Consider the following 56,392-nt stretch of genomic DNA (forward strand, 5'->3'; position numbering starts at 1 on the left):
GCAGCTTGGTGTTGTTGATCAGGGTGTTCTGGATCGGGAAGCGGGTGGAGGGGCCGGAGCGGGCCCGGACCGGGCCGTCGGTGCTGCGTACGACGCCGGCGTAGACCCGGATGCTGGCGGCGGGGGCCCTCTTGGCGGCGACAGCGGTGGCCGGGGTGGCGAGGGCGGGAGTGGCCAGGAAGCACACCGAACCGATCGCGGCGGCGAGCGCGGTGAGCGCTGCGGTGGTGTACATGCGGCTGGTCATTTCTTGGCCCTCTCGTCGCCGTTGTTGGCTCTTTCGAGAATGGGGCCGGTATTGAAGCTGCNCCCCCACCCCGGACACCGTCAGCGGCGCCAGGAGTAGGCCGGGGGCGGCGACAGAAAAGGACGTTGAATACGAAAAAGAGAAAGAAGGTCTTCAGGTACCGCGGTGAGCCGCCCCGGTCCTCATCGGCAGGCCGACAGCGGGCCGCGCGACGAAGCCGCTCACCGGCCCGCCATGCCGACGGTGGACCCGGAGCGGGGAAGCCGTGGACCGGACTCTGCCCGGCCCCTGCGGCAGCCGTGCGCACCGTATGGCGCCGGACAGCTCCGCACGGCTCTGCTTGGTAGCGTGAACGCGCCCGGCGCGCATCGGCCGCGCTCCGCTCGCCGGAAGGGTCGCTGTGCAGTCGGTCTCTCTCGTCGCGCTGCTGTCGACGTCCGACCGGTTCGGCGCCTTCGACGCCCTGGCCGACGCCGGGCCGGGCGTGCACCCGCTGACCATGCCCGACGGCGGCCGGGCCTGGCTGGTCACCGGATACGACGAGGTGCGTCGCGGCCTGGCCGATCCGCGGTTCTCCCTGAACCGGGCGAACGCCACGTCGTGGTCGGGCCTCGGCCTTCCGGGCGCCCTCGACGTCCACCTGCTCAACGTGGACCCCCCGCAGCACACCCGGCTGCGCCGTCTGGCGGCCGCCGCGTTCCAGCCGGCGCAGGTGGAACGCCTGCTGCCGGCGATCTCGCGGGCGGCCGGTCACCTGCTGGACGGCTGGACCGACGGCACCACCGTGGACCTCGTCGGCGACTACGCCGCGCCGCTGACGATCGGGGTCCTGGCCGACCTGCTCGGTGTACCCGCGGCCGACCAGCGGCGGTTCCGGGAACTGGTCGCGCACATGCTCGCCTGCGAATCGCGCGGCGATCGGGCCGGCCTGGCGGCGACGGTCCGGGAGGTCGACCTCGCGGTGCGGGCGCTCGTGGCCCACCGACGCGGACACCCCGGCGACGACCTGATCACCTCACTCGTCCACGCGCACGATGCCGACGACCGCCTGAGCGAGGACGAACTGCGCTCGATGGCGTTCCTGATCCTGCTCGCCGGCACCGAGAACACGGTGCACCTGATCGGGAACGCCGCGCTCCTGCTGCTGGAGCGTCCGCAGGTGCGCAGCGCACTCGTCGCCGACCCCGACCGCGCGGCGGCGTGGGTCGAGGAGGTGCTGCGAGTCGCGCCCCCGGCGCCGCTGGCCATCCGCCGCTTCCCGCGCGCCGACGTCACGCTCGCGGGGGTGGTCATCCCGGCGGGGGACGCCGTGCTGTTCGGCATCGCGGCGGCCAACCGCGACGCCGTGCGGTACCCGCGGGCGGCCGAGCCGTGTCCCGGCCGGACCGGTCCCCCTCAGCTCGGGTTCGGCCACGGGCCCCACTACTGCCTCGGGGCCGGCCTCGCGCGGGCCCAGGCGCGGGTGGCGCTCACGGCGCTGCTCTCGCGGTTTCCGACGTTGACCTCGCCGGACGCCGAAGGACCCCGGTGGCTGGCCTCCGTGCGGACCAACGGCCTCGCGCGGTTGCCCGTGACGCTCGGCAGTCCCCCGGCGCCGACCCGGGCCGGAGCGCCCGACTCCTGACCGCCGGCGTCTACCGCCGGTTTGCGCCTCTCCCCCGGCTGGTACGCAGGCCCGGCTGGTACGCGGGCGGGCGTCGGCCTCCAGAGGACCGCGGGTCAGCCGATGGCGAGCGTGCTGTGGCTGCCGGTACCGCCGGCGTAGATGGTGCCGGTGCGGCCGGAGACCAGCTTCGGGGTGGTCTCGTCGGAGGTGTCGCCCTGGCCGAGCTGGCCGTAGGCGTTGTCGCCCCAGCAGTAGATGCTCTTGTCCGTGCGGTTGCCGCAGGTGAACTCGTTGCCGGGATTCACCTTGGCCCAGTCCGTGGCGGTGCCCACCTGTACGGGTGAGGTGCGGTCGCCGGTGCTGCCCAGCCCCAGTTCGTAGGTGTCGTTGAGCCCCCAGCACCACAGGGTGCCGCTCTTGAGGCCGCAGGTGTGGTCCCGGCCGGCGACGATCGAGGTCCAGGTCGTCAGCGCGCCGATCTGGGTCGGGGTCTGCGCGGTGGTGGTGTTGCCGCGGCCGAGTTGCCCGGAGTCGTTGAGTCCCCAGCACCACAGGGTGCCGGCGCTGCGCAGGGCGCAGGCGTGCATCCGGCCCATCGTGATCTGGGTGTGGGTGGTGTTGCTGCTGGTGGTGATGGGAGAGGTCTGCTCGGCGGTGTTGCTGTTGCCCAGCTTGTAGTTCAGGCCCTCGCCCCAGCAGTACACGGCGCCGCCGCGGATGCCGCACGTCTGCACGTTGCCGGCGGCGATCGCCGTCCAGTTGGAGGCGGCGCCGACCTGCCGCGGGTCGTCCCAGGTGGTGTTGCTGCCGACGCCGAGCTGGCCGTAGGAGTTCTGCCCCCAACACCACAGCGTGCCGGTGGTCTTGATGCCGCAGGTGTGCATACCGCCCAGTGCGATCTTGCTCCAGCTACCGCTGATCTGGACCGGGCTGTAGGTGTCGGTGGTGTTCCCCCGGCCGAGCTGGCCGTGGTAGTTGCGGCCCCAGCACCACAGGGTGTCATCTGTCCGCAGGGCGCACGAGTGACCGGTCTCGCCGTCGATGGCCGGCTGGTTCGAGGTGTCGGCGGACGCCCAGGTGGTGACGGCCCCGACCTGCAGCGGACTGGTCCGGGGGCTGGTGTTGTTGCCGAGGCCGAGCTGGCCGGTGGTGTTGTCGCCCCAGCCGTAGAGGGCGCCGGCGTTGAAGTTGGACGACGCGGTCAACGCGCTGCCGGCGTTGCTCGTGGTCCTGGAGAAGGCCCCGGCCACGGGTTGGAGATTGCCCAGTACGAGCAGCAGCGCCCCGCACCACAGGATCAGCAGCCGGGCGCGGCTGAGCGGCGCGCGCGCATCAGCCGCCTCCCGTTCGCTGACGGGTGTCTCCTGACCTGTCGTCACGCCTGTTCCGTCGGCCGGCCCGCCGGCGACATGAGGATCTCCGCCCACCGAGGGGGCGGTGCGGGGACGCGCCTCCACAAGACCGGCCTCCCGTGGCCGCGCCGCACCACCGGCCGACGTCGGCGGCCGCGCACCTCAGGCGAGGTCCACGATCTGGTGGGCCAGGCCGGCCAGCCAGGCGCGGTCGTGGCTGACCACGACGGCCGCGGCGGTGCCGGCGGCGGTCGCCGCCGCGATGAGCTGGCTGGTGGCGGCGGCGGTGATGACGTCCTGCCGGGCGGTGGGTTCGTCGGCGACGATGAGCGCGGGCCGCGCCACGAGCGCCCGGAGGACGGCGACGCGCTGGCACTGGCCGCCGGAGAGTGCGCCGGGCCGGGTGTCGGGGTCGATGTGGTCCAGGTGCGCCCTGGCCAGCCACTCGGCGGCGAGGTGGCGCCGCCGCGCCCGGCCGGGGCGCTCGCGGCCCGGCGCGGTGAGGGGCTCGGTGAGGCTGCGCCAGATCGGCCAGCGGGGGTTGAGGCTGGCGGTGGGGTTCTGGAACACCGGCATCACGTAGCCCGGGCGCGGGTACCGGACGCCGCGCCCGGCCCACGCGGGCTCACCGGCGTACGCGACGTGCCCGGTGTCGGGCCGTTCGAGCCCGGCGAGCAGGCGCAGCAGGGTGGACTTGCCGACGCCGGACGGCCCGGTGACGCCGAGGATCTGGCCGGGCGCGACGGCGAGGCTGAGCTCCGCCAGAGCGGTGACGGGGCCGTACCGGCGGCTGATGCCGACGGCCGCGACGACGGCGGTCACCGGGGGTTCCAGCAGGCGACGCCGTCGGACAGCGTGGGCTCGCGGCTGGCGCAGTCCGCGACGCGCCGGTCGCAGCGCGGCGCGAACGGGCAGCCGGCCGGCAGGTCGCGCAGCGAGGGCGGCGAGCCCGGCAGCCCCCGGACGGGGGTGCCGTCCGGGCGCGGGGTGGCCGCCAGCAGCGCCGCCGTGTACGGGTGCCGGGGGGCGTCGAGCACGTCCCCGCTGCGCCCGGTCTCGATGATCCGGCCGGCGTACATGACGGCCACCCGGTCGCTGTGCGCGGCGGCCAGCCGCAGGTCGTGGGTGACGAGCAGCAGCGCGCTGCTGGCCCCGCGCAGGGTGGCCAGGACCTCCTCGGCGAGGCCGGCGTCCAGTGCGCTGGTGGGCTCGTCCGCGACGGTCACCGCCGGCCGGTGCGCGGTGGCCGCGGCGATGGTCGCGCGCTGCACCATGCCGCCGGACCAGCGGTGCGGCCGGTCGCGCAGGCGGCCGGGGTCGATGCCGAGGCCGGCGATCCGGTCGCGGACGACGCCGGCCGGCGGGCGGCGGCGGTGCACCCGCCAGGGCGCGGCGACGTGGTGGCCGAGGCTGCGCAGCGGGTCGCAGGCGGCGTACGGGTCCTGGGCGACGTAGCCGACGAGGTATCCGCGGCTGCGCCGCAGGGCGCGCCGGTCCAGGTGGAGCAGGTCCCGGCCGGCCACGTGGACCGCGCCGCCGATCGCGGTGCCGGCAGGCAGCAGGCGCAGGACGGTACGGGCCAGGGTGGTCTTGCCGCAGCCGGACTCGCCGACCACCGCCAGGGCGGTCCCGGCGGCCAGGGTCAGGTCGACGCCGCGCAGCGCGTGCGTCCCGTCGGGGTACCGGACGCTGAGCCCGGTGGCGACGAGCGCCCCGTCGCCACCGGTCCGCGCGGCGCGGGCGCGGCGGCCGGCGCGGGCCGGTGCCGGCGCCGGATCGGTGATGTCGGCGAGCGCGTCCGCGGTCAGCATCGCGGCGGCCACCATCGCCGCGATGACCGCCGTGGGGCCGATCAGCAGCCACGGCGAGCTGACCAGCGACGACTGGCTATCGGCCAGTAGTTGGCCGAGTTCGGCGGCGGGCGGCTGCGCGCCGAGGCCGAGGAACGACAGGCCCGCCAGGGTGAGCACGGTCTCGCCGGCCGTCGTGGTCGCGGCGACCAGCACCGTGGTGACCGCGCCGGGCAGCACGTGGCCGGTCAGGATCCGCCAGCGGCCGATGCCGGCCAGCCGGGCGGCGAGCACGTCGAGCCGCCGGTGGCTGCCGAGCACCGCGGCGCGCGCGATCCGGGCCGGGTAGGCCCAGCCCGCCAGCACCAGGGCGACGACGAGATTGCCGGTGCCGACGCCCAGCGCGCCGACGATGGCCAGCGCGGTGATCTGCGGCGGCAGCCCGAGGAGGACGTCGATGGTGCGGCCGACCACGGCGTCGACCGGCCCGCCGAGGAAGCCGGCGACCGCGCCGACGACCAGTCCGATGAGGGCGGTCAGGGCGAACACGGCGGCGACGGCGGTCAGCGACGTGCCGGTACCGGCCAGCACCCGGGCGAGCTGGTCCCGGCCCGCGGCGTCGGTGCCCAGCCAGTGCCGCGCGTCGGGCGGGGTGAGCTGGCGGGCGTAGTCGGGCAGGTCCGGCTGGTACGGCCACGCCAGCGGCCCCAGGAGTGCGAGCAGGACCACGGCGGCGGCCAGGGCGAGGCCGGCGCGTCCGGCGCGGTGGCGCCACAGCCGCCGGATCACCGCCGCCGCTCCGCGACGCGCGGGTCCAGCGCCGCGGCGGCCAGGTCGACCGACAGGCTGACCGCGACGTAGGCGGCGATGGCCAGCAGGGCGTACCCCTGCACCACGGGCAGGTCGCGGGAGGCGATCCCGGCGACCGCGTACGCGCCGATGCCCGGCCAGGTGTAGACGGTCTCGACGACCGGCGCCCCGCCGAGCAGCGCGGCGACGCCGGTCCCGACGACGGTCAGGAACTGCACCAGCGCGTGCGGAAGCTGGTGCCGGGTCAGGGCCCACCAGGTGCTGGCGCCGCGGGCGCGGGCGACGTCGACGTGGCCGGAGCCGGCAGCGCGCAGCAGGTCGGCGCGCAGGACCCGGGACCACGCCGCGGCCGGGGCCAGCGCCAGCGTGGCCGCGGGCAGGAGAACGGTGGCCCACCTGCCGTCGGCGATGACCCGGAGGTCCGCGCCGCGCAGCACGACCACGTGGAGGACGACCAGGCCGACGACGAAGCCCGGTACCACCAGCGCACCGGTCGACAGGACCCGCGCGGCGGTGTCCGGCCAGCGGCCGGGCGCGGCCGCCGCCAGCAGCGCCAGCGCCAGCGCGGCGACCGCCCCGAGGCCGACCGCCGCGGCGGCGAGCCGCAGCGTGGCCGGCAGCCGCCGGCCGAGTTCGTCGCGTACCGGCCGCCCCGTGACCCAGGAGACGCCCAGGTCCCCGCGCGCCGCGCCGGCCAGCCAGCGGCCGTACCGGCGGGCCGGACCGCCGGTCAGCCCCAGCTCGGCGCGCTTGGCCTCGACCTGCGCGGCGGTGGGGTTGGTGACGTTGCCGGCCTCCAGGACCCGCCGGGCGGGGTCGCCCGGGGCGAGCGCGAGCAGCGCCCACACCAGCACGCTGCCCGCGAGCAGGGTGGCGGCGGCCTGTCCCAGCCGCCGCAGCCCCGCCCGCGCCGGGCTCAGAAGGCGTCGACCCACAGCAGCGCCACCGGCGGCACCGTGTAGTCGCGCAGGGACGGCGCGGCGACGGCCGGGACGCGCTTGAGCGCCAGGGACAGGCCGTACACCCGCTCGGTCACCACGATCTCCTGCACCCGGCCCAGGAGCCGGTCGCGGGTCGCCGCGTCGGTCGTGGCGGCGAGCTGCCGCACGAGGCCCGTCAGCTCCGGGTCGCTGACCCCGCCGTAGTTGCTGTCGCCGCCGGGGGTGAAGCTGGCGATGACCGGGGTCACCGGGTCCGTCTGGGTCCAGTCCAGCGTGCCGTTGCCCAGTACCGCCGCGTCCCAGCCCGTCGGCAGCTTCAGCGCGGCGTTGATGTCGTCGACCTGCCGGATCGCGATGTCGAAGCCCACCCGCTTCAACTGCGCCTGTACCGCCACCGCGATCGTCCGGGCGTCGGGCTGCTGCGGGTACGTCAGCAGCGTGACCGCCAGCCGCCTGCCGGCCCTGCTGCGGACCCCGTCGGCACCGGCGCGCCAGCCGGCCGCCTCCAGCGCGGCCTTCGCCGCGTCGGGGTCGTGGTTCTGGTTGCGGCGGGCGTAGGGCAGGAAGGCCGGGTAGAAGCCGACGGCCGTGTCGTACCGGCCGTTCATCACCTGCGTGGCCAACTGCGCATAGTCGATGCCGTCCCGGAGCGCCCGGCGCACCGGCAGCTCGGACAGGGGGCCGGTGCGCGGGTTCAGGGTGAGCTGGAATCCCTCCGCGGCCGTGCCGGCGGGCTGGCTGAGGTACACGGCGTCGGAGCGGCCTTCGAGTTCCCGCGCGGCCGAGGTCGGCGGGTACAGCGCCAGGTCCGCCTCGCCGTGCTGCACCGCGAGGATGCGGGCCTGCGCGTCGGCGACGAACCGCACGGTCAGCTTCTGCAGCTTCGGCGCCGACACCGTGTACCCGGGGGTCGGCGCCAGCGTCATCGCCTCCGGCGTCAGCGAGGTCACCGTGTACGGCCCGGCCCAGATCCTCGCCGCCACCAGCTCCGCCGGCCGCTTGCGCAGTGGCAGGTAGGTGGCGGTGTCGACGATCGGGAACATCGACTCGTGCGCCAGCAGCGAGGGCACGTACGAGGTCGGCGTGGCCGTGGTCAGCGTGACCGTGTCCGGGCCGGACGCGGTCACCTTCGCGCCGGGCAGCAGCGGCTTCACCGAGGCGTTCTCCGCCAGGCTGAACGTCATGGCGGCGGCCGCGGCCGCGGCGTCGAGCCGGTGGCCGTTCTGGAACGTCAGGTTCGGCCGGAGCCGCAGCGTCCACGTCGTCGGCGCCGTCTGCCTCGGCAGCTCGGCCAGCAGCCACGGCTCCAGCCTGCCGCCCTTGACCGGCTTGAGCAGCAGCGCCCCGTAGCCGAACTCCGGCGCCCAGTAGCCGCTCTCGATCGGGTCCAGGTCGCTGACCGCGAAGCTCGTCGCGATCGTCAACGCGGTCCGGGGTCCGCCGCCGCCCTCGCTGCCGGCCGGCGCCGTCGCGCAGCCGGTCGCGGCCACCGCCGTCACCCCGGCCGCCGCGAGCAACCGCACCCAGCGCACCCGCCACCGTCCTGCCACCGTCGACACTCTCCCGCCCTGGCGGGCCACGCGGGAAAGGCTCACGACGGGGCGACGCGAGCGCCGCCGATGCGTCGGACCGGCCCGTCCCACGAGGCCCAGAACCGGCACGCACCCCTTCGACGCGTGCACCGGCGGCAGGTCTTCGGACTCGCGGGCGTGCGCGACGCGCTCCTACTGGCCGTCGCTTCCCGGGCCCGCTATCCGGGCCCAGTGCTTCCTGACGGCGGTCGTTCCCACTCACCGCTGCGGGGCAGCCCCGGAGTCACACCGGGTTCCCTCTTGCGACGCCGCCACCCGGCAGGGCAGCAGCGAACCGCTGGCGCCGGCAGCATGGCACACCCCGAACCCGGCCGTCGACATTGCCCTGACCGCCCCGCCGCCGGCCACCCGACCCGGCCAGCGCCGCACCCACCGGACAGGCTGACCTGTCCCCCGGTCCGGCCGAGCCCGGACGGGTGAACCTGCGCAGGGCCGGACCCGCGCCTGCGAAGTGAGCAATTTCACAACGTTGATGGTGTTTTGTGGGAACTTTTTTGCGGGATCACTACCCTGTAGAGCGTCAATTGCGCTTGGCCCGTCGGTGTCCGGCGGGCCGCGACTGTCCACGAGAGACGGGGCCTGGAGTGGGCGTCACCCTCTGGGGCGTGGCACGCCCGGTACGGATGCGGCTGCTGGGCGCCCTGGCCCTGCAGCTCGTCGCCGCCGTCGCCGCGGTCGTCCCGCTCGTCGCGGCCGTCGAACTGGCCGCGGCGCTGCTCGGGGCCCGCGAGGGCCGGCACGGGGCGGTCGCGGTCGCGGTGGCCGGCGCCGGCCTGGCCGTCCGCGTGGCGGCCGGCGCCGCCGCCTCCGCGCTGGCCCACCGGGCCGACGGCGACCTCCAGTGGGGGCTGCGCCGGGACCTCGCCCGGCACCTGGGCCGGCTGCCGCTGGGCTGGCTGACCGGCCAGGGCGCCGGCCGGGTGAAGAAGGCGGTGATCGACGACGTGGGCGCGCTGCACCACGCGGTCGCCCACGCGAGCCTGGACCTGGTGACCGCCGCCGCGGCACCGCTGGTAGCCGGCGGCTACCTGGTGGTCACGAGCCCGGAGCTGGCGGCCGCGCTGGCGGTACCGATCGCCGTGGGCCTGTGGCTGCACCGCCGGGCCACCGGGCTCGCGGCGGCCCGGATGCCGCAGTTCCAGGCCGCCACGGGCCGGCTCAACGCCGCCACCGTCGAGTTCGTCCACGGCATCGCGGTGGTCAAGGCGTTCGGCACGACCGGGCAGGCCCCGCAGGCGTTCCGGCGGGCCGCCGACGACTACGCCGCCTTCGTCCGCGACTGGGCCCGGCAGGTGACCCGCCCGGCCGCCGCCGCCGAGGCCGTACTCTCCGCGCCGGTGCTGCTGCTGGTCGTCTTCGCGGCCGGGACGGCCCTGCTGGCCGCCGGCCGCGTCGACGGCGTGGAGCTGATGGCGTTCGCGCTGCTCGGCCCGGGGCTGACAGCGCCGCTGCTGGCGCTCGGGTACAGCCGGGAGGAGATCCGCGCCGCCCGCGCCGCGGCCCTGCACCTGGCCGAGCTGCACGCCCGCCCGCCGCTGGCGGTGTCGGCGCCCGCGCCCGCGCCGCCGCCCGGCCCCGCCCCCGCGGTGGAGCTGCGGGGCGTGCGCTTCTCCTACGACGGCCGGCACCAGGCGCTCGCCGGCATCGACCTGCGGGTCGCGCCCGGCACGCTGACCGCGCTGGTGGGCCGGTCCGGCAGCGGCAAGAGCACCCTGGCGGCCCTGGTGGCCCGCTTCCACGACCCCGACGCCGGGCAGGTGCGGATCGACGGGTACGACGTACGCGAGCTGACGAGCACCGCGCTCTACCGGCGGGTCGGCTTCGTACTCCAGCAGACCCGCCTGCTGCGCGCCACCGTCCGCGACAACATCCGCCTGGCCCGCCCCGACGCCGACGACGCGGCGGTGCGGGCGGCGGCCCGGGCGGCCGGGATCCACGACCGCGTCACCGCCCTCCCCGCCGGGTACGACACGATGCTGGGCCAGGGCGTCGCCCTCTCCGGCGGTGAGGCGCAGCGGATCGGCATCGCCCGGGCCCTGCTCGCCGACCCGCCCATCCTCGTGCTGGACGAGGCGACCGCCCACATCGACCCGGACGCCGAGACCGCCGTCCAGCGCGCGGTCGGCGCCCTGGTCGGCGGGCGGACCGTCCTGGTGGTGGCCCACCGGCTGCGCACCGTCGTCCACGCCGACCAGATCGTCGTCCTGGCCGACGGCCGCGTCGCCGAGCGCGGCCGGCACGCCGACCTGCTCGCCGCCGACGGCCCGTACGCCGCACTCTGGCGGGCGCAGCACCCGGCCACCCCCCACGTCAGCGGAGCCGCCCGATGATCCGTCGCCTCCTGGCCACGCTCCCACCCGCCGACCGCCGCCGGCTGCGGGTCGGGGTGGCGCTGACGGTGGCGGCGGCGCTCGCGCAGGGTGCGGCGTACGCGTGCGCGGTGCCCTTCCTGCGGGCGCTCCTGGCCGGGCGGCCGGCCGCCGCCTGGGCGCCCCTGGGGTGGCTGGCCGGCGCCGCCGCGGTGTACGCGGTGGCGCACGTCGCGGCCACCGTCCAGGGTCGCCGGACCGGCTACGCCCTCGCCCGCACCCTGCTGCACCGGATGGGCAACCAGGTCAGCGGGCTGCCGCTGGGCTGGTTCACACCCCGGCGCAGCGGGGAGCTGGCCCAGCTCGCCACCCGCGACATCATGACGATCATGAGCGCGCCGGGCCACCTGCTCGGTCCGGTGCTCACCGCGTTCGTCACCCCCGCCGCCGTCGCCGCGGTCCTGCTCGTCCTGGACTGGCGGCTCGGCGTGGCCGCCGGCGCCGCGGCGCCGGTGATCGTCGCGTCCTACCGGTGGACCGGCGCGGTGGTGCGGCGTACGGAGCGGGGTGCCGCCGCGGCGGCGGCCGAGTCGGCGGCGCGGGTGGTGGAGTTCGCCACCGTGCTGCCGGCGCTGCGCGCCGCCGGCCGCGCCGAGGACGGGCTGGCCTCGCTGGAGCACGCTCTGGGCGCGCAGCGCGCCGCCGGGCGCGCGATGGCCCGCCAGGCGCTGCCCGCCGTCGCCGGGTTCGCCGTCGCGGTACAGGCGGGGCTCACCGCGGTGCTCGTCGTCGCCGCGGTGCTCGGGCTGGGCGGTCGGCTGGACGCCGGTACGGCGCTGGCCGCGCTGGTCCTGGCCGCGCGCTGTACCGAGCCGATGCTCGTGGCGGCGCAGCTCGGCGCGGCCGTCCGCATGGCCGGCAACGCCCTGGACCGGGTCGCGGCGCTGGCCGCCACGCCGACGCTGCCGGCGCCCACCCGCCCGCAGCGCATCCGCGGCGACGACATCAGCTTCACCGACGTGCGGATGACCTTCGGCGGGACGCGGGCGCTGGACGGGGTGTCCTTCACCGCGCCGGCCGGGGGGCGCACCGCGCTCGTCGGCCCGTCCGGCGCGGGCAAGAGCACCGTCGCGGCGCTGATCGCCCGCTTCCACGACCCCGACGCCGGCACGGTCCGCGTCGGGGGCGCCGACCTGCGGCAGGTGCCCACCCCGGAGCTGATGGCCCGGCTGTCGCTGGTGTTCCAGGACGTGTACCTGTTCGACGGCACCCTGTGGGACAACATCGCCGTCGGCCGCCCCGACGCCGGGCCGGACGCGGTGCGCGCCGCCGCGGCCGACGCCCGCGTCGACGAGATCGCCGGGCGGCTGCCGCGGGGCTACGACACGCCGGTCGGCCCCGGCGGGGCGCTGCTCTCCGGCGGCGAGCGCCAGCGGGTGTCCCTGGCGCGGGCGCTGCTGGCGGACACCCCGATCGTGATCCTGGACGAGGCCACCGCCGCCCTCGACGCCGAGAACGAGGCCGCGGTGACGGCGGCGGTCGCGCGGTTCACCGCCGGGCGGACCGTGGTGGTCATCGCGCACCGGCTGGAGACGGTCCGCCACGCCGACCAGATCCTGTTCCTCGACGCGGGCCGGATCGTGGAGCGGGGTACCCACGAGACCCTGGTCGCCGCCGGTGGCCGCTACGCGCGCTTCTGCGCCCAGCGCGCCGAGGCGGCGGGGTGGCAGCTCCGCGCCGTCGCCGGGGATCCGGCGGCGCCGGTGCCCGGTTAGGCGCCGGCGCCCGGACTCACCGCGGGCCGTCCGCCCGGTGGCGGTCGTCCTCGGGGTGCCGCGGCGGCGGCCAGGGCGAGTTGCCCGCGTCCTCGCCGCTCGGGTCGACCACCCGGCCGCCGATCAGGTACACGTCCAGCCGGTCGGGCCGGAAGTCCATGGTGACCGGGAATCCGACGCCGTCGGCGCCGACCACCCGCACCTCGTACCCCCTGGCCTCGGCCAGCCGCTCCGCCTCCGCCAGGGTCAGGCCGAACAGGTCGGCCACACCGAACTCGCCGTGCGCGTCAGTCATGGGGTCGGGCCCTTCCATCGCCGGGATGCCACCGACATCATCGGGCACGCCTCCGGCGCGGGCAAGGGTCCGCGCCCCACCCCGGACAGCACGACACGCCACTGCGGACACGGACCGGACCATCGGTGGGGCCGGGCGTTAAATCACTGGCCGGGGTGCGGCCGGATTGGTAGCGTGTCCCGAGATCCGTGACCCGGTCGAGGAGGTGAGACCCGTGAACGCAGTTCGCACGTGGTGCTCCCTCCCGTCACGGACGGGCGACTGACGCAGCCGTCGCCGGGAGTGCCCACCCATTGGCACTCCCGAAGGAGCACCGTCATGCATTCTCTCCGTTTCACCACTTCCACCTCCTCAAGCGGCGTCGTCGAGCGCGACTTCTTCGTCGGCGAGATCCCGGGTGCGCTCTGGGCACCCGAATCCGGCACCGACCGCGCCCCCGTCGTCCTCGTGGGGCACAACGGCGGCATGGACAAGAAGGCGCCGGGCCTGCGGGCCCGGGCCCTGCACGCCGCGGCCACCTGGGGGTTCACCGTCGTGGCGATCGACGCCCCGGCACACGGCGACCGCCCGCGGACCGACGCCGACGCGCAGGCCCGCGCCGAGATCCGGGAGGCGGTGGCCGCGGGTGACACCCCGCGGTTCGCGGCGGCGACCCTCCGCTTCACCGCCTCGCTCGCGGCGCAGGCCGTGGCGGAGTGGCGGACGACCCTGGACGCCCTCCAGGCGCTGCCGCAGATCGGCCCCGACGCGCCGGTCGGCTACGGCGGGGGCATCGCGATGGGTACGGCGATCGGGGTCCGGCTGGTGGCGGCCGAGCCGCGCATCGCCGCCGCCGTGTTCGGCGGCGGGTGCGTCGTGGACGCGCCGCTGCTCGCCGCCGCGCGGCAGGTGACCGTACCGGTCCAGTTCCTGCTGCCCTGGGACGACGCGCACGCCGACCGCGCGGCCGGGCTGGCGCTGTTCGACGCGTTCGCCTCCGCGGACAAGACCCTGCACGCCCGGCCGGGCGACCACCGCAGCGTCCGCTGGGTCGGGGTGGACGACGCGTTCCTGCCCCGCCACCTCGACTCGGCCTGACCGACCGGTACCGGCGTCCGGGGCGCGGGCCGGGCGCCGGTACCGGGAGCCGGCGGCGATTGACGGAACATCGACGCCGATGGTTGCATTTGGAGGTCCGCCGAGCCTGCCCGTGTGCCTCCGGCAAGGAGTTGACCACCTATGGCGACCACCAGGCGAGCCCGCCGCGCCCCTGTCCGCCGCGCCCCCGTCCGCCGCGCCCTCACCGCGGTGGTCGCCGCCGCCGCGCTCGTCCTGTCCGTCGCCGCTCCGGCCGGCGCGGGCACGGCCGCGGCGGGCGCCCCCCTGCTGCGGCTGCGCACCGGCGACGTCGCCCTCGCCGCGTCCGACGCGCCGCAGTTCGGCCGCTCCCGGCCCGCCGGCGGCCGGCGCGGCCTGTTCGTCGTGCAGTACGACGGGCCGGTCGGCGCGCCCCAGCGGGCCGACCTCGCCCGCCGCGGCGTGACCGTCGACGGCTACCTGCCCGACTACGCCTACCTGGTCCGGATGACCGCGGGCCAGGCCGACGCGGTCGCCGCGGGGCGCCGCGTCCGGGCCGTCGCGCCGTTCGCGCCCGCGTGGAAGCGCGGCGCGCCGGCCGCGGACGACGCCCGCCTCTACACGGTGACCCTGGCGGTCGACGCCGATCCGGCCGCGGTCGCGGCGGCGGCGTCGGCGGCCGGCGCGGTCGCCACCGGGTCGGGGCGCGTGCTGCTCGTGGCCGCGACGGGTGCGCAGGTGGACTCGCTGGTGCGCCGCGACGACGTCACCGCCGTCGACGCGTACGCGATGATGCGGCCGCTCAACGAGTCGGCCGTCTTCACCACGATGAAGGGGCAGCCGGCGGCGGACCGCGGGTACGACGGCTCCACGCAGATCGCGGCGGTCGCCGACACCGGCTTCGGCACCGGGGTCGCCGCCACCGCGCACCCCGGGGTCCCCGCCGGGCGGATCAAGGTCATCCGCGACTGGCCCACCGCGGACATCGCCAACTGCCGCAAGGCCGACGTGGACGGTCCCCGCGACGTGGACTCCGGGCACGGCACCCACACGGCCACCTCGGTGGTCGGGGGCGGCGACGCCCGCGGCGTGGGCCGGGCCGCCGCCCACCGGGCGCGGCTGGTGTTCCAGGCCGTCCAGGACTGGGTGACGCCGCTGGGTACCTGCCTGAACGCCTTCAAGGAGGGCTACCTGCTGGGCGGCCTGCCGATCGACATCCGCGGGCTGTTCGCCCAGGCGTACGCCGACGGCGCGCGGGTGCACTCCAACTCGTGGGGCGGCCCCCGCAACGGGGTGTACGAGGAGAACGCCGCCGGGGTCGACGACTTCGTCGCCGCGAACCGCGACATGACCGTCACGTTCGCGGCCGGCAACGGCGGGCAGGACGGCGACCGCAACGGCGTCGTCGACCCCGACTCCGTGGGCGCGCCCGCGACCGCGAAGAACGCCATCGCCGTCGGCGCCTCCGAGAGCGGCCGCGCGACGTACCCCTGCGACCGGAGCCTCACCTACCCGGGCCAGACCGCCAGCGAGAAGCGCTCGTGGGGCGCGGACGGCTCGTGCCAGAAGCTCGGCGGCACCATGCCGCTGCCCACCTGGGGCGCCTGGTTCCCGTCGATGGCGCCGGTGGCGCCGCTCAAGGACGACCCGCAGGCCGGCAACGCCGCGCAGATGGCGCCGTTCTCCGGGCGCGGCCCGACCGACGACGGCCGGATCAAGCCCGACCTGGTCGCCCCCGGAACGTGGATCCTGTCCGGTTACTCGCCGCTGTTCCGGCAGGGGTACGACCCGGCCCCCAACCCGAAGAACAAGGCGTACCAGTCCGACGCGATGGGCTTCCCGTACGACGGGGCGTACAAGTACAACACCGGCACGTCGATGGCGAACCCGCTGGCGGCCGGCGGGGCGACGGTCGTCCGCGACTACTACGCCAAGAGGTACGGCCAGCACGCCTCCGCGGCCCTGGTGAAGGCGACGCTGGTCAACAGCGCCGCCGACCTCCTCGACGAGAACAGCGACGGGCGCGACGACAACGCGCACCCGGTCCCGAACATCCACGAGGGCTGGGGGCTGGTCGACCTGGACCGGGCGACCGCCGGCACCGCGATCTGGCTGGACGAGGGGGCGGCGCTGGACACCGGCGCCTCCCGCGAGTACCAGGTCGTCGCCCGGGCCGGCGCCGCCATGAGGATCACGCTGGCGTGGACGGACCCGGCCGCCAAGGTCAACGCGGCCACCACGCTGGTCAACGACCTCGACCTGGAGGTCACCGGCCCGGGCGGCACGCGGCTCGGCAACGTGTTCGCCGGCGGCTGGTCGACCGGCGGCGGCAGCGCCGACCGGCGCAACAACCTGGAGAACGTGTACGTGCAGGCGCCGGCCGCGGGCACGTACACCGTCCGGGTCCGGGCCGCCAACGTGCCGACCGGGCCGCAGACGTACGCCCTGGTGATGGACGGCGTCGTCCCCGGCGCGGGCGGTCTCAACCGCAACCCCCAGATCGCCCCGCCCGCCGATCAGCGCTCCACCCTGGGCACGCCGGTCAACCTCCAGCTCGCCGCCGCCGACCCCGACGGCGACCCGGTCACCGTCACGGCCGCCGGGCTGCCCGAGGGGCTGGTCCTGGGCGCGACCAACGGCCTGGTCTCCGGTACGCCCGCCAGGGCGGGGCGGCACGCCGTGCGGGTCACCGCCGACGACGGTCGCGGCGGCCGGGCGGCGGCGGTGTTCCGCTGGGACGTCGAGCCGGACCTGGCCGGCAACCTCGTCGCCAACGCCGGCTTCGAGCAGGGGCGCAGCGGCTGGAGCGGGGACACCGGCGTCATCGTCGGCGGCACCGACCCGCTGCCGCACGGCGGCGACCGGTACGTCCGCTTCGCCGAGGACAAGAACGCCACCCAGCAGGTCTCGACCGCGGTGACGGTACCGGCGGCCGCGGCCGCCCCGCGGGTCTACTTCTGGGTGCACGTGCGGACCACCGAGGCGTCGAGCTTCGACCGCGACACCCTGGTACTGGACGGCAACGGCACCCGGCTCGCCCAGGTCTCCAACGTCCAGGCCGCCGCCGACTGGCAACTGGTGAGCGCGGACCTCTCGGCGTTCCGGGGCAGGAGCGTCACGCTGCGGTGGACGACGAAGCTGGACAAGGCCCTGCCGACGATGTTCGCGATGGACGACGTGGCGGTGGTGGCCCCCGCCTCCTGACGCCCGGCGCCGGTAGGATCCGGTCCTCATGAGCGCCACGATGATCGTCAAGGGCCTGGCCGCCGGCCACGGCGCCCGGGCCCTGTTCGCCGACCTGGACCTGGTCGTCGCCCCCGGCGACCGGATCGGGCTCGTCGGGGTCAACGGCGCCGGCAAGTCGACTCTGCTGCGCACCCTGGCCGGCCTGGTCCCGGTCGAGGCGGGCAGCGTCAGCCTCAGCCCGCCCCACGCCTCGGTCGGCTACCTGCCCCAGGAGCCGGACCGGCGGCCGGCGGAGACGGTCCGCGACTTCCTGGCCCGGCGCACGGGCGTGCGCGGCGCGCAGCGGGCGATGGACAGCGCCGCCGAGGCGCTCGGTGCCGGCGGCGCGGGCGCCGACGACGCGTACGCCGACGCGCTGGAGCGCTGGCTCGACCTCGGCGGCGCCGACCTCGACGAGCGCGCCGGGCAGGTCGCCGCCGAGCTGGGCCTGGGGGTGCGGCTGGACCAGCCGATGACCAGCCTGTCCGGCGGGCAGGCCGCCCGGGCCTCGATGGCGTCGCTGCTGCTCAGCCGGTACGACGTCTTCCTGCTGGACGAGCCCACCAACGACCTCGACCTGGCCGGCCTGGAACGGCTGGAGTCCTACGTGACCGGGCTGCGCGCCGGCACCCTGCTGGTCAGCCACGACCGCGAGTTCCTGGCCCGGACGGTGACCGGCGTGCTGGAGCTGGACCTGGCCCAGCAGCAGGTCCGCCGGTACGGCGGCGGCTACGGCGCGTACCTGCAGGAGCGCGAGCGCGCCCGCCGGCACGCCCGCGAGGAGTACGAGGAGTACGCCGACACCCGGGCCGGCCTGGAGGCGCGCGCGCGGATGCAGCGGGCGTGGGCCGACAAGGGCGTCCGCAACGCGGTGCGCAAGGCCACCGACGCCGACAAGAGCGTCATCCGGCACCGGGCCGAGGGCAGCGAGAAGCAGGCCGCCAAGGCCCGGCAGACCGACCGCATGATCGAGCGGCTGGAGGTGGTCGAGGAGCCCCGCAAGGAGTGGGAGCTGCAGATGACCATCGCGGCGGCGCCGCGCTCCGGCGCCGTCGTGGCCTCGATGCGCGGCGCGGTGGTCACCCGGGGCGGGTTCACCCTCGGGCCGGTGGACCTGCGGATCGACTGGGCCGACCGCGTGGCGATCACCGGCCCCAACGGCTCCGGCAAGTCGACGCTGCTCGGCGCGCTGCTCGGCCGGCTCCCGCTGGCCGCCGGCACGGCCGCGCTCGGCCCCGGCGTGGTCGTGGGCGAGATCGACCAGGCGCGCGGGGCGTTCCTCGGCGACGCGCCGATCGCGGACGCCTTCCGGGCCGCCGTCCCGGACCTGCCGCCGGCCGAGGTGCGCACGCTGCTGGCCAAGTTCGGCCTGCGCTCGGGGCACGTGCTGCGGCCGGCCGCGAGCCTGTCGCCGGGCGAGCGCACCCGGGCGGCCCTGGCGCTGCTCCAGGCCGCCGGGGTGAACCTGCTCGTGCTGGACGAGCCGACGAACCACCTGGACCTGCCGGCGATCGAGCAGCTCGAATCGGCGCTGTCCACCTACCCGGGCACGCTGCTGCTGGTCACCCACGACCGGCGGATGCTCGACGCGGTCGCCACCACCCGGCGGCTGGCGGTCGCCGACGGCCGGGTCAGCGGCTGACGCGGTCCCGGCCCCCGCTCCGGCGGGTCAGCCGCCCGCGATCAGCGCGGTGAGCGCCGCGGTCCGGGCCGGCGTCCAGCCCTCGGGCGGCGCGATCTGCGCCCACGCGGCCACCGGCGCCGTACCGTAGCCGTGCCCGTGGCCCGGGGGCACCCCGGTGGAGAAGGCCATGTCCGCGGTCACCTGCCAGAACGTCACGAACGGGTACCACCGCATACGGGGCGACACGTCGACGCCGCGCGGCTCGCGCAGCCAGTCGGGCCGGCTGACGATCAACTTCGGCGCCCACCACACGATCGGGTCCGACGGGTGCTGCAGGTACACCGCCCGCGGCGTGCCCCACCAGGTGCCGGGCTGGTCGAGGTCGACGGCGGGGTCGCGCGCGAACCGGATCGTGGCGCCCTGCTCGTAGCGGGGCAGGATCTCGGGGCTGCCCGGGTCGCGTGCGGCGACGTACCCGCGCCACAGCGCGTTGCGGTTCGGCGGCCCGACCAGCAGCATCCCGTCGACCCGGTTGCGGATGTCGTCGGCGCCCCCGAACGCCGACTCCGCGCCGAACGAGCCCAGGCTCTCGCCGAAGACCAGCAGCTTGGGCCGGCCGCTCAGCGGCATCCTCGACCAGACCCCGTACACCTGGTTGTACAGGTCGCGCCCGGCCTCCCGGGCGCGCTCCTTGTCGACCAGGAACGACAGCCAGCTCGGCTGGTACGAGTACTGGAGCGCCACCATCGCGGTGTTGCCGCGGTACATGTACTCCAGCGGCACCACCCCCTGCTCGTCGACCCAGCCGGTGCCGGTCGTGATGATCACGACCAGTACGTCGCGCTGGAACGCGCCGGTGCGCTGGAGGTCCCGGACGGCGAGCTGCGCGCGCTGCCGGGAGGTCGGCGCGGAGTCCAGCCCGGCGTAGACCCGGATGGGGCGGCGGGCGTCGGCCCCGGCGACCCGGCTCAGCTCCTGCGGCCCGGGTCCGCCCGTGACGAACTGCCGGCCCTGGTTGCCCAGCGACGCCCACGACACCAGCGAACCCGGGCCGCCGGAGCGCAGCGGCTCCTCCGGCGGCGCCGTGCCCGGCTCGGTCTCGTCGTTGACCGCGCGGAACGCGTTGTCCGTCACGGCGAAGAAGCTGTCAACCACGACCCCGTCGAGCAGGCCGAGCGCGAGCAGGGCCACCGCCAGCGCGGCGACCGTCCGGGCCGTGGCCGCGGGTACCCACCGGCCGAGCAGGCGGCCCGTCGCGCGCGCCGCGGCGCGCAGCATCCGCGCCAGGCCGACAAACGCGGCCGCGGTGACCGCCGCGAGGAGCAGGACGGCGAGGTAGCCGAACTGCGACGGGGCGGTCATCCCCATCAGGCGGTGCACCTCCTCCTGCCAGACCGACCCCTGGTAGAGGGCGACGCCCAGGACCGGTACGGCGGCGATTCCCAGCCAGCGCCACAGCACCGGGCGCGGGCCGGGCACCGGCCGGTCGGACAGGGTGCCCGCCAGCCAGACCAGCAGCACGCCGAGCCCGTAGCCGATGGCCGCGGTGATGCCGCTGACCAGCGACTGGAGGACGAGCCCGCGGGGCAGCAGCGACGGGGTCAGCGACAGGCAGAAGAAGACCAGCGCCCCCACCACGCCGACGAAGGTGTAGTGCCAGCGGTGCCGCAGCCGCCACCACCGGCCGCGCGCCGGCGGCTCGGGTGCTTCGGGCGGACCGGGTCGCTCCGGCTTCGTGGCTGTCATGCGCTCAGCGTCGCCGCCCGTCCGCCGCGGGGCGTCACCCCTGCCGGATGGCGGGCCGGACGGCCGGCGTCCCCGGCGTCGCGGCCAGACCATCCGACAGGGATGAGGGCGGCCCTTTCGGCACCGGCGGAGCATGGTGCGACGGGTACCGGCTCGCCACAGGGCAGCCCCGACCGCCGATCGGAGGCGTACTAGTGACGACGCGCGACACCGAGTTCGAGCTGATCCTGCGCGGGCGGGCGGACGCGCTGATGCTCGCGCTCATCGCCGAGTACGACCTCTCCGACACCGCGGCCGAGATGATCCTGCACAAGGTCGTCGTGAACCGCGGCACGCTCGACGGCCTCCTCGTGCGGGCGCAGGCCCTCGGCGTCGACATCGCCCGCCTCAGGATCCTCGAACCCCGGTCGCCGACGCTCAGCCTCGGCGAGCCCGGCGCGGCGCGGGCGAACGGGTAGGCCGCCCCGGCCACGCGGCGGCCTACCCGGTCCCGCCGTCTCGTCCCACGTCGATCCGGCACCCCGAGTGTCGGCGGCCGGGTCCCGCGGCGCCTCATCCGCGGGGAGTGACTCCACCCCGGCAGCGCGCGCCCCGGCAGCCGCCGGGGCGCGCGTCGGCTACTTCATCCCGGGCGTCGGCCGGAAGGGGCCCAGGATGTCGACCCCCTCGCGGACCACGCCGAACGAGGACTCCGGCACCGGGCGCCACGCCCCGCGCAGTGCGCCGACGGGCTCGGACACCACGACCCGCGTCTCGTCGGACAGCGCGCCCAGGCGCGCGTGCTCCGGGTACGTCGCGCGCACCGTGGCCATGTCGGCGCTGTAGTACAGCGACCGGCTGCGGCCCTCGCTGGAGTACCGGAAGATCCAGATGTCCCGGCCGTTGGTCGTCGCCACCGTCATCTGCAGCGGGTACGCGACCTCGTGGGCGCGCCCCGCCGCCTCGACGAACCCCGCCATCCGCTCCACCGCCGCCACCGGGTCGTCGTCCAGGCCGAACGTGAGCGCCAGGTAGAACATCAGCTCCGAGTCGGTCGAGCCCTCGATCCCCGCGTACAGCGCGGGGTCGACGCCCAGCACCAGCTCCCGCTTCAGCCGCTCGAAGCCCCGGATCGCGCCGTTGTGCATCCACAGCCACGGCCCGTGCCGGAAGGGGTGGCAGTTGGACTGCTGCACCGGCGTCCCCGTGCTGGCCCGGATGTGGGCCAGGAACAGCGGGGAGCGCACCGCCAGGGCCACCTCCCGCAGGTTGGCGTCGCTCCACGCGGGGCCGACCCCCCGCAGCACCGCCGGGGGCCGGCCCGCGCGGCCGTCATACCACCCCAGCCCGAAGCCGTCGCCGTTGGTCGTCTCGACCCCCTCGCGGCTGTGCAGCGCCTGGTCGATGAGCGAGTGTTCAGGACGGTAGAGCAGTTCGTCCGGCTCGATCGGTGAACCCGAGTACGCCAGCCATCGACACATCCCACTCCTCGTTTCCCCTGGCGGCGCGCGGCGACGCCGCGCGGCTCGACCCCGCCAGCGTCGCTCAGCCCGCGCGGGCGTACCTCATTCGCGGCGGACGAGGCGGCCGGCCCGCGCCGCCGCGAGGCTGGGCGACAGACATCCACCGACCGGACGGAGAAGCGTCATGCTCACCATGGGCGTCGAGGAAGAGTTCCTGCTGCTCGACCAGGACGGCGCGGTCGCACCGGTGGCCGAGGAGGCGGTGCGCCGCGGCGGGGCCGACGACGGCGAGCTCCAACCGGAGTTCATGTCGTACCAGTTGGAGACGGCGACCCCGGTGTGCCGGAGCCTCGACGAGCTGCACGCCCACCTGAGCCGGCTGCGTCGGCTCGCGGCGCGCGGCGCCGACCAGGCCGGCGCCCGGCTGGTGTCGGTCGGGGTGCCGCCGTTCCACAGTGGCGGGTACGACCAGGTGTCGGCCCAGCCGCGGTACCTCGAACTCGCCCGGCGGTACCCGTTCGGGCCGCGGATGGGCGCCGCCTGCGCCTGCCAGGTCCACGTCGGCGTACCCGACCCGGACCTGCGGGTCCAAGTGCTGGCCGGGCTGCGGCCCTGGCTGCCGACGCTGCTCGCGCTGACCGCCAACTCGGTGATCAGCCACGGGGCGGACACGGGGTGGAGCAGCGACCGGTACCGCTCCCTGCTGAAGTGGCCGAGCTTCCGGCCGCCCCGCCAGTGGCGCGGCCAGCGCGGCTACGACCGCGCCGTGCAGCGCCTCATCGACCGCGGCGCCGCCATGGACCCGGGCAGCGTCTACCTGCTGGCCCGGCTGTCCGCCCGCTACCCGACCGTGGAGGTGCGCGTCGCCGACGCCTGCCTGACGGTCGACGACACCGTGCTGCTGGCCGCCCTGGTGCGCGGGCTGGTCACGACCATCGTCGAGGAGCAGCACCAGCGGCCGGAGCCGCAACCCAAGCCGAAGCCGAAGCTCGACGAGCCCGGCGCCACGGTCCAGTCCGGACTCCTGCACGCCGCCCACTACGGCCTGGACGCCGGCGGCAAGCAGGTGGCGCTCGACCGGCTGTTCGCGCACATCAGCCCCACGCTCAGCACCGACGAGCGCCGCGACGTCGAACGGCGCCTGGACGTCGTGCGGCGGGAGGGCAACGGCGCGGACCGGCAGCGGGAACTGTGGGCCAGTACCGGCCGGCCGAGCGAATTCGTCGAGGCGCTGGCCGACCAAGCGCTGCCGGCGGACATCGCCGCCTGAGAAACAACAGCCCGTGAAGCAGCCGCCCGGCCCGGCCGGGCGCGTCGCCACCGAGGGAGTGACCGACATATTCGCGCTCACGATCAATACGGTTCCCGGTTTCGACATTCTGCGCGTCGTGGGGGAGGTACTCGGGACGACCGCCCGGAAGCAGAATCCGTTCATCGAGGGCATCAAGCGGGAAGCCGACGGCCCCGCGCTCCGGAAGTGGCGGGAGGACGCCATCGCGCGGATGGTGGCGCTCGCCTACGACCGGGGCGCCAATGCGGTCGTGGGCGTGCGGTTCGACCACCGCGAGATCGGGCCGGACTGGACCGAGATCTGCGCGTACGGCACCGCGGTGTTCATCGTGCCGGCCACGCAGGCGCCGATCGCACACGACCTGTTGATCGATGATCAAGCCCTAGCGGAATGAGGGGCGCACCGGCCCCTAGACTGAAAACGCCTACTCCTCACCAGAACAGATGGTCACCCCAGGTCAATCACCTACTGTGGACAGATAAATGATCGGGCTGAGCCCCGCTTCCGTCATTCCCGCCGATCTCCCGCGCGCCGTCGCCGGTGGCGGCGCGGCAGATTCCGCGACGCCGAATCTGCCGGCAATCAAGATCACGGTACCGCCGCTGCCGCCGACATACGGCACCCGCCGGCGGCTGGCGACGAGGTTCGCGGCCGTCGCGCGCCGCCGGGTGACCACGGTCCTCGGGCCGCCCGGGGCCGGCAAGACGTCCGCCGTCGCGCACTGGGTCCGCAGTGGACAGGCGCCGGGCCCCGTGGCGTGGCTGACCCTCGACGAGGAGGACAACACGCCGCAGCGCTTCTGGCCGCACGTGCTCGCCGCGCTGGCCGGCCACGCCCCCGGCGCCGCCCGGGCGCTGCCGCCCACCGGCCGGGTCGACGGGGCGATCGCCGGGCGGGTGGCCACCGCGCTCGGCCACCGCGCCACCCCGGTCGTGCTGGTCCTGGACCGCGTCGAGCTGATCACCGACCCGGCGCTCACCCACGAACTGGACCTGCTGGTGGCGTACGCGCGGTCCGGCCTGCGCCTGGTCCTGTGCGGCCGCGGCGGCAACGTGGGGTGGCTGCACCGGCACCGCCTGGCCGGCGACGTCGCGGAGATCAGCCCCGCCGACCTGGCGCTGGACGCCGACGAGGTACCGGAGATCCTGCGCGCCCACGGCGTGCCCGACCTGCCCGACGCGGACATCCGCGCCCTGCACGCGTGCACCGAGGGCTGGATGACCGGGGTGTGCCTGCACGCGCTCGCGCTGCGGTCCGGCGTGGGGCCGGCGGTCCTCCCCCACCCGCTCGGCCGGCAGGCGGTCACCGACTTCCTGCGCACCGAGGTGCTGGACGCCCAGCCCGCCCGGGTGCGCCACCTGCTCCTGCGGACCAGCCTGCTCGACCGGGTGGACCCCGGCCTGGCCGACCAGCTCACGGGCCGGTCGGACGCCCGGGCGATCCTCAGCCGGCTGGCCCGGGCGAACAGCTTCGTCGCCCACGCCGACGGGGCGCAGTTCCGGTACCGCGAGCCGCTGCGCACCATGCTGCTGGACGCTCTCGTCGGCAGCCGCCCCGACCTCGTCGCGCGACTGCACACCACCGCGGCCCGGTGGTACGCGCAGCGGGGCAGCCCCGCGACGGCGGTCGCCCACGCGGTGCGCGGCGGCGACTGGGAGTTCGCCACCGCGGTCGCGGTCGACCGGGTGGGGGTGGCGGCCCTGCTCGCGGCGCCCGGCGCGCGGCCGGTGCGCGAACGGCTGGCGGCGCTGCCCGACGCGGCGCGCGACACCGCCGCCGAACTGGTGCGCTGCGTCCTGGCGCTGGCCGGCCACGACGTCCCGCGGGCCGGGGCGGCGCTGGAGCGGGCCGGGCGGGCGGCCGGGGCCACGCCGCGCCGCCGCGCCGCCGTCGAGGTCGCGCGGGTCGCCGTGGCGCGGCTGACCGGGGACGGGGACGCGGCCGCCGCGGCGGCCGAACGATACGCGCAGGCGTCGCCGGAGGTCCGCGTGGACGCCGCGCGCACCCGACGCTTCCTCGACGCCAACCTCGGCGTGGCGCTGCTGTGGGCGGGCCGGCTCGACGCGGCCCGGGCCGCGCTCACCGGGGCGGCGGCGGCGCCGGTGGCCGGCGTCGAGTTCAGCGCCCACGACGCCCTCGGGCACCTCGGGCTGCTGAGCATGTACGAGGGGCGCACCACCGAGGCCGACGCGCTGGCCGGTCAGGCGATCGCGCTCGCCGAGCGCGCGGGCGTCCCGCCCGCCGAGCGGGTCGGGGCGGCGAGCGCGACCCTGGCGGCGACGGCGCTGGTCCGCAACGACCTGCCGGCGGCGCGGCAGCACGCCGCCGACTCGCTCGCGACCCTGACCGCGCGCACCGACCCGCCCACCGCGATGACGCTCGCGCTGATCCGCGCCTGGGTGGCCTGCGCGCGCCGCGACGGGGCGGCGGCGATCGCCGCCACCGGGGCGGCGCGGGCGCACCTGCGCCGCACCCGGCCGCCGCGGCTGATCAGCGACCGCATCGAACTCACCGCGCTGTGGGCCCACCTGATCGTGGGCGACCTCGCCGCGGCCCGCGGCTGCGTGGACCGGATCGGGGACCGGGCCGAGCGGACGGTCGCGGAGGGCTACCTGCTGGAGGCCCGCGGCGAGGTCGAGGCGGCGCGGGCGACGCTGGCCCGGGTCGCCGGGCCGGACGCCAGCCCCAGCGCCCTCCAGTACGCCGCCCTGGCGCTGGGCCGGCTCGCGGCGGCCACCGGCGACGTGCCGACCGCGACCCGGGCGCTGGGCGACGCGCTCGACTACGGCCGCCCGGACCGCCGGCGGCGCGCCGTGGCGGACTCGGGTACGTGGGCGCCGCCGCTGCTGCGGGGGAACGCGACGATCGCGCGGGACCACCCGTGGCTGACGGCGCGGGCGGCGGACGGCGCCCCGCCGGTCGCCGGTGGACTGCCGCAGCCGCTGACTGACCGGGAGGCGCAGGTGCTCCGGCACCTGTCCGAGGCCGTGGCGATCCGCGACATCGCCGGCACCATGGGCCTGTCGGTGAACACCGTGAAGACCCACCTCAAGAACATCTACCGCAAGCTGGGGGCGACCGGGCGCAGCGCCGCCGCCCGGCGCGCGCGGGAGCTGAACCTGATCGCGGGCGAGTGCGGCCCGAGGTCCTAGCGCCGGAGCGTGGCCGGTCAGGTCGGCGGCCACATTCACCCGTTACGGGTGAACGGGGAGGCGGCCTCCGCATTGACGCGCTCCGCACCCGGTCCCTATAAAGCTCGCATGGCGGTCGAAAACAGCGAACGGGGCGCGCCGATCGGCCGCTCCGCGCCGCATACCCGGTCCTCGCGTCGTCCCGCGACGCGCGCGGCCTGCCGACGCGGCGCGCACGCCGGGGCGGGGCGGTGAGCCGGCCGGCCGGCGACGACGCAGGCCCACCCGGCCCCAGCCGGGTCGGCGATCTGATCGCGGCGAAGCTCGCCGTCCCCAGCCTCCCCCGGGTGATGGTCGTCCGCGCCGCGCTGGCCGCGCGGCTCCGGGCGGCCGCGCACACCCCGGTGGTGGCGGTGACGGGCCCGGCCGGCTACGGCAAGACCGCGCTGGTCGCGCACTGGACCCGGACGGCGGGGGCCGCCACCCCGACCTCCTGGCTCAGCCTGGACGAGCGCGACAACGCACCGGCGACCTTCTGGGCCTACCTGCTCCAGGCGATCCGGGCCGGTCAGCCGCACCCGCCGACCGGGCTGGCGGTGCCGGACCGGATCGACCGGGCCGCGCTGCGGCGCCTCGCCGCCGACCTGGTCGCGGAACGCACCCGGCCGCTGACGGTGATCATCGACCGCGCGGAGGTCATCACCAACCGCACGGTCGCCGCGCAGCTCGACACGCTGCTCCGGTACGCGGCGCCGGGGCTTCGGCTCGTCGTCGTCGGGCGCAGCGCGCCGCTGCTGCCGCTGTACCGGTACCGGCTGGCCGGCGAGCTCGTCGAGATCCAGACCGAGGACCTGGCCCTCACCGCCGGGGAGACGGCGGACATCGTGGCCGCGCACGGGCTGGACCTGTCCCCGGCCGGTACCGCCGCCCTGCACGCCCGCACGGAAGGCTGGGTGACCGGGGTCTGCCTGCACGCGCTCGCCGCGCACGGCCGCGACCCCGCCCCGGGCAGCGCCCGCCGGGCCGGCGGACGGGCGATGGCCGACTACCTGCGCGGCGGGATCCTCGACGCGCAGCTCCCGCGCGCGCGGGAGGTCCTGCTGCGCACCAGCATCGTCGAGCGGATCGACGCCGATCTGGCGATCCGGCTCAGCGGCCGCGACGACGCGCGGGTCGTCCTGGACGAGCTGGCGCGCGCCAACGCCTTCGTCCAGACCGTCGACGACGGCGTGTTCCGCTGCCGGGCGCCGCTGCGGGCGATGCTGCGCGACGAACTGGCGACCTGGCACCCGGAGCTGGTCCGGCCGCTGCACCTGGAGGCCGCCCGCTGGTACCGGGAGCGGGGGAGGGTCGGCGAGTCCCTGGAGCACGCCACCCGGGTCGGGGCGTGGGCGTTCGCCGCGGACCTCGCCGTGGCCGACATCGGCGTACCCCGCCTGGTCTCGCCCGCCGCGGCGCCGTACCGGTCCGTGCTGGCCCGCCTGCCGGCCGACGAGGCGGCGGCCGCGGCGTGGGCGCTGCGGCCGGTCCTCGCGCTGGCCGCGGGCGACCTCGCGGCCGCGCGGGCGGCGGCCGCGGCCGCGCGGGACGGCCTGCGCGGCGACCCGCCCGGCAGCGGCGCCGCCCAGCTCGCGCTCCGCGTCGCCGAGGTCGTGCTGGCGCGCTATGCGGGCGACGCCGAGGCCGCCGGCCGGGCGGCGGCCGCCGTCGACGTGCTGCGCGGCCAACTGCCGCCGACGCCGGCCTGCGGCGCCGCGCAGCTCCGCGCGCTGCTGCTGTGCCACACCGGCGTCGCGGAGATGTGGAGCGGCCGGCTCGCCGAGGCGCGCGCCCTCCTCACGCAGGCGGCGGCCGCGGAGCCCGACGCGGCCCACCTGGCCCACGACGCGCTGGCGAACCTCGCGCTGCTGCACCTGGCCGACGGCACCCTGGAGCAGGTCGATGCGTACGCGCAGCAGGCGCTGGCCCTGGCCGACGCGGTCGACCTGGCGCCGGCCGCCCGCGCGGGGGCGGCCAGCGCGGCCCTGGCCGGGGTCGCGTTCCTGCGCAACGAGATGGCCCTCGTCAGCCAGCACCTGTCCCGCGCGGCGGCGACCACCACCGCGCAGGACGACCCGCCGACGGCCACGGCGCTGGCCCTGCTGCGCGCGCAGATCGCCGCGCGGCGCCGCGACATCCCGCGGGCCGTCGCCGCCCTCGCGGGCGCCCGCGCCAACCTGCGCCGCTGGCGCTCATCGGGACCGGCCAGCGACGCGGTCGACCTCACGGCGGCGCGGGTGCACCTGGTGCAGGGCGACGGGGCGGCGGCCCGACGGGAGCTGGAGACGGTGTCGGACGGCCCGGAGCGCACGCTCCTGCTGGCCTGCGCCCGGGCCGAGGAGGGTGACCCGGCGGGCGCCCGCCGCGCCCTGGTCGACCTGCGCGGCCTCGACGCCCGACCGCCGCTGCGGCAGATGATCGCCCTGACGTTCGGCCGCCTGGCGTTCGCGGCCGGCGACGTCGCCGCCGCGGCCCGGGCGCTGCGCGACGCCCTCGACTGCGGGCGGCCCGAGCAGCGCAGGCGCCCGGTCATCGAGGAGGGGGCCTGGGTCCGGCGGCTGATCCAGATCCGGCCCGACGTCCTGTCCGGACACGACTGGCTGGCCTTCCCCCGCCCGCGCCCGGCAGAGGACCCCGCTGCCGCGCCGGTCGTCGAGGAGCTCACCGACCGGGAGACCGAGGTGCTGGACCGGCTCGCGGCGGGGCTGTCCTCGGACGACATCGCCGACGACATGTACCTGTCGGTCAACACGGTGAAGACCCACCTGCGCAACATCTACCGCAAGCTCGGTACGCCGGGGCGCAGCGCGGCGGCCCGCCGGGCGCGCGAGCTGAACCTGCTGCCCCGCCAGCGGCGCGGGGAACCCGCGCCCCCGGCGTCCCGCGCGACGGGGACAGGGACGGCGAGCCGGTGACCCCGCCGCCCCCGCCCCGCTGCCGCCGCACCTCAGTCGGCGAGCCGGGCGAGTCGCACCAGGACGCCCGGGTCGTCGGCCGGCTGGCCGCCCACGCCGGCCCGCGCGGCGGCGCCGCGGCCGGTCGCGCCGGCCGGGGCCACCGCGCGGCGGCCGGGTGCCGCCGCGACGGGGCCGACGGCCATGGGGCCGGCGGCCAGCAGGTCGCGGCGCTTGGGGGTGCAGAGTCGAAGGACGTGCGGCGCCGCAGCAGGGGCCGGCGACCTGTCGGACAAGAGCATCATCGTTCCTCCTGGGTGATCGGTGTCGTAGGGGAATCCTGGCTCGCGGCCGGGCCGACAAACTCATCCGGAGAGGGTGGTCGCGGGCCGGTCCGGGTGACGCGGCGCGGGGCCGGCGACCGGGGCGGGTTCACGGCGCCGCGGGGAGCGCGGACGCGAGTAGGCCGCCGCGAAATCCGCGGCGGCCTACTCCTCCCCCGGCACCCCCCTTCCGGTACGTCGACTGTCCACCGGGCGGGGCGGCGGCGCCTCATCCGCCAGGGGCGAGAAGCGGCGGCGCGGCGGCCGGCTCACCCGGCGGGGGTGATGAGCCGGCCCTGCCCGCGGGCCGACCATGGACCCATGACGACTTCCCCCCTCGCCGCGAGCACCGTCACCGCCGACATGGTGTGGATACCGGGCGGGACCTACCTGATGGGCGCCGACGACCAGTACCCCGAGGAGGCGCCGGCGCACCCGGTGACCGTCCCCGGGTTCTGGATCGACCGGCACCCGGTCACCAACCGCGACTTCGACGACTTCGTCCGGGCGACGGGTTACCGGACCCTCGCCGAGCGGACCCCGGAGCGGGGTGCGCCCGGGGCGGCCGCGGCCCTGCACGTCCCCGGCTCCGCGGTCTTCGTCGCGCCGGACCCCTCCGCGGGCGCCCACCTGGACGACCTCAGCCGGTGGTGGCGCTACGTCCCCGGGGCGGACTGGCGGCACCCGGGCGGCCCGGGCTCCTCGGCCGCGGCGATCCCCGACCACCCGGTGGTACACCTGGCGTGGGCCGACGTAGCCGCCTTCGCCATGCTGACGGGCAAGCACGTGCCCACGGAGGCCGAGTGGGAGTTCGCCGCCCGCGGCGGCCTGGACGGGGCCACCTACGCCTGGGGCGAGGAGTTCACCGCCGACGGGGTCCACCTGGCCAACACCTGGCAGGGCGAGTTCCCGGTCGAGAACACCGCCGCCGACGGCTTCGTGGGGACGTCGCCGGTGGGGGTGTTCCCGCCGAACGGCCACGGCCTGTACGACATGATCGGCAACGTGTGGGAGTGGACCGCGGACTGGTACGCGGGCCACGAGCCGCCCCGCGGCTGCTGCGCGGTGCGCGACCCGCGCGGCGGGCACCAGGCCGGCAGCCGCGACGCGGCGCACCCGGAGGACCCGGTGCCCCGCAAGGTGCTCAAGGGCGGCTCCCACCTGTGCGCGCCGAACTACTGCCGCCGCTACCGGCCGGCGGCGCGGATGCCGCACGCGGTCGACACGTCGACGTCGAACCTCGGCTTCCGCTGCGTGGTGCGGCCCGGCCACCCCGCGGAGGGTGACCGGGCCGCTACGGGGTGACCCGCGCGCAGGCGCCGGGCGGGCCGCTAGGCCGCCGCCGCCGGGTCGAACCGGCGCCGCGGCGTCCCCGCGGCGTGCCGGGCCATCGGGGCGAGCGGCCGGACACCGCCGCCCTCCGGCGCCGGACGCGGCGGCCGCGGCTCCGCCGTCGGGGCGTCGCGGCGCCAGCTCCCGGTGGCGGCCGCGGCCGCCGCGAGCGCCGCGTCCGCCAGGCGGTGCCCGCCGCCCGGTCCGTCCTCCGGCCCGCGGCGCACCACCCGGGCGACCGTGGCGACCGCCGCCGCGGCCGCCAGCCCGACGACGACGCCGGCCGTCGCGTACTCCATCGGCGGGCGGGCGCTGGCGTAGTAGCGACCCCGGTAGACGCGCATGGCCACGTACGCCCGCCGGCCCGAGTCGACCGCGCCCTCCCAGGTCCGCCAGCCGATGTCCAGGGCGTGGTTGGCCACGCCCCGCCCCGCCGCGTACAGGCCCTCACCGGCGTGGCCGGCGGCCGTCTCCACCGCGGCGGCGAGCCCGCGGAACGCGCTCCGCCGCCTTCTCATCCGCATCATCGTCAGGACCCCGTTCACCGCGCTCCGGCGGCCACAGGCTGGCCGTGCAGGGACTGCTGCAGCTCGGCCTCGACCTCCTTGGACAGCGAGGAGGTCAGCACGGTGCCGCCGAACCGGCTGAGCTGCGCGACGGCCTTGTCCGGCGTGGCGCGCTCGATCACGAGGAACAGCGCCGAGGTACCGGGCTCCATCATCTCCTGTACGCGGCTCTCGAACTCCCGGTCGGTCACCCCCTTGCTCATCTTGCCCATCAGGGCGCCGAGTCCCACTCCGACGGCCATGCCGAGGAACGGCACGAAGAAGAGCATTCCGAACAGGAACCCCCAGAACATTCCCCACATGCTGCCCTCGCCGACCTCGTGGTGGCTCGTCGTCACGTGGAACTTGCCTTCCCGGTCACGGACGATGCTCGCGATAGCGTCCGGCTCGATGATGAGGTCCTTCGCCAGGCGGCGTGCCTCCTCGGCGGCCAGGGCTGCGGTGTGCTCGTCGGTGTATCCGATGGCGACCAGCGTTGCCATTGTCTGCCCTTCCCTTCGCGGTTCGGCGCGTCCTGTGCGGCACGCGCCGACGTCACTCCATTGGGCGCCGCCGGCCCGCCGGCGGGCATCATCCCGGCCGGGTGAGCCAGCCGGCAGGCCCCGCGGGGAGGGTGGTGGCAATCGCGGGCGGGGCGCGGACTCCGCGCCCCCGAGTCCAGGGAGTGCCCATGTCCAGTCCCCGCACGACACCGGCCGACGCGGAGGCGGCGCGGCTGCGCGACGAGGTGGCGGCGCTGCGCGGCCGGCTCGACGACCGGCGGCGCCGCGCCGCCCTGCGCGCGGCGGCGCGGCGGGCCGCGGCCGCGGTGCTCGCCCCGGTGGTGGCGCTGGCCGTCGTGGCCGGCACGGTCGGCCTGTGGGCGGCCGCGACGGCCCTCGACACCGACCGCTGGGTGCGGGCGGTGGCCCCGCTGCCCCAACAGCCGGCCGTCGCCGCCGCGGTGTCCCGGTACGCCACCGACCAGCTCTTCGACGTCCTGGACGTGGAGCGGCGGCTGCGCGCCGTGCTGCCCGACCAGGCGGCCTTCGCCGCCGGCCCGCTGACCTCGCAGGTGCGCCAGTCCGTCGCCGGGACGGTCGACAAGGTGGTGGGCGGCGAAGCATTCCAGCGGATCTGGGTGGAGGCGAACCGCCGGCTGCACCGCCAGGCCGTCGCGGTCCTCGACGGTACGAGCACGGTCGTGACGGCGGGCGACGGGCACGTGCGGATCGACCTGCTGCCGTTGATCAACCAGGTCCTGCGGCAGCTCAGCGCGCAGATGCCGACCCTGTTCGGCCGCCGGCTCTCGCTGCCGGACCTGACCAGCGGCCAGATACCGGACAACCTGCGGCGCCGGGTCGAGGCCGCGCTCGGCGTGACGCTGCCGGCGAACTTCGCCCAGTTCACCGTGTACGACGGGGGCCGGCTGCGCGCCGCGCAGGAGGCCGTGGTGGTGCTGCGCCGCTCCGTCGCCGGGCTGGCCGCCGCCGCGGTCGGGCTGCTCGCCCTCGCGCTGCTGGTCTCCCCCGGCCGGCGCCGGACGCTCGCGCAGCTCGGCATCTGGCTGGTGCTGGCCGCTGTGGCGGTGACCGCCGCCCTGCGCGCCGCCCGGGGGGAGCTGCTGGCGGCCGTCCCGGCCGGGACGTACCGCGACGGCGTGGCCGCGGCGACCAGCACGGTGACCGCCCTGCTGCGCACCCGCGGCGAACAGCTCGTCTGGCTGGGTGCCGGCCTGACGGTGGTCATGTACCTGGTCGGCCCCGGCCGCCTGCCGACGTGGCTGCGGCGCGCGGTGGCCCGGGGCGGGCGGGCGGTCGCCCGCGGTACCCGCAGCGCCGGCCGCGCGCTGGCCGGCCGCGGGCCGGCGTGGGTCCGGCGCCACCTCGACGCGCTGCGGGTCGCGGGCGTCGTCGCGGCCGCGGCGGCCGCGCTGCTGCTCGGCTCCTGGCCGGCGCTGCTCGCGGTGGCCGTCCTGCTGGCCGGCTACGAGGCGGCCGTCACACTCGTCGGGCGCGGCGCCCGCGCCTGACCCGGCGGCGGGCCGCGGCGGGACGCGGCGCACGGGGCGCGGGGCGTCAGGGCAGGATGCTCAGCGCGCGCGCCCGTTCGACCGCGTCCCGCCGCCGCGACACGTCGAGCTTGCGGTAGATCGAGCGGAGGTGGGCCTTCACGGTGTTCACCGACACGTGCAGCTCCTCGGCGATCTCGGCGACGGTGAACATCGTCGGCAGGTGCCGCACGACGTCGCGCTCGCGCTCGCTCAGCTCCGTGCCGGCGGGCGCGGTGCCCCCGGCGGCCGGCCGCGTCGCCGCCAGGGCCGCCACCAGCTCGGCGGCGAAGTCGTGGCCGTCGGCGCGCCGGAGCAGGTACGGCTCCAGCACCGCCAGGGCGTCGCGCCGGTCGAGGTTGAGGAACGGGCGGCGCAGGCCGTCGGACAGGGCCAGCTCCACGCCGTTGGCGATGGCGCGCACCGCCGCGCCGACGCGCCGCCGCCGCTGGGCGAGCTGGGCGCTGACGACCCACGCCTCCACCGTGGCCACCATGTCCGTCGCGGCGGCGAGCACCGGGGCCAGCAGCCCCTCGGCCCGGCTCGTCTGGCCCAGCGCGGCCGCCGCGCGCGCCAGGCACACCCGCTCGCGCTGACCCAGGCCGCGCCGCCCGGCCGCCACGAGGACCGCGGCCGCGCGCCCGGGTTCCCCGGTGCCCAGGAGCAGCTCCGCCTCGACCTGCGTCAGCCACCGTTCGAGCAGCCGGGGCAGGGGCGTGCCGGCGGCCTCGTGGCGGGTCCGCGCGATCGCGGTCCGCGCCGCCGCCCACTCCTGCCGGGCCAGCAGCAGTCGGATCCGGGCGACCCGCAGCGCGGTGCGCAGGGTCGGCTCGGGGGCGTCGCGGTGCGCCTGGGCACCCCGCTGGAGCGCGCTGTCGGCCTCGGCGAGCCGGTGCTGCTCGACCGCGGTCAGGGCCACGGCGAGGTGCCCCGGTACCGCGTGCCGCGCGGCGGCGGGCCCGTGCCGGTCGGCGAGGTCGTCGGCGGCGTCGGCCTGGTACCGGCTCTCCCCCGGCGCGCCCTGGGCGTACCCGACCACGGCCAGGTGGCCCACCGCGTCGACCTCCAGCAGGTCGAGGTCCGCGGAGCGCGCCGTCATCGCCGCCGACCACAGGTACCGGTCCGCCCGCCCGAGGTCGTCGCTCCACAGCAGGCTGATGCCGCGGTTGTGGAGGGTGATCGCCCGGTGCTGCGCGGTCGACGGCAGTCGCCGCGGCCCCGTGTCGGCCAGCCGGCCGAGCAGGTCCGTGGCGGCGGACCCCAGCGCCCGCATGTCGCCCCGGCGGCGCGCCAGCTCCACCTCCAGGCCGCGGACCGCCATCTCGACGGCCGCGCGCTCGGCGGGCGCCCGGGCCGCGACGAGGCGCCGGGCGTCGGCGAGCCACGGCGCGACCGCGTCCGGGTCGCCCGCGTGGAAGGCGCGCAGCGCGCCGCAGACCATCAGCTCCGGGGTCGCCGGCAACTGCGCGGCCGGTATCCGGGCCAGCACGGCGGCGGGCGCCGGGCCGTCGCCGGGGCCGCCGTCGGCGGCCGACCCGTCGGCGGTCAGCAGCAGGGACAGTGCCGGCGTGGCCACCACGAGCCGCCCGACGAACGGCCAGTCGCCCGCGGCGGCGGCGTGCGCCAGCGCCGCCCGGTGGTCGGCGCCGCGGGCGAACCACGCGGCCGCGCGGCGGTGCAGCCGGGGCAGCGCGGCGGCCTCCTCCACGGCGAGCCGGTGGCGCAGCAGGTCGCGCAGCAGCGGGTGGTAGCGGTACCAGCCGGGGTGCCCGGGTACGGCCGTGACGAGCGCGTTGGCGCGCTGGAGCTGTTCGAGCACCGCCTGTCCGGCGCCGCCGCCCACGACGGCGTCCGCCAGCTCGCCGCTGACGCGGCCCGCGATGCTGGTGTACAGCAGGAAGCGGCGCACCGCGGGCGGCTGCCCGGCCAGCACCTCGCCGGTCAGGTACGCGGCCACCGCCGCGCGGTCGCCCGCGAAGCTTTCGATGTCGCGGCGCCCCGGCCCGCGCAGGTGCCGGGCGGCGAGGGTCAGGCCCACGGCCCAGCCCTCGGTACGGCCGGCGAGCGCGCGCAGCTCGCGGGGGCCGGCGGGGACCCCGTGCAGCGCGAGCAGGTCCGCCGCCTCCTCGTCGGTGAACGCCAGGGCGTCGGCGGTGATCTCGTCGAGCAGGCCGTCCGCGCGCAGCCGGTGCAGCGGGAGCGCCGGGTCGGCACGCGCGGCCAGGACCAGCCGCAGCCCGTCGGGCACGCACCGCAGCAGCACGCCCACCGCGGCGAGCACGCCCGGGTCCGCCGCCGCGTCCACGTTGTCCAGCACCAGGGCCACCGGCGGGGACAGCCGCTCGGTCGCCGCGATGATGCGGCGCACCTGCGCCGCGTCCCCGGCGGCGGGGCCGGCCGGTGCGGGGACGTCCGCCACCCCGGCCCGGCGCAGGGCGGCCGCGACGTCCGACCAGAACCGGGCGGCGGTGCCGCCGTCGCGGTCCAGGTTCAGCCAGGCGACCGGTCCCGGCGCCCGGCCCGTGGCGGCCCACTCCGCGAGCAGCGCGGTCTTCCCGCTGCCGGCGGCCGCGCTGAGCAGGGTGACCGGGCGCCGGAGCGCGGCGTCCAGCGCGCGCACCAGCCGCGGCCGCGGCAGGTGCGGCTCGGGCAGGCGCGGCCGGCCGAACCGGCCGCCGGACGCGCCGGCCGGCGGCGGCGCCGGACGCGGCCCGCCGGGGTGCGCCCCGGTGACCGGCCCGCCGCAGACCTGACCGGCCGGTGTGGCCACGCGCTCGTACACCCTGGCTCCTCCTTCGCCCAGCACCGGACCACCGGGACGCGGAGCCGCCCGCGCTCGGGCGGCTCCGCGTCGCGGGCGCGGTCAGCGGTACGGGTTGCGCATCTCCCGCCCGTGCGTGGCGAGGGCGTACACGGTCAGCACGTCGAGGGCGATGACGATGACCGACCACAGCGGGTACGCCGCGAGGAACGCCAGGTTCACCGCCGCGCTGAGCACGGCGACGCAGATGCCCACCACCCGGGCCCACGTGCGGCCCGACAGCACGCCGATTCCGGTGGCGAACGCCAGGGCGCCGAAGACGAGGTGGACCCAGCCCCAGACCGTGTAGTCGAGGGTCACCGCCAGGCCGCCGCCGGTGACCAGGTAGTAGCCCGGGTCGAAGACCGCGACCAGGCCCATGATCGCGTGGAACGCCCCCAGCATCAGGAACAGCGCTCCGGCGAACACCATGAGGCCGACCCAGCCCGAGGATTGTCGCTCGACCGGGTTGACGTAGCTCGCGTCGAAGCGCCCGGTCGTCTGCATGTTCCGCGTGTCCGTCATGTCCAGCTTCCCCATCGCGTCGGTGTTGGTCCGCATTCGCCTCCAGCAAACGCCGCGCCGGTCCGGGGGGCGTCACCCCGGACGGATGAGCCGCCCCCGGCCCCGCACCCGCCCGCCGCGGGCGCGGTCACTCCGGCCGGAGGAGGTCGGCGCGACACCCCCCGGCCGATGCTGGAGGGGTACGGACCGCCTACAGCAAACGAGGAGGAGAGCATGGCCATCGGGCCCGTCCAGCTCGTCGTACTGGGATTCAGACACCCGAAGTTCACCGGGGAGGTCATCGCGGAACTGGAACGCCTGCGCGAGAACAACGCCGTGCGCGTCATCGACGCGCTGGCCGTCTACAAGGACGCGACCGGACACGTGGAGGTCGAGCACCTGAGCAACCTCACGACCGAGGAGGCGATAGAACTGGGTACGAAGGTCGGGGCGCTCGTCGGCCTCGGCGTCGACGGCGAGGAGGGGGCGCGGGCCGGCGCCCGGGCCGGGGGCGAGGCGGCCGCGGCCGGCGCCACCGTCTTCGACGAGAAGCAGGCGTGGGACGTCGTCGGCGACATGCCCGACGACTCCGCCGCGGCGCTGCTGCTGCTGGAGCACCACTGGGCGGTACCGCTGCGCGACGCCATCGCCCACGCCGGCGGCTGGCGCGTGGACGACGCGTTCGTCAGCCCGGTCGACCTCGTCGAGATCGGACTGCTCAACGCCGACGACGCGGCACGGCTGAACCAGTTCGAGACCGCCGGCGCGCGGTAGAAGGGAGGAGCGACATGTTCGGCACTCGCAGGATCGCCCGGCGCAGCGGACGCCGGGCCGCGCGGCGCGCGGCGCGCCGCCGTAGCTGAGTGAGGCGGTGGTGTCGCCGGCCCGCGCGGGCCGGCGACACCACCGCTTCCGTGTGCGGTCAGAGCAGGCCCAGCTCGCGGGCGCGGCGGACCGCCTCGGTGCGCCGGGAGGCCGAGAGCTTGCGCAGGATGCTGCGCACGTGGGTCTTGACCGTGTTGACCGACACGTACAGCGCACCGGCAATCTCCTCCGTGGGCAGCATCGCCTCGACGTGGCGCAGTACCTCCAGTTCCCGCCCGCTCAGCTTCTCCACCGGCGCCGCGCGCGGCCGGGGCGCGCGGGCCGGCCGCGCGCGGTCGGCGGCCGGGGCGCCGCGGCGCCCCGCCGGCACCCCGTCGCGCATCAGCCGGCGTAGCTGCGGCCCCGCCTCGTGGAGCTGCCGCCGCAGCGCCTCGGGCTCGGCCAGGCGCAGCGCCCGCCGCAGCGCCCCCGAGGCCGCCTCGGCGTCGCCGTCGTCGGCGGCCAGGCCCGCCAGGGTCAGCCAGCCGTCGAGCCGCACCGGCACGACGGCCCCCGCCACGTCGACCGCCGCCGCGGCCAGGCGGCGCGCACCGTCCCGGTCGCCGCCCACCCGCAGCGCCCCGGCCCGGACGACGGCGCAGTCCGGCAGCTCGGGGCCCGGCAGCCCGGCGACCGTCGCCGCGGCCTCGTCCCCCCGGCCCGCCGCGGCCAGGATCCTGGCCCGGCTCAGCGCCGCCTCCCGCCGCGCCCACTGCGGCACCGCGGACCCGCCCAGGCCCGCCAGCGCCGCCAGCGCCTCCCGCGGCTCGCCCCGCGCGCGCAGCAGCCGCGACCGCACCAGCGCGGCCGCGGCGGCCGCGGCGCCCGCGCGCGGCGCGCGGCAGAGGGGCTCGGCCGCGCGCAGGTGGCGCCAGCCGCGCTCGACGTCGTACCGCTCCGTCGCCACCCAGGCACGCACCACCTCGGCCGTCGCCGCCCCGTCGTCGGCCGCGTCCGGCGGCGTCGGGGCCGCCGTGTCCGCGGGTAGTCCCGCCGCCTCGTCGACCAGCGCGGCGGCCCGGCTCAGGTGCCCCCGGTGGGCGTGCAGCAGGGCCAGGTCGCGCAGGCAGCCGGGGCGCAGCGCCGGCCAGGCCCCGGCGGCGGCCGCGGCGTCGGTCAGCGTCGCGGCCGCCTCGTCGGCCGCGCCCGTCCAGCTCTGCGCCGTGCCCGTCAGCAGGAGCGCGAACGCGCGCACCTCCTCGCGCCGCTCGCGCGCGGCGGGGGACAGCTCGGCGAGCAGCACCCGCATCCGCCCCGCGGCCGCCTGCATCCCCGGCGCGTCCCCCGCGGCGCGGGCGAGCAGGCCGTGCAGCGCCGCCGCGCAGATCCGCCGCGACGGCGTGGCGCCGGTACCGGTCATCGACCGCTCGGCCGCCGCGAGCCGGTCGGCGGCCGCGTCGGTCTCGGCGCGGGCGTACGCGAGCGCGGCGGCCGTGAGCGCGGCGGCAGGGCCGGGGGCGTCGGCCGGCAGGTCGCGGAACAGGTCGGCGAGGCGGTCGCCGGGGCCGCCGGTGAGCAGGCGCAGGACGGCGCAGCTCTCGACGGCGAGGTCGGCGGCGGCGTCCCAGTCGCCCGCGGCGACCGCGTGGCCGACCGCGTCCAGCGGCCGGCCGTCGGCGGCGAGCCGCCCCGCCGCGCGCCGGTGCAGCTCGGGCACCCGGCCCGGCTGGTCGCCCGCGAGGACGGTGCGCAGCAGCTCGGCGAACAGGCCGTGGTAGCGGTACGCGGGCGGCTGCTCGGTGACCACCTCGACGAACGCGTTCTGCCGGGCCAGCTCGGCGAGGAGCCGCTGCGCGTCGGGCCGGTCGGTGAGCAGCCGGGCCAGCTCCGGGGTCACGGTCTCCAGGATGCTGGTCCGCAGCAGGAAGTCCCGGACGTCGCGGCCCTGGGCCCGCAGCACCTCCCGGACGAAGTACTCGGCGACGCCGGCCTCGTCGCCGCGCAGCGTCGGCGGGGCGCCGTCGGCCCCCGGGCGGCCCTGCCACGCCATCGCGAACAGCCGCAGGCCGACCGCCCACCCCTCGGTGCGCCGCACCGCGTCCGCCAGTCCGTCGGGCGCGAGGGCGATCCCGTGCCGGGCGAGCAGCTCCCCCGCCTCGGGCCCGGTGAACGCCAGGTCGCCGCCGCGGACCTCGCTGAGCGTCCCCGCCACCCGGTAGCGGTGCAGCGGCAGCGGCGGGTCGGACCGTCCGATCAAGACGAGGCGCAGCAGCCCGGCCGCGTGCCGGACGAGGAAGTCCAGCTCGTCGGCCCAGGTGCTGCCCGGGACGGTGCACGCGCCGTCGAGGACGAGGGTGACCGGCCGCGGCTGGCCGGAGAGGTCGGCGGCCAGCCGCGCCATGGCCGTCGGCTGGCCGTGCGCGGTGCCGACCAGGTCCATCGGCGTGCGGCGCAGCGTCAGCCCGGACCGCCGCAGGCTCTCCACCAGGTAGGTCCAGAAGACGACCGGGTGGTCGTCCTCCTGCTCGAACGTCACCCACGCCGCGGGGTGGCCGCCCGCCCCGGCCCGCACCCAGGCCGCGACGGCCTCGGTCTTGCCGCTGCCGGCGGGTCCGGTCACCACGGTGACCGGATTGCGCACGCAGCGGCCGAGCCGCTCCGCCAGGCGGATCCGTGCGACCGGGAGCCGCGGCGGCCCCGGCACGGCGAACTTGGACGGCAGGACGGGCTGCCCGCCGGCCATGGTCAGTTCCGCGGCCGGCTCCAGCCGGTCCGTGAAGGGAATCGAGAGCGGAAGCGTACTAGTCACGACAGACCCCGAATGGTCGGAAACAAGCGATCGAGGTCAGCCTGGCCTTTTTCCCGCATCCGCGCATCGCCCGAATCGGGCGAGAAGGCGCGCATGGCGCGGACGGCAACAGGCTATTCATCTCACCCGATAAGGATGACGTCGGTCTCTGCGCCGCGGCCGAGCATGGGTGGGACCGCGTCCACACGCGACAGCGGCTCCACCCTCACACATTCGGGAGACTGCCATGTACTGGACGTTCGGAAACTTCCTCTGGGCGACGATCGCGTTCTTCTTCTGGGTGACCGTCATCTGGATGTTCATCGCGCTCTTCGCCGACATCGTCCGCCGCGACGACCTGTCCGGCTGGGCGAAGGCGGGCTGGATCGCCCTGATGGTCCTGCTGCCCCTGATCGGCATCCTCATCTACCTCGTCGTCGCCACGCCGAAGGAGCCCGCTGTCGGCGCCGGTGACCACGCGGGCTACGCCGACGCCGACCGGGGCGCCGCGACGGGCCGGCGGCCGGCCGACGAGATCGCCGCCGCCGCCGAACTGCACGACCGCGGCCGGATCTCGGCCGACGAGTTCGCCCAGCTCAAGCGGCGGGCGCTGCGCCGCTGAGCGGCTGAGCAACGCCCGGAACCGGACCGCGCCACCGCGGCGCGGTCCGGTGGGTCGACCCGCCGCTCAGTGCAGGAGCGTCTTCAGGACGACCATGCCGATGCCGAGCCCGCCCACGAGCGCGGCGGCCGCCGCCCGCTCCGCCGCGGTCAGCCGGCCGTCGGCGCCGATCTGCCACCCCGCACCGCCCAGCAGCACCGTGCTGCAGACCAGCCCGGCGGTCACCGCGTCCGCGACCGGGGCCCCCAGCAGCCGGGCCGCCACCAGCACCGCCACCGGCAGCGCGGAGGCGGTGAGCAGCTCCCAGCCCTGGGAGAGCTGCGCCCGGATCACCGGCCACGGCGGCCGCCGGCCCTCGTGGATCCGCGCCGCCACCATCCGGGCGAACCGCTCCGCCGCCCAGTAGATGACCAGCGTCGCGGCCACCGAGAGGACGACCGCCGCGGCCGAGTCCTGCGGGGCTGCCGCCATCACCGCCGCGCCGACGATGACGCCGTAGATGGCCGCCGCCGTCGCCTCCGTCGACGACCCGGCCCGGATCACCGGGTGTCCGGCGCCGCGGCCGGGCGCGGCAGGAGCAGGGCCGCCCCCAGCCCGACCAGCCCCACCGCCCCGACGGCGACCATCGCCACCGCGTACGCGGTACCGGGCGAGGAGGTGGCGGCGGCGAGGATGATGGTGCTGGCCAGGGCCGCGCCCAGGGACGAGCCGAGGTTGGACACGCTCCGCGACAGCCCGGAGATCTCCCCCTGCAACTGTTCGCCGAAGCTGGACTGCACGACGTTGACCGACGGGGTCAGCATGGCGCCGATGCCCAGTCCGATGAGGAACAGGCCGGGCAGCAGCGCCCCCACCCCGCTCCACGCGGCGGCCAGCAGCAGCAGGGCGGCGATGCCGCCGATGGTCGTGGCGAACCCGGCCACGATGAGCGTGCGCTGGGGCCGCCGCTTCGCCAGCCGCTCGGCGGCGAGCGACGCGAGCAGCAGGCCCGCGGTGGCCGCCGTCGTGACGAGACCGGTGGCGATCGCGCTGTAGCCGAGGACGACCTGGAGGTACGCGGCGATGACGAACGACGTGCCCATCAGCATGAGCCACTGGACGTTCTGCGTGACCATGCCGAGGTTGGAGGTACGGCTGCGCAGCAGCGCGGTCGACAGCAGCGCCTCCCGCCCGGCCCGCTCCCGGGCGCGCACCCAGGCGACGAACAGCGCGAGCACGCCCACCCCGCAGCCGGCGAGGGCGGCCGCCAGCCAGCCGTTGTCGTCGACCGCGAGGATCCCGGTCACGACGAGCAGCAGGCCGAGCGCCGACAGCACCGCCCCGCCGGTGTCGAACGGCCGGTCCGGGTCGGCCGGCAGCGGGTCGCGCACGTACCGCCGGCTCAGCGCGATGATGACCACGATGATGAGCGCCTGGAAGGCGAAGGCCGCCCGCCAGCTCAGGGCCGAGGTGATGAGGCCGCCGATCAGCGGTCCCGCGGCGGCGCCGATGCCGCCCATCGCGCTGATCGCGCCGAAGGCCCGGGCCCGCGCCGGGATGTCGGTGAACAGCAGTGTCGTGAGGATGTACACCGGCGGGATCAGCAGCGCGGTCCCGACGCCCTGGAGAATCGAGTTGCCGAGGATCAGCACCGGCAGTCCCGGCGCCACGACGCTGACGAGGGTCCCGACCCCGTAAATCACCAGACCCGCGGTCAGGCACCGTTTCCGGCCGTAGCGGTCCGTGAGTTTCCCGCCCGGAATCATCAGCGCCGCCATTACCAGCAGAAAGATCGTTATTGCCAGTTGCACGCCCGGTACGGTCGTGCCGAGGTCGCGGCTGATGTCCTTGATCATTACGTTCATGTTCGAGCCGGCGAAACTGCAGATGAACTGCGCGAGCGCCAGCGGGAGGAGAGCCTTCCGCAGCGCGCGCGGGGGCCGCGCCGCCGTGTCGTGCATCGCCATGGGTGCTCCAGCCTGCTGCCGAGAAACGGGGGTGGGCGTGGGGGAGCGTGGCCCCGGCGGTCCCACCAACCGCCGGGGCCACGCATTTCGGAAAGGTCTATGCGCCCGCGGACGGGCGGCCGGGCCCGGCGCGGGGCGTCTCGACCCGGCCGCGGCCGAAGGCGTCGACGCGCCCCCACCGGCCGGGGATGTCGCGCAGCTCCAGCCAGCCGATCCCCTTCGGCAGGGCCGGGTCGACGAGCAGGTGCTCCCCGGCGGGCTCCAGGCCGAGCATGGTGCGCAGGAGCAGCAGCGGCGCGCCGGTGGACCACGCCTGCGGGCTGCACGCGGTCGGGTACTGCACCGGGTAGCGGGTCAGCTCGCGGCCGTAGCCGCCGAAGGCCTCCGGGAGCCGGCCGTCGAAGTACTCGGCCGCGTCGAGGATGCCCGCGGCGATCTGCGCCGCCTCCTCCTTGAACCCGTAGCGGCGCAGCCCCCACGCGATGATCGAGTTGTCGAAGGGCCACACCGTGCCGACGTGGTAGCCCACGGGGTTGTACCGGCCCTCCCCCTCGGCCAGCGTCCGCACGCCCCAGCCCGAGAACAACGCCGGCCCGAGCAGGTGCTCGGCCACCGCGGCGGCCCGCTCCGGCGGCACGATGCCGCTCCACAGCAGGTGGCCGATGTTCGAGGCGAGGGCGTCCACCCGGCTGCCGTCCGCGTCCAGCGCCAGGGCGTAGTACCCGCCGTCGGCGACCCAGAAGTCCCGGTTGAACCGCTCCTTCAGCGCCGCCGCCTCCCGCTCCAGCCGGTCGGCCCACGCGGGGTCGCCCCACACGGCGCGCGCCAGCCGGGCGCCGCGCAGCTTGGCGTCGTACGCGTACCCCTGCAGCTCCGCGGTGGCCCGCGGGAAGCCCGGCAGCCGGCCGTCCCGGTAGGAGACGGAGTCCCACGAGTCCTTCCAGCACTGGTTCTCCAGCCCCGTCCGGGCGTTGCGCCGCTCGTAGGACACGTACCCGCGGCCGGTCAGGTCGCCGTAGTCGTCGATCCAGTCGAGGGCGGCGCGGGCGACGCCCTCCAGCCGGCCGACCAGCGCGGTGTCGCCGGTCCACCGCTCGTACTCGTCCAGCAGCACCACGTACAGCGGCGTCGCGTCGGCCGTGCCGTAGTAGGGCGTGTGCGGGCGCTCCTCGAAGGCGCTCAGCTCCCCGTACCGCATCTCGTGCAGGATCCGGCCCGGGTCCTCGTCCCGGAAGTCGTCCACCCGGCTGCCCTGCCAGCGGCCGAGCACCGACAGTGTGGTGGCGGCCAGCTCCGGCGTGAACGGCAGCGCCTGCAGGCTCGTGAAGATGCTGTCCCGCCCGAACATGGTCATGAACCAGGGCAGGCCCGCCGCGGGCAGGCTCCGGCCGTCGGCGATCACGGGCGAGAACCGCAGCGCCGCGAGGTCGACGATGCTGCGGCCGTACGTCGCCTCCAGCGGCTTCCAGTCGCAGCCGACCTGCGGCGCGCCGGCCTGCCACTCGCTCAGGTCTTGGCGCATCCTCTCGACGCCGCGCACCGGCCGGTCGACGGCGACGACCGGCTGGCCGTCCGCCCGCAGCATCCGCGGCACCACGTCCAGTTCGGTGCTCCACTCGCCGTGCGGTTCCAGCCGGACCTCGAAGGTCAGGGAGTCGCCGGCGACCAGCGCCGGCTCGCTGGTCGAGATCTCGACCTCCCGCCGGAACGTGTCGCGCTCGTAGCCGAGGACCAGCCGGCCGTCGCGGGTGCGCGTGTAGTAGTCGCCCACCTTCGGCCGGGCGTCCTTGATCTCGAACAGGTCGGCGAAGTCGCTGCCGGCCTCGATGCACACGGTGAGCGTCACCGGGTTCTGGTCGTGGTTGAGCAGGGTCAGCCGCTCGCGGAACCCGCGCGCGACGGTGCGGTGGCGGATGACCGACAGCTTCGCGTCCACGTACACCGTCCCGGACGCCGGCACGAGGAAGAAGCGCGCCTCGAAGTACTGCATGTCGTCCGTCGACAGCGCGCTGAGCCGCCGCCCGTCGACCGTCAGGACCCACCGGGACAGGAACCGGGTGTCGTAGGAGAAGAGCCCGGCGGTGTCGGTCGGCGAGGCGGCGATGTCGCCGCTGCCGTCGCTGACGACGAACGTGTTCCCGTCCAGGATGCGGACCTCCGCGGTCATGCCGCACCGCCCCGCGAACCGGCCGGCGGGCCGGGGAACAGGCGCTGCAGCGCGACCAGGACGTCCAGGTCGCCGGAGACCGCGACCTCCCCGCGCAGCACCGCCGCCAGGGTGTTGGCGCGCCCGGTGAGCAGGGCCCGCAGGACCGGCTCGGTCGCGGTGACCACGCAGTCGGGGCCGTCCCGCGGCGGCCGCTCCCCCTGCCCGCAGTCGGCCCGGACGAGCCAGCTGCACCCGCCGGGGCCGGGGATCACGAACTTCACCGTCGGACCCGGGCCGCCGGGCGCCGGTTCGAGTCGTCGGCGGCTCAGCTCCTGCACGGTGGTGGTCCTGGCATCCATCCGGGTCGACTCCATTCAGGTCGGGCGGCAGGAGGAACGGTCCTGTCCGGGACCTCATTGGAGCCGACACCGGCGGCGCCCGGCGCCATCCGCGGCGGATGGTCGGCGCCCCGGCTCGCCCCCGCCGGGGTCGGCAATCGCCCGTGGGGGATGACGCGCCCCCGGCCCCCGGCGACGAGTCTTGAATCTGCTAGTTCGCACCGTTCGACACCCGCCGCGCTCCGGCCATGCCGGGCCCGCGCCCGCACCGAGGAGACGACGCCATGGCCATCGTGAAGCCCATCGATCGCCCGCCGTCCCGGCCGCTGCGCATCGCCATGGTGGTGCCGCCGTGGTACGAGCTGCCGCCCGCCGGCTACGGCGGGATCGAGGCCATGTGCAGCGTGCTGATCGACAAGCTCAGCGACCGCGGGCACGACGTCGTGGTACTCGGCGCCGGCAGCCGGTGCGGCACCGCCGGTACGTTCGTGAGCCTGATGGACGAGCCGCAGCACCAGCGGCTGGGCGAGGTCATGCCCGCCGCCCTGCACGCCGCCCGGGTGGGCCGGATCCTGCGCCGCGGCGCCTTCGACGTGGTACACGACCACTCCCCGGCCGGCCCCCTGACCGCGTACCACCACGGCAGCCCGACGGTCGTGACGGTCCACGGGTCGCCGGTCGGCGAGCTGGGCGACTTCCTGGCCAACCTCGACGACCGCGTGCGCCCCGTCGCCATCTCCCGGTCGCAGCGGCAGTCGCGGCCGGACCTGGACTGGCTGGCGACCGTCCACAACGCGGTCGACCTGAGCCAGTTCGTGGCCCGCCCGGCCACCGACGGGCCCGCGCTGTGGCTCGCCCGCATGTCCCCGGACAAGGGCGCCGACCTGGCGATCGAGGCGTGCCGCCGGGCCGGGGTGCCGCTGGTCCTGGCGGGCAAGTGCAGCGAGCCCGCCGAGCGGCGGTACTTCGACTCCGTCATCCGGCCGATGCTGGGCGACGACGTCGAGGTCGTCCTGGACGCCGACCGCCAGACCAGCCTGCGACTGCTGGCGCGGTCCCGCTGCCTGATCCTGCCGATCCGCTGGGAGGAGCCGTTCGGCATGGTGATGATCGAGGCGATGGCCTCCGGGCGGCCGGTCGTCGCGCTGCGCCGCGGCTCGGTGCCGGAGGTCGTGGTCGACGGGGTCACCGGCTGGATCTGCGACACCGTCGACGACCTGCCCGCGGCCCTGCACCGCACGCCGGAGCTGGATCCGCAGGCGTGCGTCGCGCACGTCCGGGCCGCCTTCGGCGCCGACCTCATGGCCCACCGCTACGAGGTGGTCTACCGCCGGGCGACCGACCAGGCCCGCCGCGCCGGTGCGCGCAGACCCGCGACCGGCCGCGCGGCGCTGCCCGCGCTCCAGGCGGCGTCCAGCCCGTCCGCCTGAGTCCCGCCCCCCCCCAGTCGGCCCCGGCCGTCCGCCTCCCCGTGGCGGGCGGTCGGGGTCCCCGCCGCGGCGCCGCTCCCGCTCGCCGGGGCCGGGGCGCGGCGGCGGTCGCCGGGGCGGCTTCAGGACCGCCACCGGTCCCGGAACCGTCGTGCCGCGCCGGAGGTGACGGCGCGGCCATGGCCGAACACGGCGACCTCGAAGTCCAGCGTGCCCAGGGACCGGATGCTGGTCTCCGCCCCCGCCCGGTCCGCGGTCACCAGGCGCGGCGGGCGGCACACCCGGCCGCCGGGGCCGCCCCCGGCGGCGTCACCGGCGAACAGCACCCCGCCCGCCCGGTCCAGCAGGAACGCGGTGTGCCCTGGGGTGTGGCCGGGGGTGGGGACGGCCCGCACGTGCGGCAGTCCCGGCACGGGACCGCCGCCGGTGATCCAGTCGTCGACCGGCGTCGGGGCCGGGGTGCCCATCACCCGTGCCGCGAGGCGCAGCACGCCGCGGGGCGGGTCGGGGCGGTTGCCGGTGACCGCCGGGGCGTCCGCCGCGTGCGCGACCACGCGGGCGCCGCTGGCGGCGCGCAGCGCGGCGGCGGCGCCGGTGTGGTCGGGGTGCCGGTGCGTCAGCAGGATCGTGTGGACGTCCCGGATCCGGCGCCCGATCCGCCGCAGCCCGTCGGCGACGGCCGCCTCCCGACCCGGCAGGCCGGTGTCGACCAGGATGACGCCGCGGTCGTCCACGACCGCGTGGACGTGGACGTACCCGACCGCCAGCTCGCCCACGCCGTCCACGATTTCGCGCATCTACGAGCACCCCCCAGCTCGACGTGCCCACCTCCCCACGAGTGTCGCACCGGCAGCCGCCTGCCCGCGACGGCCGGCGCTTGTCATGGTTCCTTGACAGGATGACAAGGGGCCTTTACATTCGGGATATGGAAAACGACACCCGACCCAGCCGCAGCGACGTGGCCCGCACCCGCGCCGAGTGGCGCGACGGCTGGCCCGCCGTCCTTCTCCTCGTCGTCCTGGCCGTCATCACCGAGACCGGCCTGTTCGGGGCCGACGGCGACGCCGCGTTCGCGTGGTCGCTGGCCCACCTCGTCCCCGCCGGGTGGATCGTGGTCGCGCAGGTGCGCGGCCTGCGCCGCGCCGACGAGTACCAGCGCCGCTCCCAGCTCGAAGCGCTCGCGGTCGGCTTCGCCGCTGTGATGTCCGCCCTCTACGTGATCGGCCTGCTCCAGAGCGCCGACATCGGCAACCTGCGGCAGCAGGTCCAGATAACGTGGATCGGCGGAGTCCTGGTCTGGCTCGCCGTGCGCTGGCTGAAGACCCACCGCGCCGCGTGAAGAACCGCCTCCGCGAGCTGCGCGCCGCCCGCCGGTGGAGCCAGGCCGACCTCGCCGACCGCCTCGACGTCTCCCGCCAGACCGTCAATGCCATCGAGACCGGCCGGTACGACCCCAGCCTCCCGCTGGCGTTCAGGATCGCCGCCGTGTTCGACAGCAGGATCGAGGAGCTGTTCGTCCCCGAGGGCTGAGCGCACCGCCACCGCCACCGGGGCAGCGGCCGGACGACCGGATCGATCACGCCCCGAGGGGCCGGACGAAGGAGAGATGTCGACCATGAACGTGCCACCCGTTGTCGACCACGCGACCTGGCGCGCGGCGCTCGACGACCTGCGCGTGCGCGAGAAGGCGGCCACCCGGGAACTCGACGCGATCGCCGCGCAGCGGCGGCGGCTGCCGATGGTGCGGCTGCCCGAGTACACCCTGGCCGGCGCCGAGGGGCCGGTGCGGCTCGCCGACATCTTCGACGGCAGGTCACAGTTGATCGTGTACCACCACATGTGGACCCCCGACGCCCAGTGGCAGTGCGGCGGCTGCACCAGCTTCACCTCGTCGTTCACCCGGCTGGACTTCCTCGACCGCTACGACGCGCGGTTCGTGGTCGTCACCCAGGGCCCGATCGGGGCGGCGCTGGCCTACGCCGCGCGCGTCGGCAACACGATGCCGTGGTACTCCACCGCCGACAGCCCGTTCGGCGCCGACGTCGACGCCCCACCCGGCGGCGGGTTCGCGGTGAACGTGTTCCTGCGCGACGGCGACACCGTCTACCGCACCTGGCACACCAGCGGCCGCGGCGTCGAACAGCTCACGTACACGTTCTCCCTGGTCGACGTGCTGCCCTACGGGCGGCGGGAGCAGTGGCAGGACTCGCCCGAGCGCTGGCCGCAGGGACCCACCTTCGACGCCTGGCTCGACGCACCCGATGTCGCCCGGCTGTACGGCCGCCCGACCTGACCCCTTCCGGGGAGGTGACCGCTAACCGGCCGGCGCCCGGGGCGCGGCGGGCACCGCGGCGGTGACGTCGTGGTCCGGGTGGCCGGGCTGCCGTGGGACCACGTGCGGGGAGACCGGCGGTGCCGCGCCCGGACCGCGCCAGGCCAGCCAGAGCAGCAGGAGCCCGCCGAGGCCGGCGGCGGCCGCCGGTACCGCGTTGCCGACCGCGGCGGCCAGGACGGCCAGGCCGAGCGCCGGTCCGGCGGCTGCCGCGCGCATCCGGCGGCCCCACCGCCGGCCGCGGTCGCGGCGGGCCTGCTCCCGGGCCAAACCCCGGTCGGAGAGCCGGCGGTAGGCCACGGTCAGGCCGCACTCCCCGCAGGTCACCTCGGCGCCGTGGGAGTAGCTGCCGGCGCCGCCCGCGGCGTCCAGCGGCGCGGGTACGAACGTGGCCGCGTCGGGCACCGCGGTCGGTGGGGGCGGCGGCACCGCCCAGTGCTCCGGCCGGTGCGGCCGCAGGTGGCGCAGCCGCAGCGGGGTCTTCGGATCGGCCGGGAAGTTCGCGGACATGACCAGGATTGTCACCGGCGACGACCGCTGCCGCCCCGTGACCCGCCGGCCGCGCCCCGACGCCGCGGACCCAGCCGGCCGCGGTCGTCTCTGCCCGGCGCGGGCCGGCAGTGGACACCGGTGACCCCGCACGCCGTGGACATCGACGCCGGCGGTTTGCCCGGCGCCGCGCGGGGAAAGGTGCCCGGGAGCGCGCCCCGACCGCGGAGGGTCTGCATGAGAATCGACGGGCAACACCCACTCCCCCGGCCGGTCCCGGACCTTCGCAGGTCGCTGCTGGCCGCCGCGGTGATCGGCGCGGCGGTGACGGCGGCGGTCGACGAGATCGTGTTCCACCAGGTGCTGGGCTGGCACCACTTCTACGACCGGGCCACCTCGACGGTCGGCCTGCTGTCCGACGGGCTGCTGCACTCCGCGGAACTCGTCGCCCTCGTCGGCGGGTTCTTCTGGTTCGCCGACCTGCGCCGCCGCGGGGCGTGGCACCGCCGGGCCGGCTGGGGCGGCCTGCTGCTGGGCGCCGGGGGGTTCCAGCTCTTCGACGGCGTCGTCGACCACAAGGTGCTGCGGCTGCACCAGATCCGGTACGGGGTCCACCTGCTGCCCTACGACCTGGTGTGGAACGCCGCCGGGCTGCTCCTGCTGCTCGGCGGCGCGCTGCTGTGCTGGCGGGCGCGGTCGCGGCCCGCGCCCGGCCGGCCGTAGGGGTGTTCGCGTACTCCGGCCACCCCGCCGGGGCGGACCTCGGACCGCTGCCGTGGGTGGGGCTGCTCGCCAGCGGCTACCTGGTCGCGGCCGCCGGGGACCGCCAGGGCTGGAGCCGGTGGCGGACCGCGGCCTGGCTGACCGGGTGCGCGGTACTGGCGGTGGCGGTCTCGCCGCTGCGCGACTCCGCCGGTGACCCGCGGGTGCACATGGCACAGCACCTGCTGCTGGGGATGCTGGCCCCGGTGGCGCTGGTGCTGGGTGCCCCGGTGACGTTGCTGCTGCGGGTGGCGCCGCCCGTGCGCCGGCCGCTGGCGCGGCTGCTGCACTCGGCGCCGGTACGCCTGGTGTCGCACCCGGTGACGGCGGCGGCGCTGAGCACGGGCGGGCTCGCGCTGGTGATGCTCACGCCGGTGTACGCGGCGGCCGGGCGCCACCCGCTGCTGCACGACGGCCTGCACCTGCACTACCTCGCCGCCGGGTACCTGTTCGCCTGGGCCGTCGCCGGCCCGGACCCGGCGCCGCGCCGGCCCGGTCCGGCCCTGCGGACGGCGGTGCTGGTGGCCGCGGCGGCCGGGCACGCGGTACTGGCCAAGTACCTCTACGCCCACGCCGGCCACCTTCCGCCCGGCGCGGGGTACGACGCGGACGCGGTGCGGGCCGCGGCCCGGCTGATGTACTACGGCGGCGACGTCGCCGAACTGCTGCTGGCCGCCGCCCTGTGCGCCGACCGGTACCGGCGCCGGGGGCGCCGCCTCGCCCGGCCGCTTCCCCGCGCTGGCCGGCCCCTGACCCGCGCGGTCCCCACGCGCTGAACGGACCGGGTCGACGACTCCCGGTGGCCCTGGGCGGCGCCGCCCGTACCCGGACCGAAATCCGGCGCCGCGCAGTATCTAACTTGATCGATCTGGTCTACACTCCTCCTCGGCGTCGCCGCTGACCGACCAGAATGCGACGGCGCCGCGCACCTACCTGACGGGGTGCCCGAGTGGTTAGGGGGCCGCCTGCAAAGCGGTCTACGTCGGTTCGAATCCGGCACCCGTCTCTTGACGCCGCCCGCCGCGGTCCGCACAGACCGGCGATCGGGCCGCTACCGCCGGTCACCACACAGCGGAACCCGGCTCCGCCCCACCACCGAAACCGCACTCGCCTCAGCCGAGCGCGTAGGCGAGCGCCAGCGCGGCGAACATCACCGCCGTCGGCCGGGCCAGCATCCGGCCCCGGGCCAGTACCTTCTCCCACCACACCACCAGCAGGAGCGGCAGCATCCACAGCAGGCCGCCGGTGACCAGCATCGCCAGCATCATCGCCCAGCACGACCCGACGCAGGCCAGCCCGTGCCGCAGGCCGAGCCGGGCGCTGGCCGCCACGGCCCGGCGGCCGCCGGCCGGCGGCACGCGCACCCCGCGGCAGCCGCGCAGGCACGCCCGCTTCGCCGGGGTCAACTGCCAGAGGCCGGCGACCGCCAGGGTGCCGGCGGCCTGCGCCCCCGCCGGCAGCAGGCCGACCACGGGTACGGCCAGCGCGGCGAAGGCCACCCACGGGGCGAGGTACGCGGCCAGGAGCGCCGGCACGGTCCGCCCGCGGGGGAACGTCTGGGCGGCGACGTACCGGACCGCCGGCAGGCAGGTCGGCAGCATCATCACGACCGTCATCAGCAGCCCGGCGCCGAAGGTCACGTCGGCCGGCCCGTGCGCGTGCCCGGCGCTGTCGCGCGCGTGCAGCACGACCATGCCCGCCGCGCCCAGCACCGACGCCGCCGCCAACCGCCCCGCGTAGGGCGACCGGCCGCGCCGCCGCGGCGGCGCGGGACTAGCGGCGGCGCCCGGCAGTCAATGGACCGACAGGCTCACCCGGGCGATCCGCGCGTTGTGCCCCGGCGCAGGGCCCGCGGCGGCGGGCGCGGCCGCTCCCGGCGGCGGCGTGAGCCCCAGCGGCTGGAAGGACACCTGCGCGGCCTCGGCGCGCCACGCGCCGGCCGCCTTGAGGTGGGCGACCAGCCCGGTCACGTCGAAGGTGTGGGTCATGCCGCCGGTGGCCGGGTGGGCGCCGTCGGCGTCGGCGTGCTTGCCGGCCCCGAAGAACGTGACGTGGCCGACGAAGAAGTTGTCCGCCTGTACGGGGTCGGTGCCGTCCGGCATGTTCAGGTAGACCTCGTAGACCACCCCGGGGTGCTTCTCGGCCTGTACGCCCTCCACGTTGAGGTACACGTGGCGGCGCTCGCCGTCGGTGACCTGCGGCTCGCCGACGGCGAGCCCGGCCCCGGCACCGGCGGCCATCGGCACCCGCACCTGCGCGGTACCGGCGCCCAGTTCGACGCCGGACTCGCTGGCCGCCACCATGGTCGGCGCGGGCTGCGGCGCGGCCTTCGCGGCGGCGCCGCCGACGGCGGCCAGCGGCTGCGACCGCAGCGACGTCACCGCCGCGACCTGGTCGTCGTAGCGGTAGCCGAGCTGGGTGGCGGTGTGGAGGATGTCGCTCGCGCTCATCTGCACCGGCTTGCCGTTCTCGTCGTAGAAGGTGAACTCCTGGTCGAGCCACGACCGGTCGGCCGGGTTGGCCCGGCCGCCGCCGAGCGCGGCCCAGTTCGTCCACAACCGGTCGATGTTGGCGTGGTGCAGCCAGAAGACGGGGTCCTGGGCGGCGCAGTTCGGGTCGCTCATCAGGCCGCCCTGGCAGGCGCCGGAGGTGGGGCCGCCCACCAGGTCGTGGACGACGTTGTGCGGCCGGTTCTCCAGCGCGCCGGTGAACTGCCCGAATTGGGTCGGGTCGGCCTGTCCGCCGCCGAAGCCGGGCAGCGGCGCGCCGCTGAAGTTGGTGTAGCTGTACGCGTCCTCGAACGACACGGCGCGCTGCGGCAGCCGCCAGCCCAGGTTGGCGCCCGGGGCCCGGCGGTCGGTGTAGAGCGGGTTCGGACCGCCGCGGCCGTCCGGGCCGGTCCAGGTGGCCTCCCGGAACGCCGGGGGCAGCGCCGCCTGCGGACCCCCGGTGCTGTAGTTCCAGTACGGCAGGGCCCAGTCCTGCGGCCCCCCGGTATCGGTGACCACGCTGCGGACGATCCGCTCGAAGAAGTAGACGTACATCCGGTGCCAGGAGGTGAAGAACCAGGACGCGTGCTGGCACTGGTTCCAGTCGGCGCCGGCCGGCGGGCGCGCGTACGTGCCGTGCATCGCCGCCTGGTAGTCCCAGCTCGTCGGGTCGTCGGCCGGCCGGCCGCGCATCACGTCCACGGCGCGGGCGTAGCCGAGGGTCACCGGGTCCCAGGGTGTCGGCTCCTCCAGCGACCAGATGTCGCGGCGGACGTACTGCGTCATGTGCTCCACGGGGCCCCCAGGTTCTCACCTACGCCGTGACCTGCGCGCACAGCGATGGTTGCGCTGACAGGCCGACCCTATGCGGACGCGGACGACCGCCGGGCGCGTATCCGGATCCACCGATCCCCGCGCCCGAAGGCGTCCTCCCTCCGCCCCCGTACTCTCACGCGCAGTCGGTGACGCACGGCGCGCTGCCGCGGAGCGGGGTGAGTGGTCATGTCGACGCACAGCGCCAGGGCGCGCAGGCGCGCCACCGGGGGAAGCAACCCGCGCGCGGCGCAGCGCCCCCGGGGGCGCACGGCCGCCGCCCGGCCCGGCGGGCCGGCGGAGGCCGACGCCCGGGCCGGGACCGGCGGCGCCGCGCGGCAGATCCGCGGTACCGGCATGAGCACCAACCTCAAGCTCACCGTCGGGTTGGTCGCGGTATTCCTCGCCGCGGTGGTGGGCGCCGTCGTGGTCGACCGGTACGACAGGCCCACCGTCGCGGCGGCGGATCTGCTGGTGCGCCCGGACAGCCACCGCCTGTCGACCGCGGCGGACGGCCGGGTCACCGTGGTGGAGTTCCTCGACTTCGAGTGCGCGCCCTGCCGGGCCGCCTACGTCGGGGTGGAGAAGCTGCGCGCCGAGTACGGCGACCGCATCACCTACGTGGTGCGCTACTTCCCGCTCACGCAGCACCCGAACGCCTTCCACGCCGCGCACGCCGCCGAGGCCGCCGCCCGGCAGGGCCGGTTCGAGGCGATGTACAAGAAACTGTTCGACACCCAGGACGCCTGGGGTGGCCGGCCGCCGTCGCAGGCGGCCGTGCTCGAGTCCTACGCCCGGGAACTGGGCCTGGACCCGGCCAGGTTCACCGCCGACGCGGCCGGCGCCGAGGTCGCCGCCCGGGTCCGGGCCGACGTCACCGACGGCGACAGTGCCGGCGTACCGAGCACCCCGACGTTCTTCGTCAACGGCGCCCTGTTCACCGGTGCGCCCACCTACGACGGCCTCAAGGCCGCGGTCGACAAGGCGCTCGCCCCGTGAGCCGCGCCGGCCGCACCCGCGCCGGCACCGGGCACCCGCCGGACCCGATGCTGGGTGACCGGCTCATCGGCGGGGTCCTGGCCGTCGGCGGCCTGCTCGGCGCCCTCGCGGCGTTCCTGCTCACCGTCGAGCGGATCGCCCTGTTGAAGGACCCGGCCCACGTGCCGAGCTGCTCCCTCAACCCGGTCCTGTCGTGCGGCCCGGTCCTGGCCACCGGCCAGGCCGAGGTGTTCGGGTTCGCCAACCCGCTCATCGGCCTGGCCACCTTCCCCGTCGTCGCCGCCACCGGCGCCGCCGTGCTCGCCCGCGTCCGGCTGCCGCGCTGGTGGTGGCTCGCCCTGCAGACCGGCACCGTGTGCGGCCTCGTGTTCGTGCACTGGCTGTTCTTCCAGAGCCTGTACCGCATCGGCGCGCTCTGTCTCCACTGCATGGTCGTCTGGGTCGCCGTGGTCGTGCTGTTCGCCTACACCACTCTGTACAACATGCAGTACCGCCACCTGCCCGCGCCGCGCCCCGTCACCGGCGCCCTGCTGCGCGTGCACAGCGTCGTCCCCACCGCGTGGCTGCTCGCGCTCGCCGCGTTGATCGGCATCCGGTTCTGGAGTTACTGGAGCACCCTGCTCTGACCACCGCGGCCGGTCCGGACCTCAGATGAGCGAGCAGTGCGGTCCGTCATTTAGTGGTCGCCAGCTCCACGACCTCGAAGGTCTGGCCGACCGCCCACTTGCCGTTGCGGAAGTCGGCTCTCGGCTCGTGGTAGGTGCTCTGGAAGGCGCGCCCCAGCCCCGAGACCTCGTCCTTGCCGTAGATGCGGAACCGGATGTAGATCCCGTCGTCGTTCTCCAGCCGGGTCGACAGGTCGTCGGGAAACATGATGCGCAGGGTGTTGTTGTCGCTGCCCCGCCGCCTGCCGGGGATGTACAGCGGCGGCGGGTTGCGCGAGGTGACCACCCGGCGCATGTTGGCCATCCCGCCGCGGGTCCGCTGCTGACAGATGACGGCCATCTCGTAGGAAACCTCGACCACCGCCCGGCGCGACCGGTTGACCACCTTGATGCGGGTCACCTTCGCGGCCGGGTCGCGCACCAGGTGCGGGGACAGCTCCAGGCGCGGCCGCACGCGGCGCAGCGCCACCAGCCAGATGACCGACGTCAGGAGCCCCGACGCCACACCGAGCCCGCCGGCCACGGCCTGGTCCGACCACGCCTGACCGGCCTCGGCCAGTACCCGCACACCCATGACGGGAGTGTAGGGACGCGAGGACGTGCACGCGGAGCGGCAAGCGGGACCCCGCCGGGTGTCCGTCGATCGGGGCGCCGCGGTCCGTCCTCGACGGACGGCGCACCGACCGCGGCGGTCGCCTTGACGACATCCATCGAACTAGGCCAATATGGAGAGCATATGGAAACGGGTACCGTTTCCATATAGGGTCTCGGTACCCCTGCACCGACCCCCTCCCGGAGGCACCACATGCCCTGGCACCCCCCGGCCCGGGCAGTCTTGGCGGCCGCGCTGACCCTCGTCAGCGCCGCCGGCTGCGCTGCCCACACGCGTGACCGCGGAAAGCCCACGGTCGTCGTCACCACCGAGATCATCGCGGACCTCGTCCGACAGGTCGGCGGGGCGCGCGTCGCCGTCGAGTCCGTCGTACCGCCCGGCGGCGATCCGCACTCCTACGAGCCCAGCCCCGCCGACGCCGTCAAGGTGTCCAC

General features: G+C 76.4%; 47 protein-coding genes, 1 tRNA gene, 1 pseudogene and 1 riboswitch (1 of these 50 cut by a window edge). Of the genes and pseudogenes, 25 read left to right on the forward strand and 24 right to left on the reverse strand.

Annotated features, from left to right (window positions below):
- Window positions 1–247: pseudogene (locus tag IEY75_RS18990) on the reverse strand (hypothetical protein); the annotation flags it as partial.
- Between the two features lie 400 nt (window positions 248–647).
- Between IEY75_RS18990 and IEY75_RS18995 the strand changes: the two are divergent.
- Window positions 648–1,871, forward strand: coding sequence for a cytochrome P450 family protein (locus tag IEY75_RS18995; RefSeq protein WP_229789905.1), 1,224 nt, complete (start codon window positions 648–650; stop codon window positions 1,869–1,871).
- Window positions 1,872–1,966: 95 nt separating this feature from the next.
- On the opposite strand, the gene IEY75_RS19000 is transcribed toward IEY75_RS18995, so the two are convergent.
- From IEY75_RS19000 to IEY75_RS19020, 5 genes are all read right to left on the reverse strand, one after another.
- On the reverse strand, window positions 1,967–3,232 hold the full coding sequence (locus tag IEY75_RS19000; RefSeq protein WP_189115747.1) for an RCC1 domain-containing protein: 1,266 nt from the start codon (window positions 3,230–3,232) through the stop codon (window positions 1,967–1,969).
- A 135-nt stretch (window positions 3,233–3,367) separates the two neighbouring features.
- Window positions 3,368–4,027, reverse strand: a complete 660-nt coding sequence (locus IEY75_RS19005) for an ATP-binding cassette domain-containing protein (protein WP_189115748.1) — start codon at window positions 4,025–4,027, stop codon at window positions 3,368–3,370.
- The gene (locus tag IEY75_RS19010; RefSeq protein ID WP_189115749.1) at window positions 4,024–5,784 is read right to left on the reverse strand and encodes a dipeptide/oligopeptide/nickel ABC transporter permease/ATP-binding protein; all 1,761 of its coding nucleotides are present in this window, start codon (window positions 5,782–5,784) and stop codon (window positions 4,024–4,026) included. The genes IEY75_RS19005 and IEY75_RS19010 overlap by 4 nt, the downstream gene beginning before the upstream one ends.
- Window positions 5,781–6,740 carry an ABC transporter permease gene (locus tag IEY75_RS19015; RefSeq protein ID WP_229789907.1) on the reverse strand — a complete coding sequence of 320 codons (960 nt, stop codon included), beginning with the start codon at window positions 6,738–6,740 and terminating at the stop codon, window positions 5,781–5,783. Before IEY75_RS19015 ends, IEY75_RS19010 begins: the two co-directional genes overlap by 4 nt.
- A complete protein-coding gene (locus IEY75_RS19020; RefSeq protein ID WP_189115750.1) occupies window positions 6,722–8,296 on the reverse strand; it encodes an ABC transporter substrate-binding protein in 1,575 nt (524 codons plus the stop codon). The genes IEY75_RS19015 and IEY75_RS19020 overlap by 19 nt, the downstream gene beginning before the upstream one ends.
- 119 nt (window positions 8,297–8,415) lie before the next feature.
- Window positions 8,416–8,632: riboswitch (cobalamin riboswitch) on the reverse strand.
- Between the two features lie 311 nt (window positions 8,633–8,943).
- Here IEY75_RS19020 and IEY75_RS19025 point away from each other — a divergent pair.
- Window positions 8,944–10,668, forward strand: coding sequence for an ABC transporter ATP-binding protein (locus IEY75_RS19025; RefSeq protein WP_189115751.1), 1,725 nt, complete (start codon window positions 8,944–8,946; stop codon window positions 10,666–10,668).
- Complete coding sequence (locus IEY75_RS19030) at window positions 10,665–12,422, forward strand: ABC transporter ATP-binding protein (RefSeq protein ID WP_189115752.1); 1,758 nt, start codon at window positions 10,665–10,667, stop codon at window positions 12,420–12,422. The genes IEY75_RS19025 and IEY75_RS19030 overlap by 4 nt, the downstream gene beginning before the upstream one ends.
- A gap of 16 nt (window positions 12,423–12,438) precedes the next feature.
- On the opposite strand, the gene IEY75_RS19035 is transcribed toward IEY75_RS19030, so the two are convergent.
- Window positions 12,439–12,717, reverse strand: a complete 279-nt coding sequence (locus tag IEY75_RS19035) for a hypothetical protein (RefSeq protein ID WP_189115753.1) — start codon at window positions 12,715–12,717, stop codon at window positions 12,439–12,441.
- 318 nt (window positions 12,718–13,035) lie between these two features.
- Between IEY75_RS19035 and IEY75_RS19040 the strand changes: the two genes are divergently transcribed.
- The 3 genes from IEY75_RS19040 to IEY75_RS19050 all read left to right on the forward strand — a co-directional run bounded on the left by IEY75_RS19040 (window position 13,036) and on the right by IEY75_RS19050 (window position 18,640).
- Window positions 13,036–13,794 (forward strand): dienelactone hydrolase family protein, encoded by a 759-nt coding sequence (locus tag IEY75_RS19040; RefSeq protein WP_189115754.1) that lies wholly within the window; start codon window positions 13,036–13,038, stop codon window positions 13,792–13,794.
- 141 nt (window positions 13,795–13,935) lie between these two features.
- On the forward strand, window positions 13,936–16,977 hold the full coding sequence (locus IEY75_RS19045; RefSeq protein WP_189115755.1) for a S8 family serine peptidase: 3,042 nt from the start codon (window positions 13,936–13,938) through the stop codon (window positions 16,975–16,977).
- 28 nt (window positions 16,978–17,005) lie between these two features.
- Complete coding sequence (locus IEY75_RS19050; protein WP_189115756.1) at window positions 17,006–18,640, forward strand: ABC-F family ATP-binding cassette domain-containing protein; 1,635 nt, start codon at window positions 17,006–17,008, stop codon at window positions 18,638–18,640.
- Window positions 18,641–18,667: 27 nt separating this feature from the next.
- Here the strand turns inward: IEY75_RS19050 and IEY75_RS19055 are convergent, their stop codons facing one another.
- Window positions 18,668–20,368: an alpha/beta hydrolase gene (locus tag IEY75_RS19055; protein WP_189115757.1), complete on the reverse strand. Its 1,701-nt coding sequence runs from the start codon at window positions 20,366–20,368 to the stop codon at window positions 18,668–18,670.
- 194 nt (window positions 20,369–20,562) lie between these two features.
- On the opposite strand from IEY75_RS19055, the gene IEY75_RS19060 reads away from it, so the two are divergent.
- Complete coding sequence (locus IEY75_RS19060) at window positions 20,563–20,826, forward strand: hypothetical protein (RefSeq protein ID WP_189115758.1); 264 nt, start codon at window positions 20,563–20,565, stop codon at window positions 20,824–20,826.
- A gap of 159 nt (window positions 20,827–20,985) precedes the next feature.
- Here the strand turns inward: IEY75_RS19060 and IEY75_RS19065 are convergent, their stop codons facing one another.
- On the reverse strand, window positions 20,986–21,828 hold the full coding sequence (locus IEY75_RS19065) for a class II glutamine amidotransferase (RefSeq protein ID WP_189115759.1): 843 nt from the start codon (window positions 21,826–21,828) through the stop codon (window positions 20,986–20,988).
- 166 nt (window positions 21,829–21,994) lie between these two features.
- Here IEY75_RS19065 and IEY75_RS19070 point away from each other — a divergent pair, with 166 nt between their 5' ends.
- The 4 genes from IEY75_RS19070 to IEY75_RS19085 all read left to right on the forward strand — a co-directional run bounded on the left by IEY75_RS19070 (window position 21,995) and on the right by IEY75_RS19085 (window position 29,186).
- Window positions 21,995–23,080 (forward strand): carboxylate-amine ligase, encoded by a 1,086-nt coding sequence (locus IEY75_RS19070; protein WP_189115760.1) that lies wholly within the window; start codon window positions 21,995–21,997, stop codon window positions 23,078–23,080.
- Window positions 23,081–23,093: 13 nt separating this feature from the next.
- Window positions 23,094–23,495, forward strand: a complete 402-nt coding sequence (locus IEY75_RS19075; RefSeq protein WP_189115761.1) for a YbjQ family protein — start codon at window positions 23,094–23,096, stop codon at window positions 23,493–23,495.
- An 88-nt stretch (window positions 23,496–23,583) separates the two neighbouring features.
- Window positions 23,584–26,253 carry a winged helix-turn-helix domain-containing protein gene (locus tag IEY75_RS21345; RefSeq protein ID WP_189115762.1) on the forward strand — a complete coding sequence of 890 codons (2,670 nt, stop codon included), beginning with the start codon at window positions 23,584–23,586 and terminating at the stop codon, window positions 26,251–26,253.
- Between the two features lie 230 nt (window positions 26,254–26,483).
- Complete coding sequence (locus tag IEY75_RS19085) at window positions 26,484–29,186, forward strand: winged helix-turn-helix domain-containing protein (RefSeq protein WP_189115763.1); 2,703 nt, start codon at window positions 26,484–26,486, stop codon at window positions 29,184–29,186.
- A 32-nt stretch (window positions 29,187–29,218) separates the two neighbouring features.
- Here IEY75_RS19085 and IEY75_RS19090 read toward each other — a convergent pair whose 3' ends face one another.
- Complete coding sequence (locus IEY75_RS19090) at window positions 29,219–29,470, reverse strand: hypothetical protein (RefSeq protein WP_189115764.1); 252 nt, start codon at window positions 29,468–29,470, stop codon at window positions 29,219–29,221.
- Window positions 29,471–29,809: 339 nt separating this feature from the next.
- On the opposite strand from IEY75_RS19090, the gene IEY75_RS19095 reads away from it, so the two are divergent.
- Entirely contained in the window at window positions 29,810–30,793 is a 984-nt protein-coding gene (locus tag IEY75_RS19095; protein ID WP_229789909.1) for a formylglycine-generating enzyme family protein, read from the forward strand.
- A gap of 26 nt (window positions 30,794–30,819) precedes the next feature.
- Here IEY75_RS19095 and IEY75_RS19100 read toward each other — a convergent pair whose 3' ends face one another.
- A complete protein-coding gene (locus IEY75_RS19100) occupies window positions 30,820–31,338 on the reverse strand; it encodes a hypothetical protein (protein WP_189115765.1) in 519 nt (172 codons plus the stop codon).
- A 23-nt stretch (window positions 31,339–31,361) separates the two neighbouring features.
- Complete coding sequence (locus tag IEY75_RS19105) at window positions 31,362–31,868, reverse strand: DUF1269 domain-containing protein (protein ID WP_189115766.1); 507 nt, start codon at window positions 31,866–31,868, stop codon at window positions 31,362–31,364.
- Window positions 31,869–32,056: 188 nt separating this feature from the next.
- On the opposite strand from IEY75_RS19105, the gene IEY75_RS19110 reads away from it, so the two are divergent.
- Complete coding sequence (locus IEY75_RS19110) at window positions 32,057–33,397, forward strand: hypothetical protein (RefSeq protein ID WP_189115767.1); 1,341 nt, start codon at window positions 32,057–32,059, stop codon at window positions 33,395–33,397.
- A 46-nt stretch (window positions 33,398–33,443) separates the two neighbouring features.
- Here IEY75_RS19110 and IEY75_RS21350 read toward each other — a convergent pair whose 3' ends face one another.
- Both IEY75_RS21350 and IEY75_RS19120 read right to left on the reverse strand, forming a co-directional pair.
- Window positions 33,444–36,197 (reverse strand): winged helix-turn-helix domain-containing protein, encoded by a 2,754-nt coding sequence (locus IEY75_RS21350; protein ID WP_189115768.1) that lies wholly within the window; start codon window positions 36,195–36,197, stop codon window positions 33,444–33,446.
- 81 nt (window positions 36,198–36,278) lie between these two features.
- The gene (locus tag IEY75_RS19120; protein WP_189115769.1) at window positions 36,279–36,740 is read right to left on the reverse strand and encodes a DUF7144 family membrane protein; all 462 of its coding nucleotides are present in this window, start codon (window positions 36,738–36,740) and stop codon (window positions 36,279–36,281) included.
- Between the two features lie 213 nt (window positions 36,741–36,953).
- Between IEY75_RS19120 and IEY75_RS19125 the strand changes: the two genes are divergently transcribed.
- Window positions 36,954–37,493 carry a hypothetical protein gene (locus IEY75_RS19125; protein WP_189115770.1) on the forward strand — a complete coding sequence of 180 codons (540 nt, stop codon included), beginning with the start codon at window positions 36,954–36,956 and terminating at the stop codon, window positions 37,491–37,493.
- A gap of 148 nt (window positions 37,494–37,641) precedes the next feature.
- Here the strand turns inward: IEY75_RS19125 and IEY75_RS19130 are convergent, their stop codons facing one another.
- Window positions 37,642–40,332, reverse strand: a complete 2,691-nt coding sequence (locus IEY75_RS19130; RefSeq protein WP_189115771.1) for a winged helix-turn-helix domain-containing protein — start codon at window positions 40,330–40,332, stop codon at window positions 37,642–37,644.
- A 226-nt stretch (window positions 40,333–40,558) separates the two neighbouring features.
- Between IEY75_RS19130 and IEY75_RS19135 the strand changes: the two genes are divergently transcribed.
- The gene (locus IEY75_RS19135; protein ID WP_189115772.1) at window positions 40,559–40,933 is read left to right on the forward strand and encodes an SHOCT domain-containing protein; all 375 of its coding nucleotides are present in this window, start codon (window positions 40,559–40,561) and stop codon (window positions 40,931–40,933) included.
- Between the two features lie 66 nt (window positions 40,934–40,999).
- On the opposite strand, the gene IEY75_RS19140 is transcribed toward IEY75_RS19135, so the two are convergent.
- The 4 genes from IEY75_RS19140 to IEY75_RS19155 all read right to left on the reverse strand — a co-directional run bounded on the left by IEY75_RS19140 (window position 41,000) and on the right by IEY75_RS19155 (window position 45,387).
- The gene (locus IEY75_RS19140; RefSeq protein WP_189115773.1) at window positions 41,000–41,476 is read right to left on the reverse strand and encodes a hypothetical protein; all 477 of its coding nucleotides are present in this window, start codon (window positions 41,474–41,476) and stop codon (window positions 41,000–41,002) included.
- Window positions 41,473–42,879 (reverse strand): MFS transporter, encoded by a 1,407-nt coding sequence (locus IEY75_RS19145; RefSeq protein ID WP_229789911.1) that lies wholly within the window; start codon window positions 42,877–42,879, stop codon window positions 41,473–41,475. Before IEY75_RS19145 ends, IEY75_RS19140 begins: the two co-directional genes overlap by 4 nt.
- A 97-nt stretch (window positions 42,880–42,976) precedes the next feature.
- A complete protein-coding gene (locus IEY75_RS19150; protein ID WP_189115774.1) occupies window positions 42,977–45,046 on the reverse strand; it encodes an amylo-alpha-1,6-glucosidase in 2,070 nt (689 codons plus the stop codon).
- Entirely contained in the window at window positions 45,043–45,387 is a 345-nt protein-coding gene (locus tag IEY75_RS19155; protein ID WP_189115775.1) for an SCP2 sterol-binding domain-containing protein, read from the reverse strand. Before IEY75_RS19155 ends, IEY75_RS19150 begins: the two co-directional genes overlap by 4 nt.
- A 263-nt stretch (window positions 45,388–45,650) precedes the next feature.
- Here IEY75_RS19155 and IEY75_RS19160 point away from each other — a divergent pair, with 263 nt between their 5' ends.
- A complete protein-coding gene (locus IEY75_RS19160) occupies window positions 45,651–46,796 on the forward strand; it encodes a glycosyltransferase family 4 protein (RefSeq protein ID WP_189115776.1) in 1,146 nt (381 codons plus the stop codon).
- Between the two features lie 122 nt (window positions 46,797–46,918).
- Here IEY75_RS19160 and IEY75_RS19165 read toward each other — a convergent pair whose 3' ends face one another.
- Complete coding sequence (locus tag IEY75_RS19165; RefSeq protein WP_189115777.1) at window positions 46,919–47,593, reverse strand: MBL fold metallo-hydrolase; 675 nt, start codon at window positions 47,591–47,593, stop codon at window positions 46,919–46,921.
- Window positions 47,594–47,721: 128 nt separating this feature from the next.
- Here IEY75_RS19165 and IEY75_RS19170 point away from each other — a divergent pair, with 128 nt between their 5' ends.
- From IEY75_RS19170 to IEY75_RS19180, 3 genes are all read left to right on the forward strand, one after another.
- On the forward strand, window positions 47,722–48,135 hold the full coding sequence (locus IEY75_RS19170; RefSeq protein ID WP_189115778.1) for a hypothetical protein: 414 nt from the start codon (window positions 47,722–47,724) through the stop codon (window positions 48,133–48,135).
- Window positions 48,132–48,326, forward strand: a complete 195-nt coding sequence (locus IEY75_RS19175; RefSeq protein ID WP_189115779.1) for a helix-turn-helix transcriptional regulator — start codon at window positions 48,132–48,134, stop codon at window positions 48,324–48,326. Before IEY75_RS19170 ends, IEY75_RS19175 begins: the two co-directional genes overlap by 4 nt.
- An 85-nt stretch (window positions 48,327–48,411) precedes the next feature.
- Window positions 48,412–49,089 (forward strand): DUF899 domain-containing protein, encoded by a 678-nt coding sequence (locus tag IEY75_RS19180; RefSeq protein ID WP_229789913.1) that lies wholly within the window; start codon window positions 48,412–48,414, stop codon window positions 49,087–49,089.
- Between the two features lie 21 nt (window positions 49,090–49,110).
- Here IEY75_RS19180 and IEY75_RS19185 read toward each other — a convergent pair whose 3' ends face one another.
- Complete coding sequence (locus tag IEY75_RS19185) at window positions 49,111–49,638, reverse strand: hypothetical protein (protein WP_189115781.1); 528 nt, start codon at window positions 49,636–49,638, stop codon at window positions 49,111–49,113.
- A gap of 216 nt (window positions 49,639–49,854) precedes the next feature.
- Here IEY75_RS19185 and IEY75_RS19190 point away from each other — a divergent pair, with 216 nt between their 5' ends.
- From IEY75_RS19190 to IEY75_RS19200, 3 genes are all read left to right on the forward strand, one after another.
- Window positions 49,855–50,340 (forward strand): DUF2243 domain-containing protein, encoded by a 486-nt coding sequence (locus IEY75_RS19190; RefSeq protein ID WP_189115782.1) that lies wholly within the window; start codon window positions 49,855–49,857, stop codon window positions 50,338–50,340.
- Window positions 50,341–50,342: 2 nt separating this feature from the next.
- Window positions 50,343–51,155 (forward strand): cytochrome c oxidase assembly protein, encoded by an 813-nt coding sequence (locus tag IEY75_RS19195; RefSeq protein WP_189115798.1) that lies wholly within the window; start codon window positions 50,343–50,345, stop codon window positions 51,153–51,155.
- A gap of 159 nt (window positions 51,156–51,314) precedes the next feature.
- Window positions 51,315–51,385 (forward strand) — tRNA-Cys (locus tag IEY75_RS19200).
- Between the two features lie 106 nt (window positions 51,386–51,491).
- Here IEY75_RS19200 and IEY75_RS19205 read toward each other — a convergent pair.
- Window positions 51,492–52,106, reverse strand: coding sequence for a copper chaperone (locus IEY75_RS19205; RefSeq protein ID WP_189115783.1), 615 nt, complete (start codon window positions 52,104–52,106; stop codon window positions 51,492–51,494).
- Window positions 52,107–52,172: 66 nt separating this feature from the next.
- Window positions 52,173–53,654 carry a tyrosinase family protein gene (locus IEY75_RS19210; protein WP_189115784.1) on the reverse strand — a complete coding sequence of 494 codons (1,482 nt, stop codon included), beginning with the start codon at window positions 53,652–53,654 and terminating at the stop codon, window positions 52,173–52,175.
- 384 nt (window positions 53,655–54,038) lie between these two features.
- Here IEY75_RS19210 and IEY75_RS19215 point away from each other — a divergent pair, with 384 nt between their 5' ends.
- Window positions 54,039–54,680, forward strand: coding sequence for a DsbA family protein (locus IEY75_RS19215; RefSeq protein ID WP_189115799.1), 642 nt, complete (start codon window positions 54,039–54,041; stop codon window positions 54,678–54,680).
- Between the two features lie 47 nt (window positions 54,681–54,727).
- Window positions 54,728–55,306 (forward strand): vitamin K epoxide reductase family protein, encoded by a 579-nt coding sequence (locus IEY75_RS19220; protein WP_189115800.1) that lies wholly within the window; start codon window positions 54,728–54,730, stop codon window positions 55,304–55,306.
- Between the two features lie 46 nt (window positions 55,307–55,352).
- Here IEY75_RS19220 and IEY75_RS19225 read toward each other — a convergent pair whose 3' ends face one another.
- Window positions 55,353–55,919, reverse strand: a complete 567-nt coding sequence (locus tag IEY75_RS19225) for a hypothetical protein (RefSeq protein ID WP_189115785.1) — start codon at window positions 55,917–55,919, stop codon at window positions 55,353–55,355.
- A 231-nt stretch (window positions 55,920–56,150) separates the two neighbouring features.
- On the opposite strand from IEY75_RS19225, the gene IEY75_RS19230 reads away from it, so the two are divergent.
- A protein-coding gene (locus IEY75_RS19230) for an anchored repeat ABC transporter, substrate-binding protein (RefSeq protein ID WP_189115786.1) crosses the window boundary here: on the forward strand, window positions 56,151–56,392 show its start. Its footprint extends 1,276 nt past the window's final position; only the first 242 of its 1,518 coding nucleotides appear in the window; it begins with the start codon at window positions 56,151–56,153; its stop codon lies beyond the right edge, outside the window.

It is taken from the genome of Pilimelia terevasa (assembly GCF_014647915.1).
Taxonomy (GTDB): domain Bacteria; phylum Actinomycetota; class Actinomycetes; order Mycobacteriales; family Micromonosporaceae; genus Pilimelia; species Pilimelia terevasa.

What these genes read in the sequence shown, in the direction of transcription:
- IEY75_RS19030 (WP_189115752.1), top strand. Translation starts at nt 10,665, where the DNA reads ATGATCCGTCGCCTCCTGGCCACGCTCCCACCCGCCGACCGCCGCCGG.
- IEY75_RS19035 (WP_189115753.1), bottom strand. Translation starts at nt 12,717, where the DNA reads ATGACTGACGCGCACGGCGAGTTCGGTGTGGCCGACCTGTTCGGCCTG.
- IEY75_RS19040 (WP_189115754.1), top strand. Translation starts at nt 13,036, where the DNA reads ATGCATTCTCTCCGTTTCACCACTTCCACCTCCTCAAGCGGCGTCGTC.
- IEY75_RS19045 (WP_189115755.1), top strand. Translation starts at nt 13,936, where the DNA reads ATGGCGACCACCAGGCGAGCCCGCCGCGCCCCTGTCCGCCGCGCCCCC.
- IEY75_RS19050 (WP_189115756.1), top strand. Translation starts at nt 17,006, where the DNA reads ATGAGCGCCACGATGATCGTCAAGGGCCTGGCCGCCGGCCACGGCGCC.
- IEY75_RS19055 (WP_189115757.1), bottom strand. Translation starts at nt 20,368, where the DNA reads ATGACAGCCACGAAGCCGGAGCGACCCGGTCCGCCCGAAGCACCCGAG.
- IEY75_RS19065 (WP_189115759.1), bottom strand. Translation starts at nt 21,828, where the DNA reads ATGTGTCGATGGCTGGCGTACTCGGGTTCACCGATCGAGCCGGACGAA.
- IEY75_RS19070 (WP_189115760.1), top strand. Translation starts at nt 21,995, where the DNA reads ATGCTCACCATGGGCGTCGAGGAAGAGTTCCTGCTGCTCGACCAGGAC.
- IEY75_RS21345 (WP_189115762.1), top strand. Translation starts at nt 23,584, where the DNA reads ATGATCGGGCTGAGCCCCGCTTCCGTCATTCCCGCCGATCTCCCGCGC.
- IEY75_RS19090 (WP_189115764.1), bottom strand. Translation starts at nt 29,470, where the DNA reads ATGATGCTCTTGTCCGACAGGTCGCCGGCCCCTGCTGCGGCGCCGCAC.
- IEY75_RS19095 (WP_229789909.1), top strand. Translation starts at nt 29,810, where the DNA reads ATGACGACTTCCCCCCTCGCCGCGAGCACCGTCACCGCCGACATGGTG.
- IEY75_RS19100 (WP_189115765.1), bottom strand. Translation starts at nt 31,338, where the DNA reads ATGAGAAGGCGGCGGAGCGCGTTCCGCGGGCTCGCCGCCGCGGTGGAG.
- IEY75_RS19105 (WP_189115766.1), bottom strand. Translation starts at nt 31,868, where the DNA reads ATGGCAACGCTGGTCGCCATCGGATACACCGACGAGCACACCGCAGCC.
- IEY75_RS19110 (WP_189115767.1), top strand. Translation starts at nt 32,057, where the DNA reads ATGTCCAGTCCCCGCACGACACCGGCCGACGCGGAGGCGGCGCGGCTG.
- IEY75_RS19120 (WP_189115769.1), bottom strand. Translation starts at nt 36,740, where the DNA reads ATGACGGACACGCGGAACATGCAGACGACCGGGCGCTTCGACGCGAGC.
- IEY75_RS19125 (WP_189115770.1), top strand. Translation starts at nt 36,954, where the DNA reads ATGGCCATCGGGCCCGTCCAGCTCGTCGTACTGGGATTCAGACACCCG.
- IEY75_RS19135 (WP_189115772.1), top strand. Translation starts at nt 40,559, where the DNA reads ATGTACTGGACGTTCGGAAACTTCCTCTGGGCGACGATCGCGTTCTTC.
- IEY75_RS19145 (WP_229789911.1), bottom strand. Translation starts at nt 42,879, where the DNA reads ATGGCGATGCACGACACGGCGGCGCGGCCCCCGCGCGCGCTGCGGAAG.
- IEY75_RS19150 (WP_189115774.1), bottom strand. Translation starts at nt 45,046, where the DNA reads ATGACCGCGGAGGTCCGCATCCTGGACGGGAACACGTTCGTCGTCAGC.
- IEY75_RS19155 (WP_189115775.1), bottom strand. Translation starts at nt 45,387, where the DNA reads ATGGATGCCAGGACCACCACCGTGCAGGAGCTGAGCCGCCGACGACTC.
- IEY75_RS19160 (WP_189115776.1), top strand. Translation starts at nt 45,651, where the DNA reads ATGGCCATCGTGAAGCCCATCGATCGCCCGCCGTCCCGGCCGCTGCGC.
- IEY75_RS19165 (WP_189115777.1), bottom strand. Translation starts at nt 47,593, where the DNA reads ATGCGCGAAATCGTGGACGGCGTGGGCGAGCTGGCGGTCGGGTACGTC.
- IEY75_RS19170 (WP_189115778.1), top strand. Translation starts at nt 47,722, where the DNA reads ATGGAAAACGACACCCGACCCAGCCGCAGCGACGTGGCCCGCACCCGC.
- IEY75_RS19180 (WP_229789913.1), top strand. Translation starts at nt 48,412, where the DNA reads ATGAACGTGCCACCCGTTGTCGACCACGCGACCTGGCGCGCGGCGCTC.
- IEY75_RS19185 (WP_189115781.1), bottom strand. Translation starts at nt 49,638, where the DNA reads ATGTCCGCGAACTTCCCGGCCGATCCGAAGACCCCGCTGCGGCTGCGC.
- IEY75_RS19190 (WP_189115782.1), top strand. Translation starts at nt 49,855, where the DNA reads ATGAGAATCGACGGGCAACACCCACTCCCCCGGCCGGTCCCGGACCTT.
- IEY75_RS19210 (WP_189115784.1), bottom strand. Translation starts at nt 53,654, where the DNA reads ATGACGCAGTACGTCCGCCGCGACATCTGGTCGCTGGAGGAGCCGACA.
- IEY75_RS19215 (WP_189115799.1), top strand. Translation starts at nt 54,039, where the DNA reads ATGAGCACCAACCTCAAGCTCACCGTCGGGTTGGTCGCGGTATTCCTC.
- IEY75_RS19220 (WP_189115800.1), top strand. Translation starts at nt 54,728, where the DNA reads ATGCTGGGTGACCGGCTCATCGGCGGGGTCCTGGCCGTCGGCGGCCTG.
- IEY75_RS19225 (WP_189115785.1), bottom strand. Translation starts at nt 55,919, where the DNA reads ATGGGTGTGCGGGTACTGGCCGAGGCCGGTCAGGCGTGGTCGGACCAG.